52 protein-coding genes are annotated in these 56,722 nt (G+C 68.5%); 37 read left to right on the forward strand and 15 right to left on the reverse strand.

The window, feature by feature from the left end; translation table 11 throughout:
- Window positions 1–149: 149 nt before the first annotated feature.
- The 4 genes from E8A74_RS43295 to E8A74_RS43305 form a co-directional block, all read right to left on the reverse strand.
- Entirely contained in the window at window positions 150–689 is a 540-nt protein-coding gene (locus E8A74_RS43295; protein ID WP_136935011.1) for an RNA polymerase sigma factor, read from the reverse strand.
- Between the two features lie 248 nt (window positions 690–937).
- Window positions 938–1,267 (reverse strand): four helix bundle protein, encoded by a 330-nt coding sequence (locus E8A74_RS43300; RefSeq protein WP_136935012.1) that lies wholly within the window; start codon window positions 1,265–1,267, stop codon window positions 938–940.
- A gap of 67 nt (window positions 1,268–1,334) precedes the next feature.
- A complete protein-coding gene (locus E8A74_RS55750; RefSeq protein ID WP_269749937.1) occupies window positions 1,335–1,460 on the reverse strand; it encodes a hypothetical protein in 126 nt (41 codons plus the stop codon).
- 220 nt (window positions 1,461–1,680) lie between these two features.
- A complete protein-coding gene (locus E8A74_RS43305) occupies window positions 1,681–2,691 on the reverse strand; it encodes an AraC family transcriptional regulator (RefSeq protein WP_170229826.1) in 1,011 nt (336 codons plus the stop codon).
- A 111-nt stretch (window positions 2,692–2,802) separates the two neighbouring features.
- Between E8A74_RS43305 and E8A74_RS43310 the strand changes: the two genes are divergently transcribed.
- Entirely contained in the window at window positions 2,803–4,101 is a 1,299-nt protein-coding gene (locus E8A74_RS43310) for a monooxygenase (protein WP_136935014.1), read from the forward strand.
- Window positions 4,102–4,306: 205 nt separating this feature from the next.
- On the opposite strand, the gene E8A74_RS43315 is transcribed toward E8A74_RS43310, so the two are convergent.
- On the reverse strand, window positions 4,307–5,956 hold the full coding sequence (locus tag E8A74_RS43315; RefSeq protein ID WP_232380005.1) for a CocE/NonD family hydrolase: 1,650 nt from the start codon (window positions 5,954–5,956) through the stop codon (window positions 4,307–4,309).
- 105 nt (window positions 5,957–6,061) lie between these two features.
- On the opposite strand from E8A74_RS43315, the gene E8A74_RS43320 reads away from it, so the two are divergent.
- The gene (locus tag E8A74_RS43320; protein WP_170229827.1) at window positions 6,062–7,384 is read left to right on the forward strand and encodes an arginine deiminase family protein; all 1,323 of its coding nucleotides are present in this window, start codon (window positions 6,062–6,064) and stop codon (window positions 7,382–7,384) included.
- Between the two features lie 79 nt (window positions 7,385–7,463).
- Here E8A74_RS43320 and E8A74_RS43325 read toward each other — a convergent pair whose 3' ends face one another.
- Window positions 7,464–8,996 (reverse strand): mechanosensitive ion channel family protein, encoded by a 1,533-nt coding sequence (locus E8A74_RS43325; RefSeq protein WP_136935016.1) that lies wholly within the window; start codon window positions 8,994–8,996, stop codon window positions 7,464–7,466.
- A 44-nt stretch (window positions 8,997–9,040) separates the two neighbouring features.
- On the opposite strand from E8A74_RS43325, the gene E8A74_RS43330 reads away from it, so the two are divergent.
- From E8A74_RS43330 to E8A74_RS43380, 11 genes are all read left to right on the forward strand, one after another.
- The gene (locus E8A74_RS43330) at window positions 9,041–9,748 is read left to right on the forward strand and encodes an ATP-binding cassette domain-containing protein (protein ID WP_136935017.1); all 708 of its coding nucleotides are present in this window, start codon (window positions 9,041–9,043) and stop codon (window positions 9,746–9,748) included.
- A gap of 275 nt (window positions 9,749–10,023) precedes the next feature.
- The gene (hpf, locus tag E8A74_RS43335) at window positions 10,024–10,383 is read left to right on the forward strand and encodes a ribosome hibernation-promoting factor, HPF/YfiA family (RefSeq protein WP_136935018.1); all 360 of its coding nucleotides are present in this window, start codon (window positions 10,024–10,026) and stop codon (window positions 10,381–10,383) included.
- A gap of 196 nt (window positions 10,384–10,579) precedes the next feature.
- Window positions 10,580–11,059, forward strand: a complete 480-nt coding sequence (locus E8A74_RS43340; RefSeq protein WP_136935019.1) for a PTS sugar transporter subunit IIA — start codon at window positions 10,580–10,582, stop codon at window positions 11,057–11,059.
- Entirely contained in the window at window positions 11,056–12,075 is a 1,020-nt protein-coding gene (gene hprK, locus E8A74_RS43345; RefSeq protein WP_232380006.1) for an HPr(Ser) kinase/phosphatase, read from the forward strand. The genes E8A74_RS43340 and hprK overlap by 4 nt, the downstream gene beginning before the upstream one ends.
- Window positions 12,072–13,073 (forward strand): RNase adapter RapZ, encoded by a 1,002-nt coding sequence (gene rapZ / locus E8A74_RS43350; protein WP_136935020.1) that lies wholly within the window; start codon window positions 12,072–12,074, stop codon window positions 13,071–13,073. The genes hprK and rapZ overlap by 4 nt, the downstream gene beginning before the upstream one ends.
- A complete protein-coding gene (locus E8A74_RS43355; RefSeq protein WP_136935021.1) occupies window positions 13,070–13,354 on the forward strand; it encodes an HPr family phosphocarrier protein in 285 nt (94 codons plus the stop codon). The genes rapZ and E8A74_RS43355 overlap by 4 nt, the downstream gene beginning before the upstream one ends.
- On the forward strand, window positions 13,351–15,126 hold the full coding sequence (gene ptsP / locus E8A74_RS43360) for a phosphoenolpyruvate--protein phosphotransferase (RefSeq protein ID WP_136935022.1): 1,776 nt from the start codon (window positions 13,351–13,353) through the stop codon (window positions 15,124–15,126). Before E8A74_RS43355 ends, ptsP begins: the two co-directional genes overlap by 4 nt.
- A gap of 39 nt (window positions 15,127–15,165) precedes the next feature.
- On the forward strand, window positions 15,166–16,215 hold the full coding sequence (locus tag E8A74_RS43365) for an alpha/beta fold hydrolase (RefSeq protein WP_136935023.1): 1,050 nt from the start codon (window positions 15,166–15,168) through the stop codon (window positions 16,213–16,215).
- A gap of 176 nt (window positions 16,216–16,391) precedes the next feature.
- Window positions 16,392–16,841 carry a helix-turn-helix domain-containing protein gene (locus E8A74_RS43370; RefSeq protein WP_136935024.1) on the forward strand — a complete coding sequence of 150 codons (450 nt, stop codon included), beginning with the start codon at window positions 16,392–16,394 and terminating at the stop codon, window positions 16,839–16,841.
- Window positions 16,842–17,327: 486 nt separating this feature from the next.
- On the forward strand, window positions 17,328–17,636 hold the full coding sequence (locus E8A74_RS53395) for a helix-turn-helix domain-containing protein (protein ID WP_269749938.1): 309 nt from the start codon (window positions 17,328–17,330) through the stop codon (window positions 17,634–17,636).
- Window positions 17,637–17,816: 180 nt separating this feature from the next.
- Window positions 17,817–18,326 (forward strand): helix-turn-helix domain-containing protein, encoded by a 510-nt coding sequence (locus E8A74_RS43380; RefSeq protein ID WP_136935026.1) that lies wholly within the window; start codon window positions 17,817–17,819, stop codon window positions 18,324–18,326.
- 124 nt (window positions 18,327–18,450) lie between these two features.
- Here E8A74_RS43380 and E8A74_RS43385 read toward each other — a convergent pair whose 3' ends face one another.
- On the reverse strand, window positions 18,451–20,082 hold the full coding sequence (locus E8A74_RS43385) for a Ppx/GppA phosphatase family protein (RefSeq protein ID WP_136935027.1): 1,632 nt from the start codon (window positions 20,080–20,082) through the stop codon (window positions 18,451–18,453).
- Window positions 20,083–20,132: 50 nt separating this feature from the next.
- On the opposite strand from E8A74_RS43385, the gene E8A74_RS43390 reads away from it, so the two are divergent.
- From E8A74_RS43390 to E8A74_RS43415, 7 genes are all read left to right on the forward strand, one after another.
- The gene (locus E8A74_RS43390) at window positions 20,133–20,642 is read left to right on the forward strand and encodes a hypothetical protein (RefSeq protein WP_136935028.1); all 510 of its coding nucleotides are present in this window, start codon (window positions 20,133–20,135) and stop codon (window positions 20,640–20,642) included.
- Window positions 20,639–20,905, forward strand: coding sequence for a hypothetical protein (locus E8A74_RS43395; RefSeq protein ID WP_136935029.1), 267 nt, complete (start codon window positions 20,639–20,641; stop codon window positions 20,903–20,905). The genes E8A74_RS43390 and E8A74_RS43395 overlap by 4 nt, the downstream gene beginning before the upstream one ends.
- A 48-nt stretch (window positions 20,906–20,953) precedes the next feature.
- On the forward strand, window positions 20,954–21,106 hold the full coding sequence (locus E8A74_RS53400; RefSeq protein ID WP_170229829.1) for a hypothetical protein: 153 nt from the start codon (window positions 20,954–20,956) through the stop codon (window positions 21,104–21,106).
- Between the two features lie 97 nt (window positions 21,107–21,203).
- On the forward strand, window positions 21,204–22,442 hold the full coding sequence (locus E8A74_RS43400) for a S41 family peptidase (protein ID WP_136935030.1): 1,239 nt from the start codon (window positions 21,204–21,206) through the stop codon (window positions 22,440–22,442).
- A gap of 75 nt (window positions 22,443–22,517) precedes the next feature.
- Window positions 22,518–23,321: a hypothetical protein gene (locus tag E8A74_RS43405; protein ID WP_136935031.1), complete on the forward strand. Its 804-nt coding sequence runs from the start codon at window positions 22,518–22,520 to the stop codon at window positions 23,319–23,321.
- Window positions 23,318–23,995: a hypothetical protein gene (locus tag E8A74_RS43410; RefSeq protein ID WP_136935032.1), complete on the forward strand. Its 678-nt coding sequence runs from the start codon at window positions 23,318–23,320 to the stop codon at window positions 23,993–23,995. Before E8A74_RS43405 ends, E8A74_RS43410 begins: the two co-directional genes overlap by 4 nt.
- A 32-nt stretch (window positions 23,996–24,027) precedes the next feature.
- Complete coding sequence (locus E8A74_RS43415; RefSeq protein WP_136935033.1) at window positions 24,028–24,810, forward strand: hypothetical protein; 783 nt, start codon at window positions 24,028–24,030, stop codon at window positions 24,808–24,810.
- Window positions 24,811–24,823: 13 nt separating this feature from the next.
- On the opposite strand, the gene E8A74_RS43420 is transcribed toward E8A74_RS43415, so the two are convergent.
- The gene (locus E8A74_RS43420; protein WP_136935034.1) at window positions 24,824–26,440 is read right to left on the reverse strand and encodes a glucose-6-phosphate isomerase; all 1,617 of its coding nucleotides are present in this window, start codon (window positions 26,438–26,440) and stop codon (window positions 24,824–24,826) included.
- Between the two features lie 206 nt (window positions 26,441–26,646).
- On the opposite strand from E8A74_RS43420, the gene E8A74_RS43425 reads away from it, so the two are divergent.
- On the forward strand, window positions 26,647–29,598 hold the full coding sequence (locus E8A74_RS43425) for a 2-oxoglutarate dehydrogenase E1 component (RefSeq protein WP_136935035.1): 2,952 nt from the start codon (window positions 26,647–26,649) through the stop codon (window positions 29,596–29,598).
- Between the two features lie 67 nt (window positions 29,599–29,665).
- On the forward strand, window positions 29,666–30,166 hold the full coding sequence (locus tag E8A74_RS43430) for a hypothetical protein (protein WP_136935036.1): 501 nt from the start codon (window positions 29,666–29,668) through the stop codon (window positions 30,164–30,166).
- A 1-nt stretch (window position 30,167) separates the two neighbouring features.
- On the opposite strand, the gene E8A74_RS43435 is transcribed toward E8A74_RS43430, so the two are convergent.
- The gene (locus tag E8A74_RS43435; RefSeq protein WP_136935037.1) at window positions 30,168–31,286 is read right to left on the reverse strand and encodes a WD40/YVTN/BNR-like repeat-containing protein; all 1,119 of its coding nucleotides are present in this window, start codon (window positions 31,284–31,286) and stop codon (window positions 30,168–30,170) included.
- 7 nt (window positions 31,287–31,293) lie between these two features.
- A complete protein-coding gene (locus E8A74_RS43440; RefSeq protein WP_136935038.1) occupies window positions 31,294–31,563 on the reverse strand; it encodes a MoaD/ThiS family protein in 270 nt (89 codons plus the stop codon).
- Window positions 31,564–31,766: 203 nt separating this feature from the next.
- Between E8A74_RS43440 and E8A74_RS43445 the strand changes: the two genes are divergently transcribed.
- Complete coding sequence (locus E8A74_RS43445) at window positions 31,767–34,268, forward strand: PAS domain-containing protein (protein WP_136935039.1); 2,502 nt, start codon at window positions 31,767–31,769, stop codon at window positions 34,266–34,268.
- On the opposite strand, the gene E8A74_RS43450 is transcribed toward E8A74_RS43445, so the two are convergent.
- Window positions 34,201–34,668 carry a PaaI family thioesterase gene (locus E8A74_RS43450; RefSeq protein WP_136935061.1) on the reverse strand — a complete coding sequence of 156 codons (468 nt, stop codon included), beginning with the start codon at window positions 34,666–34,668 and terminating at the stop codon, window positions 34,201–34,203. The two genes, E8A74_RS43445 and E8A74_RS43450, sit on opposite strands and share 68 nt — an antisense overlap.
- An 11-nt stretch (window positions 34,669–34,679) precedes the next feature.
- A complete protein-coding gene (locus tag E8A74_RS43455) occupies window positions 34,680–35,447 on the reverse strand; it encodes a glucose 1-dehydrogenase (protein WP_136935040.1) in 768 nt (255 codons plus the stop codon).
- A 235-nt stretch (window positions 35,448–35,682) separates the two neighbouring features.
- On the opposite strand from E8A74_RS43455, the gene E8A74_RS43460 reads away from it, so the two are divergent.
- The 13 genes from E8A74_RS43460 (at window position 35,683) to E8A74_RS43525 (ending at window position 49,508) form a co-directional block, all read left to right on the forward strand.
- Entirely contained in the window at window positions 35,683–36,393 is a 711-nt protein-coding gene (locus tag E8A74_RS43460) for a hypothetical protein (protein ID WP_136935041.1), read from the forward strand.
- A gap of 109 nt (window positions 36,394–36,502) precedes the next feature.
- Window positions 36,503–36,868 carry an S-adenosylmethionine decarboxylase family protein gene (locus E8A74_RS43465; protein ID WP_136935042.1) on the forward strand — a complete coding sequence of 122 codons (366 nt, stop codon included), beginning with the start codon at window positions 36,503–36,505 and terminating at the stop codon, window positions 36,866–36,868.
- Window positions 36,869–36,916: 48 nt separating this feature from the next.
- Window positions 36,917–38,470 (forward strand): peptide MFS transporter, encoded by a 1,554-nt coding sequence (locus E8A74_RS43470; protein WP_136935043.1) that lies wholly within the window; start codon window positions 36,917–36,919, stop codon window positions 38,468–38,470.
- A 629-nt stretch (window positions 38,471–39,099) separates the two neighbouring features.
- On the forward strand, window positions 39,100–40,281 hold the full coding sequence (locus tag E8A74_RS54345; RefSeq protein ID WP_211365593.1) for a hypothetical protein: 1,182 nt from the start codon (window positions 39,100–39,102) through the stop codon (window positions 40,279–40,281).
- Window positions 40,278–40,769: a hypothetical protein gene (locus tag E8A74_RS43480; RefSeq protein WP_136935045.1), complete on the forward strand. Its 492-nt coding sequence runs from the start codon at window positions 40,278–40,280 to the stop codon at window positions 40,767–40,769. The genes E8A74_RS54345 and E8A74_RS43480 overlap by 4 nt, the downstream gene beginning before the upstream one ends.
- Window positions 40,770–41,019: 250 nt before the next feature.
- Window positions 41,020–41,982, forward strand: a complete 963-nt coding sequence (locus E8A74_RS43485; RefSeq protein WP_136935046.1) for an RNA polymerase sigma factor — start codon at window positions 41,020–41,022, stop codon at window positions 41,980–41,982.
- A gap of 48 nt (window positions 41,983–42,030) precedes the next feature.
- Entirely contained in the window at window positions 42,031–42,351 is a 321-nt protein-coding gene (locus E8A74_RS43490) for a DUF6968 family protein (RefSeq protein WP_136935047.1), read from the forward strand.
- Between the two features lie 82 nt (window positions 42,352–42,433).
- A complete protein-coding gene (locus tag E8A74_RS43495; RefSeq protein ID WP_136935048.1) occupies window positions 42,434–43,675 on the forward strand; it encodes a peptidase associated/transthyretin-like domain-containing protein in 1,242 nt (413 codons plus the stop codon).
- Between the two features lie 296 nt (window positions 43,676–43,971).
- A complete protein-coding gene (locus E8A74_RS43505; protein ID WP_136935050.1) occupies window positions 43,972–44,856 on the forward strand; it encodes a hypothetical protein in 885 nt (294 codons plus the stop codon).
- A 676-nt stretch (window positions 44,857–45,532) separates the two neighbouring features.
- A complete protein-coding gene (locus E8A74_RS43510) occupies window positions 45,533–45,766 on the forward strand; it encodes a hypothetical protein (protein WP_136935051.1) in 234 nt (77 codons plus the stop codon).
- 329 nt (window positions 45,767–46,095) lie between these two features.
- Window positions 46,096–46,458, forward strand: a complete 363-nt coding sequence (locus E8A74_RS43515) for a phage holin family protein (RefSeq protein ID WP_232380008.1) — start codon at window positions 46,096–46,098, stop codon at window positions 46,456–46,458.
- A gap of 161 nt (window positions 46,459–46,619) precedes the next feature.
- Window positions 46,620–47,792 (forward strand): glutathione-independent formaldehyde dehydrogenase, encoded by a 1,173-nt coding sequence (locus E8A74_RS43520; RefSeq protein WP_136935052.1) that lies wholly within the window; start codon window positions 46,620–46,622, stop codon window positions 47,790–47,792.
- A gap of 12 nt (window positions 47,793–47,804) precedes the next feature.
- The gene (locus tag E8A74_RS43525) at window positions 47,805–49,508 is read left to right on the forward strand and encodes a sensor histidine kinase (RefSeq protein WP_136935053.1); all 1,704 of its coding nucleotides are present in this window, start codon (window positions 47,805–47,807) and stop codon (window positions 49,506–49,508) included.
- A gap of 81 nt (window positions 49,509–49,589) precedes the next feature.
- Here E8A74_RS43525 and E8A74_RS43530 read toward each other — a convergent pair whose 3' ends face one another.
- From E8A74_RS43530 to E8A74_RS43540, 3 genes are all read right to left on the reverse strand, one after another.
- Window positions 49,590–50,879 (reverse strand): DUF1501 domain-containing protein, encoded by a 1,290-nt coding sequence (locus E8A74_RS43530; RefSeq protein ID WP_136935054.1) that lies wholly within the window; start codon window positions 50,877–50,879, stop codon window positions 49,590–49,592.
- 12 nt (window positions 50,880–50,891) lie between these two features.
- Window positions 50,892–53,222: a DUF1588 domain-containing protein gene (locus E8A74_RS43535; RefSeq protein ID WP_170229830.1), complete on the reverse strand. Its 2,331-nt coding sequence runs from the start codon at window positions 53,220–53,222 to the stop codon at window positions 50,892–50,894.
- A gap of 295 nt (window positions 53,223–53,517) precedes the next feature.
- Window positions 53,518–54,186, reverse strand: a complete 669-nt coding sequence (locus E8A74_RS43540) for a hypothetical protein (RefSeq protein WP_136935056.1) — start codon at window positions 54,184–54,186, stop codon at window positions 53,518–53,520.
- A 66-nt stretch (window positions 54,187–54,252) separates the two neighbouring features.
- On the opposite strand from E8A74_RS43540, the gene E8A74_RS43545 reads away from it, so the two are divergent.
- Window positions 54,253–56,562: a S46 family peptidase gene (locus tag E8A74_RS43545; protein WP_136935057.1), complete on the forward strand. Its 2,310-nt coding sequence runs from the start codon at window positions 54,253–54,255 to the stop codon at window positions 56,560–56,562.
- Window positions 56,563–56,722 lie beyond the last annotated feature (160 nt).

Here is a 56,722-nt window from a genome sequence, read left to right on the forward strand (position 1 = left end):
GGAATCCGCTGGAGGTTCAGTGTCCAGCACGCTCGCAAGAAGATGGGGCACGCATACCCACAGCCAGCGCATCCCGCGCTGCCCGTCGCAGCGTGAAACAGTCAAGACCCCTGTGTCGAGGAACTAGGGGGCGGGAGCGTCAGCGGGACTCACGCGAGCGCGAGCGTGTTCAGGTGCTTCCGGGCGAGGTGCAGGCGGCTGTAGACGGTTTTCGCGTTGAGGCCGAGCGAGGCAGCGATTTCCGTAATCGATTGGCCTTCCAGGTACGGCAGCACCGCGGCGCGGAGGCGGGAGCCGAGCTTCGCCAGGAATCGCTTGAGTCGGAACATCCCGTACGTCGCCTGCAAGAGCGTGTCCGGCGACGTCCCGTCCTCCTGCTCGGGGAGATCCTCCGCGAAACCAACGAGGACCTCACGCTCGTAGCGAAGGCGCTTTCGGTAATTGCGGGCATGGTTGAGCCCGATCACCAAGAGCCACGGCCGGGCCTGCTCCGGCGTGACCAGGCACGAGAGGCGACGCCAGACCGTGAAGAAAATATCTTGGAGGACATCCTCCACGTCGCGGGGAGGGACCGCCTGGCGGAGAAGAAGGCGGCGCAGGAAAGCGTGGTGTTCGAGGTAAAGACGGCCGAGCAAGGCGTGCGACGCCGAAAAGTTTGCCGGCGGAGGATGGACGAGTATCGTGACCATTAGCTCATGGCTCCGGGGACGACGGGGTTGTGGGTCAGACGCCGGTCGGTGTGGGTAGCACCGGCCGGCGTCGCTTGTTTGTCCCACGGACCGGGGGAAAACTCAACGCTAAAAGTGGGGATTGGTTCGTTGCCGGAGAAGCCACGATCCGCCGGGAATGGTGCGAGAGGTGTTGGAATGGGGGCCTTGATCCTGCCTCACCCCCAACCCCTCTCCCGTTCCGGAAGAGGGGCGAGGGAGGTTTCTTCTTACGAAGCGCGGCGGTAGACGAGGCGGGCGAGGGTGGCGATGATGTGGTTCATGCGGTCCAGCACGTCGGGATGGGGGCTTTCGATGTAGCGCATGGCCTGGGCGACTTGGACGCAGGCCATCACCTCTCGCGCCGATCCGAGGGCTGTGGAATAGCGCTGCCGTTTGTGTCCGGCGAGGCAACCCATGCCTTCCGCCACGTTCAGTGCCACGCTCTGCACGGCCCGCCTCATCTGCCGAGCCAGGTCTCTATCCTTCCGCTCAATCCGCTCTGCAATGCCTGCCGCGTCCCCTGCCATCATCAAAACGACATCATAAATCTTGAGCATAACGAACCCTCCGTCCGACGACCCATTCGCCGGGACCCTCGTCCCACACCGTCGCGCGGAGGCCTCTTCAAGGCTGCGCAGCACCGCGCGGAGTCGCCCGGAGCGCGAAGCGCGAGGACGACGAGCACGGCTTGGCCTTGAAGAGGCCGAGCACGACGGTAAGCTCGCCGTCCCCGAGCGGGATCCCCTGCATCCCGTTCCCCCTCGCACGTGCGCTTGCGCTTGCGTTTGCGTTTGCGCTTGCGTTTGCGTTTGCGCTTCCGCTTCCGCTCCCGCTCCCGCCCGCTTCCGCTTCCGCTCCCGCTTCCGCTCCAAGGCAAACGCTCCCTCGGAGGCCGCGCATGCTCCGGCTCCACGAACTTGCGATACTCGGCTGGCTCTGCCCGCGGGCTGCGGCTGGCGCTTGCGTGGTTTCAGGAGCGCCGCAGCACCGACGGCGTCCGGCCCGTGTGGCGCTTCAGGGCGCGGCGCAGCGAGCGCGCGTCCGACAAACCGATACGCTCGGCGATGTCGTCGAGATTGGCCCCAGGCCGCTGCAGGAGCTCCAGGGCCCGCTCGCACCGGACCTGCGAAAGGAGCGCGGAGAAGCGCGCCCCATCCTCGGCCAGGCGCCGCTGCAAGGTGCGGCCCGTCATCCCCAGACTCTGCGCCACGCGGTCGAGCGACGCCTCCTCGCCGCGCCAGAGCGCCTCTTGCAGGCCCTGCCGCACCAGGGCCGTGAGATCCGCCCCGCCCCGCGCTTCGATCACCGCCTCGGCCTGCCGCTGCAGGAACGCCCAAAGGCCCGCGTCAGCGCTCAGATTGCGGAGATCGAGCACGGACGCGGGGAAGACGATCTCCACGCGCGGCGCCCCGAAGCGTAGATCGCGCGTCCCCAGGAGCTCCACATGCGCGCTCGTGTCCGCGGGCGCGTGGTGTGGGAAGCTCACCTGGATGGCCTTGATGGCCACGCCTGTGAAGCGTCGGAGCAGCACGATGCTGGCGCCCACGCCCGCCTCGACGAAGTGGCGTGACGCGGGCGGATCGTGTGAGGCGCCGGTGCGCGTCAGGTGGACCCGGTCTTGCTCGTCGATGAATTGCCAGAGACTCGCCGGCCCGGTGAGCAGACGGCGGCTGTAATCGGTCCCGACCGCCAGGGCCTCGCGAACATGGGTCACGCTCATCCCCAGCAAGCCGGGGAGGGACATCCAGCTTGGCTCGGCCTCGCGGGCGAGATGAATGCCGAGGTTATCGTCCTCGCTCCGCGCGCAGATCTCCTCCACGACCTTGTGCGCTCCCTCCTTCGGGACCCTGGCCGTGAGGTCGTCGACCGCGGGCCGGCGCACGCCGTGGCGTGCGCAGAGCGCCGTGAGGTCCCGCTCGGACCAGCCGGTGCGCGCCGCGTGCCGCAGGAAGGGCGAGAGCAGGGTGGCGGGGCAGGTCACTGCGGCGGGCCCTTGGACCCAGGATGCGTCCTGTCGCGATCTGTCCGCAGGTTGTCGCATGGGGTCCTTGGATCATGACACATCGCCGCGGATGATCGCCACGTGGAGGACATGATGAAACGTCACAGCTTCGCAATCCCCTCGCTTCTCACGCTCGCCTGCTTCGCCGGCTGCGGCGATACCACCGAGGATCCACGAGGGACGCCGATCACGACCGGGCCGACGTATTACAAGGACATCGCTCCGCTGGTGGCCGAGCAATGCGCCGGCTGCCATCAGGAGGGCAGAATCGGGCAGTTTTCGCTGCTCGACGCGTCGATGGCGGCGCAGATGGCGCAAGCGATGGCGGCGGCCACCAAGGCCCGCACCATGCCGCCGATGCCGGTGAACAACGATGGCTCGTGCAATACATACAAGAACGCGCGGTGGCTGAGCGATGAGGAGATTTCCCTCTTCGAGCGCTGGGCGAGCGCGGGGGCGCCGCTGGGCGACGTGGCGGACGCGCCGCCGCCGCCCGTGGACGATAAACCCAAAATGACGGGAGAGGTGGCGGGGTTCGACCTCGGCGTGGACTACACGCCTCATCCGGCGGACGACCAGCCGGACGATTACCGTTGCTTCATCGTGGATCCGGGGCTCGCCACGGACGCGTTCATCACGGGGTATGACATCCAGCCGGGGGACGCGCGGGTGGTGCACCACGTGGCGCTCTTCGCGCTGCCGAACGCGGAGATCGAGGCGGGCGCGGCGGCGCTGGACGCGGCGGAGGAGGGGCCGGGGTACACGTGTTTTGGCGGCCCAGGGGTCCCGGCTTCGGTGCTCGGGGCGTGGGCCCCCGGGACCGGCGCGACGCTGTTTCCGGCAGGGACGGGGATCCGTTATGTCGGTGGGAGGAAGCTCGTGGTGCAGATGCACTACAACGTGCCGGCCACGGGCGGGCCGTTCACGGATCGGTCGACGATGAAGCTCCAGATCAGCAAGGATCCTGGGCTCACGCCGGCGCGTTTCCAGCCGATCCTGACGACCCAGATGTCGCTCCCGCCGGGGAATGCGCACGTGGAGGCCACGGCGGAGGTGCCGCTGTCGGCGCTGGCACAGAAACTCAACCTGCCTCCGTTCGAGGGGTTCAGGTTGTGGGGAATGCTCCCGCACATGCACCTGGCAGGGCGAACGCTGCGGTCGGAGGCGACGGCGCCGGGCGGGGCTTCGCAGTGCCTGATGGACGTGGATCGGTGGGATTTCCACTGGCAGGACGTGTGGTGGAACGAGACGCCCATCGATATCAGCGTGGAGAGCACGATCCGCCTGCGCTGCGGTTACGATACGCGGGGGCGGGTGCAGCCGACCGTGTACGGGGAGGGGACGAACGACGAGATGTGTCTGGGGGTGCTTTATGTGACGATGTACTGAGAAGGGAGCGCCGCGCCAGGGCCTGCCAGAGCAGCAGACGGATCGGGCGAGGGCTGCGCACCCGATGGAGGACCCTGTGCAAAGAACCTGTCGATCGCGCCCTTCGTCCTGCCTTTCGCCTCCCGAGCGGTACACAATCCGATTTCGCTTGCCGCTCCCGCTCCCGCTCATTCCTTCCCTGCGAATGTCGCACACGCCGCCAACGTCAGCCGAGCACCGAGAGCACGATCGCCGAGGGGCGCGCTGGATCGTGATGCACCGTCTGGTCCGCGGGGACGAGCCGCGTCGCGGTGGCGAGCGGCTCGCCGCTGCCGGGATTGCGGGCGAAGCGCGGGTGCGCGCCGCTCGAGACCTGCAGGCGAATGCGGTGGCCGCGGCGGAAGCGGTGCGCGGTGGGCCAGAGCTCGACGGTGATCGCCAGTGTCCCGTCGGGCCTCGGCGCGGGACGGCCGGGGACGAGGCGCAGGATGCCGTCGCAGAGGTTCACGGATCGGCCGGAAGGATCGACGTCGCAAAGGCGGACGAAGAAATCGGTGTGCGCGAGGCTCGATTGCACGAAGAGCTCGGCTGATACGGGGCCGATCACCTCGATGTGGCGGTCGAGCGGGGGGGTCGTGTAGGTCAATACGTCGCGCCGCGCTTCGAGGGCGCGGTTGTCCTGGGGTCCGCTCTCTTCATTGAGCAGGGCGCCGCCCACGGACGGGGTGGGGTCGGCGGGATCGTAGCGGTAATGGTCGGGCGGCGAGGCCGCGGGGGGATTCGGGGCGAGGCCGCGGTTCGGCTGGAGATGATAACGTTCGGTGCGGACGCCGGGCGGGGGCCAGCTCGGGTATTCACGCCATTCGTCCGCGCCCATCACGTAAATGCGCACGGGCGCCTCGCGCAAGCGGCTGCGATCGCCGAGCATGTGCGCGCGGAACCAGGCGAGCGACTCGCGAATGCTCTCCTTGAAGAGGGGCCTCGACGTATGGGACCAGGGGCCGATGGTGAGGTACGGCGTCTGGCCCGCCGCGACGAGCGCGGCGTAATCCCGGAGCTGCCAGGGCAGGAAGACATCGTAGAAGCCGCCGATGAAAAGCGCGGGCGCCGTCACCTCGGCCACGGCGGCGCTATGGTTCGCCGGCGTCCACCACGGATCGCCCGGGGCGTTGTGCTCGAGCCAGTCCTGGAAAAACCCGACCCGATGACCGAGGACCACCCGATCCGCCTCGGCGAGCGGCAGGTGCGCGAAGGCTCGTTTGAACGAGCGGCGCGCGGCGAGCCGGGCAAGAAGATGCTCGTGGAGAGGTTTTTCCTGGATATGGACGAGGTGCGTCCAGCGGAGCATGGCATCCAGCGAGAAGGTCTCGCCGGGATATTTGAAGTCGCGGAAATTGGAGAGCGTGATCTGGGGCGACATGGCCTTGAGCATGGAGCCCGCGTCGCGGGCGATCGCCCATTGCACGAAGCCGAGGTAGCTCGGTCCGAAGGTGGCGATCTCGCCCGAGAACCAGGGCTGCTCTTTCAGCCAGGCGAGGGTGGCGAGGCCGTCGTCCTTTTCGGTGCGGAAGGGGTCGAGCACGCCGCCGGAGCCGAAGGTGCCGCGGCAGCTCTGGACCAGGACCGAGAAGCCGCGTTCGGCGAAGGGCCGGCCGAGCATCACGCCGAGAGGGCCCGTGCGCCCATAGGGGGAGCGGACGAGGATGAGCGGGCGTTTTTTATCGTCGCGCGGAGCATGCCGATCGGCGAGGAGGACCGTGCCGTCGGGCATGGGCACCCGGAGATCACGCTCCACGACGATGTCGCGCGTCTCGGCGGGCGGCAGGTCGAGGAGCCATTCGAGGAGGTGGCTCGGGAGTGTCTTGAGGTCGTTCACGTCTCTCATGGAGACGCAGGGACGGGGAGAATGCAAGGCCATGGCTGGATTCGTTCGACGAGCCTCACGGGTAGGCTCGGTACGGCGCGTGCAACCCCCTCGGCCATGCGAACACATCGCGCACCGATACGCGATTTCTCCAGGCGATGGGCGTTCACCGTGGCCGCAGCCGCGTCTTTGCTGCTCGGCGGACATCTCTCGCGCGCGGAGCCCGCGGGCGCCTACGCGCACTGGCACGAGGCCACGCAGATCCTGGTGCATAGGCCCGGAGAGGAGGTGTTTCCAGGGCTCCTCCACCCCGCCGCGGCCTTGTTCGCGGATACCTTCAGCCTCGAGGGCGCGGCTCGGGAGCACCAGCAATTCGTGGCGACGCTGGAGACGCAAGGCGTGGACGAGGTGATCCACGTGGTCGACGTCCTGCTCGCCGGCACCGAGGATCCGGATGGGGAGGCTCGCCGGGCGCTCGCGAATCTTGCGAAACGAATGACGACCCTGGACGTCTCCAGCCTCGGCCCCGCGGATCGAGAAGCACAGCGGGCCTATTTCGAAGAGACCGTCGCGAAGATGGCCCCCGGGACGCTGGTACGAATGGTCCTCGAGCGCCCCACCGTGGGATTGGGGTACGGCCAATGCGGGGCCACCGAGCCGCGCACCTGCATCGTGGCCGAGTATCGCCAGAACCCCTTGATGAACCTCTACTTCGCGCGGGATCAGATGGTGACCACGGCCCGCGGCGTGGTGCTCGGCCGGATGGCAAACCCGCAGCGGGCCGCGGAGCGCGAGGTCATGAAATTCGTCCTCGCCAAGATGGGCATCGAGCCCATCTACGAGATCAGCCCGGACGCACGCATGGAGGGAGGGGATTTCTTCCCGGCCGGCGAGCGCGCGTTCATTGGCCAGGGGCTGCGGACCAACGCGGCGGCGATCCGAGAAATGCTGGATCACGATGTCTTCGGCGCGCCCGAGGTGATCGTCGTGAAGGACGCGTGGCAAGATCCCCGTGAAATGCACCTGGACACCTATTTCAACCTCCTCGACGCCGATCTCGCCTTGCTCGTGGCCGATCGCGACGTGCCCGACTGCGACGTGCACCAGCACGTGAAATGCCTGAAGGCCGACGTGTGGACCCGCAACGCGCAGGGCACCTACGACCTTGCACGCGAGAATGCAGACTTCGTGCGATTCCTAGGGGAGAAAGGGTTCCGCGTGATTCCCGTGTCCGTGGCGGATCAGGAGGCGTACGGAGTCAACGTCCTCACCATCGGCCCGCGGCGTATCGTCGGCGCAGACGGCGTCAGCGAGGCGTACAAGCGTGCCCTCGCCGCGTCCTCCGTGCAGGCAACCTGGGTGAGCTTCGACAACCTCAAGCGTGGTTATGGCTCCGCAGATTGCATCAGCCAGGTGCTCCGCCGGCGACCGCCGAAGTGACCGTGACGCGCGGCGCTTGCCAGCACGACCGTGTGCCCGAGCGCGGCGCGTGGGTGCTCGCGTTGCCTACCCCCCGCCCCTACGGCGCGCCAAGCTCGAAGAAATTACGGATCCGATTGAAGATATCCCGCTCCGCCTTCACGACCGACGGCCCCGCCTCGTTCACCGTGTCAATCCCCTGCCGCGCAGCCCGCAACTCCTCCGCCCGCTGCGCGAGCACCCCGGCGAGCTCCCGTGCGAGCTCGGGCCGCTTCTCGATCACCCGCTGAAACGGACCCTTCTCAAGCCGGAAGCACTCCACATCCGTCTCCGCGACCACAGTCGCGAGCCGCGGCGACCCCGTCAGCAACGACATCTCCCCAAAAAAGCTCCCGGGCCCCAGCTTCTTCACCGGCAACTCCCGCCCGTTCTCCGTCACGCGTACGAGCGCCGTCCCGTCCTCGATCAGATGCACACAATGATGCTCGGCATCCCCCTGGTGCGCGATGATCTCCCCGCGCGTGAACGGCGCATACTTGAGCTGCTCCGCAAGCTCGGTCCGCTCCGCATCCGAGAGCGCCTGAAACAGCGGCACCATTTCGATCAAATGCTTCCGCCTCGAAAGACGCTTCGCCGTCTTCTGCGCCGCGCGGCTCGCCTCCTCGGTCACCAGAACCGACGCCGCCGGAATGGCGAGATGCATCCCCGCGCGCTCCAGCGCGAAAAAGATACGCGTCCGGACATCGGAATCCGTCAACGCATCCATGTCGAGGTCCGTCAACCAGTACCGCAACGCATACCGCCCGTACGACTCGCCGAGGTCGACGAGCACGCAGCTCGGCGCGGGGTCCTCCGCGACATTCGGCACCTTGGCGTCTTTCACGGCGTCCCGCACCACGTCGATCACGTCCGAGGGCTGGTACCGGAAATCCACATTGAAATGGATCACGCGGCGCAAATGCGCGGGTTTGCCCTGGCGGCGACCGAACACGGTCACCTGGGATCGCATGAGCACGTTGTTCGGCACGAGCACCGTCTCCCCGTTGCCTGTCTCGATCACCGTGCATCGCCACCGGATCTCTGCGACGCGCCCGCTCACGTCGTTCACCTTGATGCGGTCGCCGACCTCGATGGAGCTGTCGAGCTGGAGCGCGAGGCCGCCGGCGACGTTGCCGATGACGTCCTGCAAGGAGAAGCCGAGGATCGCCGTGATCACGGCGCTCGTGGCGATGAGGCCCGAGAGGTTGATGCCCGCGCGGCTCATGATGCTCACCGCCGTGACGACCGAGAAGATCGCCACCATCACGTCCTCGACGATGCGCGGCGCGCGCAGGCGCAGGCGCGGGAGAATGACGTGGAAGAGCAGCACGGCCGCCGCGCCCACGAACGCGACGCCGCCGAACACGGCCGCCGGGATCCGGATCTCATCCACGAACGACGAGCCCGTCACCACGAGCGCCGCCGCTCCGAGGAGCGCGAGCACGTGCATCGACAAGAAGAAGCCGAGCGGCCGGAGCCGCGGCTCGCTCGACATGTCGAGCCGGCTCGCGATGAGCGCCATCACGAGCGCCGTGAGGAGCCAGAACGTGTGCGCGAGGAGCGCTTCCTTCCAGAGCGCGTAGAGGAAAGCCACGGGCGCACCCTACCAGCTCGCCGCTAAGCTCGCTGCTGCGCTCGATGTCGCTCCTCGCCTCCTCCCTCACCGTGCGCCTCTCGGGCCGCACGCTCCTGCACCGTGCTTCCCTCGAAGCGCGCCCCGGCGAGGTCGTCGCCGTCTTCGGTCCGAGCGGCGCCGGCAAGACCACGTTGTTCCGCGTGCTCGTCGGCGAGCTCGTGCCGCTCGAAGGAAAGGTCGTCCTCGCCGGCGAAGACGTCACGCGCTTGCCGCTGTACGAGCGTGCGCGCCGCGGCCTCGGCTACGTCCCGCAGACGCCGAGCGTCCTTCCCGATCTCTCGGTGCGCGACAACCTCGCCGTCTTCGATGGCCTCACCCGCCGCGCGCGCCCGTCCGATGCGCAGGGCGCGCTCGGGATCGCGCGCGAGCTCGGGCTCGATGGCCTGCTCGACATGCAGGCCGCTCGTCTCTCCGGCGGCGAGCGGCGGCGCCTCGAGATCACACGAGCGCTCACGGCCGCGCCCCGCGTCCTCGTTTGTGACGAGCCCTTCGCGGCCGTCGATCCGCTCGGCGCGACGCGGGTCGCCGAGCGTCTACGTGCCCTCGCCGACACGGGCGCCGCGGTCCTCGTCTCCGATCATCACGTCGACGCGGCGCTCTCCCTTTGCGACCGCGCCGTCCTCCTCCTCGACGGAGAGATCGCGCTCGAAGCTTCCCCCGAGGGGTTTCGTGCTCATCCGCTCGTGCAGTCTCGTTATGTCGCGACTTGACGACGGAAGCGTGCGTCAAGGGATTGTCCGGGCGGCATCGCGGGTTGCATCGAAGACATGCAGCGTCTCGGCAGCTCGATGAAAACGAGGCGTGGCCCGGCAAACGTAGCGGTCATGCAAGCTTCCACCGGATCGAGGTCCGGCATCGTTGCGACGCCCGAGGCGCATCTTATCGACGCGCGTTTGCTCGGCCTGCGGTGTTACCATGGCCGATGGCGGTTGTGACGAGCGCACCTCTGGTGCTTTGCCCCGGAAGGAAAGGAAGGAAGCCTTCGATGAACATCGCAATCACGTTCCGACACATGGTGGGCACGGACGCGGTGAAGCAGCACGCGCATGACAAGATCGCCAAGTTGCAAAGGTTCCTTCGTCAAGCCATGACCGCGCAGGTCACGTTGTCCGTCGAGGGCCTCGATCACATCGCCGATGTGCGGATCTCCTCGGGCAGCCAGCAATTCCACGCGACGGTCCGCAGCCAGGACATGTACGCCTCGATCGACAAGGTCATCGACAAGCTGGACCGCCAGATCGAAGCGGACAAGACGGCGAACATGGCGAGGAAGCGCGGCGGGACGAGCGCGGCCGAGTTCGCCGCCGAGGTCACCGAGGCCGCCGAAGGTCGCGCTCGCGACTGACGGCGAATTCCACGCTCTACGCCCTCGCCAGGCGAGCCTTTCCGTAGTAGGGCTCGGCCGTGCTTCTGCCGAGGCACGGGGGGGACAGGCAACGATCGATTCCACGGCGCAGCCGCGCCGCGCGGACGCCCCTCCGGCGGTCGCGCGGCGCAAAAGGCCGCGCACGCCCCGCTCTCCCAACCCCCCCGGCACGATCATGGGTGTTCTCGAGATCCTGAGCGCGGACCACGTCTCGGTGGCGAACGAGGCCGAGGGTGTCGTCCGCTCCAAGCCCGAGGCGCTGCGCCGCATCGCCGAGCTGCTCGCCCGCAACCTGATCCCCGCCACGCCGATCGCGGAGATCGAGCGCGTGCTCGTCGAGCGCGAGAAGCTCCAGTCGACCGGCGTGGGCGGCGGCGTGGCCATCCCCCATGGCGGGCTCGAAGGCCTCGATCGGCACGTGGGCGCGGTCCTGCTCTGCCCGCATCCGATCGACTTCGACGCGATCGACCGCGCGCCCGTGAGCATCCTCTTCGCCGTCGTCGGTCCGAAGCGCGCCGCAGGCGAGCACCTGAAGACCTTGGCGCGTGTCTCGCGCCTGCTCCGCGACGACGAGTTCCGCAAGCGCCTGCTGCTCGCGCCGAGCGGCGCCGACGCCTTCACGATCATCGCCGCCGAGGAGGGCCGGGGCCCGTGACCGACGAGGTCCCGCGAAGCGTGCCCGTCCCGCGCCCATCGATGAGCGTGCGCGCGCTCCTCGCCGATCCCGGGCTCGGCGTGAAGCTCGATCTCATCGCGGGCGAGGCGGGCCTCGATCGGATCATCGAGTCGACGCGCATCCAGAAGTCGGGCCTCGCGCTCGTGGGGCACTTCCACGGCATCACGTCGTCGCGCATCCAGATCTTCGGCCAGACCGAGCTCTCGTTCCTGCACACGCTCGATGTCGAGGACCGCGCGAAGAAGCTTCGTGATCTCTTCGCGCGCGACCTGTGTTGCGTCATCATCACGCGGGACGCGCGCGCCGAAGGCGAGTCGTCCGCGGAGGCCGGCTTCCCCGCGGTGCCGGAGCTCGTGGCCGCGGCCGAGGCGTCCGGGACGCCGCTGCTCCGCTCGGCGGATCGATCGAGCGTGACCATCACGGCGCTGCACGCGCTGCTCGACGACAGGCTCGCGCCGCGCGTGCGCATGCACGGCGTGCTCGTCGACGTCTTCGGCGTGGGCGTGCTCCTCACGGGTCCGAGCGCGATCGGCAAGAGCGAGTGCGCGCTCGACCTCGTGATGCGGGGACATCGCCTCATCGCCGACGACGTCGTCGAGTGCGACTTCCGCCCGCCGGGCATGGTCTTCGGCATGGCCGCGCACCTGCTCCGCCACCACCTGGAGGTGCGCGGGCTCGGCATCCTCAACGTGAAGGATCTCTTCGGCGTGACGGCGATCCGCGAGCGCAAGCGCATCGACGTGCTGATCAAGCTCGTCGAGTGGTCGAAGGACGTCGAGTACGATCGGCTCGGCCTCGAAGACCGGTACCACACGATCCTCGGCGTGAAGGTGCGCGAGCTCGTGATCCCGGTGCGGCCGGGGCGCGACATGTCGACGATCCTCGAGGTCGCGGCGCGGAACGAGTTGCTCAAGAACGCAGGGCACCACGCCGCGCGCGAGTTCTTCGGCAACCTCGAAGGCGCGTTGCTGAGCGGAAAGGGGCGAGATCGATGAGCGACAAGAGCCGCGTCGTCGTGGTCACCGGGCTCTCGGGGGCCGGCAAGTCCACCGCGATCAACGCCCTGGAAGACCTCGGCTACTTCTGCGTCGACAACCTCCCGACGTCCCTCGTGCCCGCCACGATCGAGGTCTGCGAGGCCGGCGGCATCCGTCGCATCGGCCTCGGCATCGACGTGCGCGCCTTCGCCTTCCTCGACGGCGCCGCGCCCACGCTCTCGCGCATCGCCGAGGGGCGCGACATGGCCATCCTCTTCCTCGACGCGACCGACGAGGCGCTGCTCCGCCGCTTCAACGAGACCCGAAGGCCCCACCCGCTCTCGGCCGCCGCCTCGCGCGCGTCCGGCAGCTCCGGCGGCCTCGCCGTGCTCGACGGCGTGCACCTCGAGCGCGAGCGCCTCGCCCCGCTGCGCGCGCTCGCCACGATCGACCTCGACACGACGCGCCTCAGCGTGCACGAGCTGCGGCGCCAGATCATCGCGCACCTCGGGCCGGGCAAGGCCGAGGCGCCGCGCATGAGGACGAGGTTCGTCTCGTTCGGCTTCAAGTTCGGCGTCCCGGTCGACGCGGATCTGATCTTCGACGTGCGGTTCCTCGACAACCCGCATTTCGTCCCGGAGCTACGGCGGCTGCCCGGGAGCCACCCCGCGGTGCGCGATTTCGTCTTGCAGAGCCCCGAGGCGTCCGAGCTGCTCGAAAAGATCGGCTCGCTCCTCGAATTCTCGCTCCCGCGGTACGAGCGGGAAGGGAAGAGCTACCTGACCATCGGCATCGGCTGCACCGGTGGGCGCCATCGATCGGTGGCGCTCGCCGAGGTTTTGGCTGACAATCTACGAAGGAAGGTGGAGCTACCCATCTCGGTCGTGCATCGTGACGTCGGCAGAGCGGAGCACACCGCGCCGCTCGAGCCCGATCCACAATTGCTCGAGCGGAGCGCGACCGAAGGGGCGGAGGGGGCGCCGCGCTCCCCCGACGGCGGAGGGAGCAAGACGTGAGCAACGCGAGCGCGACGGGGCGGTTCACGATCGTCAACGCGCGCGGCTTGCACGCGCGGGCGGCCACGAAGCTCGTGCAGCTCGCCGGCAAGTACCCGTGCGAGGTCACGATCGCAGGGCCCGACGGGCAGGAAGCGAACGCGAAGAGCGTGATGGGCGTGCTCCTGCTCTGCGGCGGCGTCGGTACCGTGATCGAAGTGAAGGCGCGCGGCGAGGGCTCGGCACAGGCTGTTGCGGCGATCGGCACGCTCATCGCCGATCGCTTCGGAGAGCCTGAATGAGCGTGGAGCCCCCCTCGAAAGCGACCGAGGTGCTCCGCGGCATCGCGGGTTCGCCGGGCGTCGCGATCGGCAAGGTCGTCGTCTTCGGGCAGAGCCGCGCGCACTGCCCGCGACGCACGATCGGCCCGGGGGAGATCGACGCCGAGGTCGTGCGCTTCGAGGAGGCCGTCGCGCGCGCGCAGCGCGACCTGCGCGAGATGTCGCAGCGCCTCACCGAGCGCAGCGCAGAGGCCTCCATCCTCGAAGCGTACGTGCTCATGACCGGCGACCCCGTGCTCGCCGAGGCCGTGCGTCACCAGATCCAGAAGGAGAAGCGCGCCGCCGAGTGGGCCGTGGCCGAGGCGTCCGACGTGATCGCCAAGCGGCTCGGGGCGCTCGATGATCCGTACCTGAGCGAGCGCAGCCACGACGTGCTCTTCATCGGCGATCGTATCCTGCGCGCGTTCGGCACGACCGCGCCCGAGCAGCAGAACCTCCGCCTCGATGGGCCCTCGATCGTCGTCGCGCACGACCTCTCGCCCGCGGACACGGCGGCGATGATCAACCAGCCCGTCGTCGGTTTCGTGACCGAGGTCGGCACGCGGACGAGCCACACCGCGATCATGGCGCGCGCGCTGGAGATCCCCGCCGTCGTCGGCGTGACCGACGCGCTCAAGCGGATCTCGGGGGGTGATCTCGTCGTCGTCGACGGCCTGCGCGGCAGCGTCCTCGTGGGGCCGCAGCCGCGCGAGCTCGACGAGGCGCGCGCCCGCGGCGAGCGGCACACCGCGCTCTCGCGGGAGCTCTCCGTCTCGCGGGATCGGGAAGCGACGACCCAGGACGGCGTGCGCGTCACGCTGCGCGCGAACGTCGAGCTCCCGGCCGAGGCCATCCTGGCGCGTGATCACGGCGCCGAGGGCATCGGCCTCTACCGCACCGAGTTTCTCTACATCGATCGATCGCTACCGCCGACCGAGGATCAGCAGTTCGAGATCTTCCGCGCCGTCGTGGAGACGATGCGGCCGATGCCCGTCACGCTGCGCACCTTCGACATCGGCGGCGACAAGTTCATCTCGAGCCTCAAGCTCCCGCCCGAGATGAACCCGATGCTGGGCCTGCGCGCTGTGCGCCTCGCGCTCTCGCAACCCGAGGTCTTCCTCGAACACCTGCGTGCGATGGTCCGCGCGAGCGCGTATGGCGAGGTGAAGATCATGATCCCCATGATCGCGAGCCTCTCCGAGCTCCGGCAGGTGCGCGTCCTCCTGGAGCAGGCGATCGAGCAGGTGAAGGCGCGGGGCTTGCCCTGCGCGGACGAGATCCCGCTCGGGATCATGGTCGAGGTGCCGGCGGCCGCGGTGCTCGTGGATCTCTTCGCCCAGGAGGCGAGCTTCATGAGCCTCGGGACGAACGACCTCGTGCAGTACACGCTCGCCGTCGATCGCACGAGCCGCTCGCTCGCCTACCTCGCGTCGTCCTTCGATCCGGCGATCCTGCGGCTCATCCGCAGCGTCGTACGCGCGGGCGAGGGCTGGTCGTGTCCCGTCTCGATCTGCGGCGCGATGGCGAGTGATCCGCTCGCCGCGGTCCTGCTCGTGGGCCTCGGCATGCGGGACTTCTCGATGGAGGCGGCCGCGATCCCCGAGATCAAGGAGGCGTTGCGGCGCGTGACGCTCGTCGAGGCCGAGGCCGTCGCGCGGGAGGCCTTACGCTTCGGCACCTCGGACGAGGTCGAGCACTGTGTGGCGGAGGCGTTTGCGCCTCGCCTCTATGATCTTCTCACCGGCGAGCGTTGAAGGCATCCTCTCCTCTGGTCCGAAAAACCCGAGGAGCTCATGACCGCCATCACCTCGATCAAGATCCAGACGTCTCGCCTTCGCACGCACGTGCTCGTCAGCGGGCCTCAAGACGGCGTGCCCGTCCTGTTCATCCACGGCAACTGCTCCTCCGCTCGTTTCTTCGAGCAGACGATGGCCGCGCTCCCTGCGGGCTTCCGCGCCCTCGCGGCGGATCTCCGCGGCTACGGCGACTCGGAGCCCGCGCCCATCGACGCGACCCGCGGCCTGCGTGATTTCTCGGACGACCTCGCGGCGCTGCTCCGGAGCGCCGAGCTCGGCCTGAAGGGCCCGGTGCACGTCGTGGGCTGGTCGGTCGGCGGCGGCGTCGCGATGCAGCTCGCGATCGATCACCCCGATCTCGTCGGAAAGATCGTCCTCGAAGCGCCGATGGCGCCGTACGGATTCGGCGGGACGAAGGGTACGAGCGGCGAGCCGTGTTTCGCGGACTTCGCGGGCTCGGGCGGCGGCACGGCGAACCCCGACTTCGCGCGGCGGTTGAAGGAGCGCGACGCGTCCGAGGAGAGCGCGACCTCGCCGCGCAAGGTCATGAACGAGTTCTACTTCAAGCCGCCGTTCCGCGTGGAGAAGGAGCGCGAGGAGCTCTTCCTCGCGGAGGTCCTGAAGATGGTCGTCGACGACGCGCACTATCCCGGCGACACGACCACGTCCTCGAACTGGCCCGGCGTCGCGCCCGGCACGCTCGGCGTGAACAACGCGCTCGCGCCGAAGTACGTGAACCTTTCGGGGTTCGCGAAGATCTCGCCGAAGCACGATGTGTTGTGGATCCGCGGCGACGGGGATCAGATCGTCAGCGACACGTCGCTCTTCGACTTCGGGTTCCTCGGCAAGCTCGGCGCGATCCCGGGTTGGCCCGGCGACGACGTCTATCCGGCGCAGCCCATGGTCGCGCAGACGCGCGCCGTGCTCGACGCCTACAAGACGAACGGCGGCAGCTACCGGGAAGAGGTCCTGCCGAACGTCGGACATTCGCCGCACATCGAGGCGCACGACACGTTCGTCGCCGAGATCGTGCGCTTCTTCGGCTGACCGGCGGGCCCGAGGGGGGGGAGGGCTCTCTCGGCGTCTCCGGATCGTCTGTTAAAAAATGAGGTTAGGGCCTGAAAAACCCGGCGACGGACCAACCTCGCGCAAACCGTGCTTGGGTTTTTCGATCGCACGTGCACGTGGCCCCGCAGAACGTGTTAGGTTTGTCGCGGGTCAGGATGAAGCGCACGTCGAGGGAAACGCAGGCGCAGGGATCGAAGACGCGGGCGGCGGCTCGCGAGCGCGCGGACAACACGAGCGGGCTGCCGGAGCCTTACGCGGGCAAGCTCGGCGCGCGGATGCGTGATCTCCGGCTCGAGCGAGGTCTGTCGCTCGCGAGCTTGCGCGAGGCGGGTGGCCTGACGCCGAGCCAGATGTCGAGCGCGGAGCGCGGGCGCGTGCGGGTCACGATGGGCACGGTCGTCGCGGTGGCGCGAGCGCTCGACGTGCCGCCGTTCGTGCTCTTGGCGTTTCCCGACGAGGATCCGCTCTCGGCCGTGCTGGAGGAGATCCGGCAGGCGTACGGCGGCGATATGCGGCGCGTGAGCGCGGTGATCGAGGAGCGCACGAGCGGCCTTCTCGGCAAGAAGCGCGGGCGCGGCGCGACGAAGCGCTCGCTCCACGAGTAGAGCGAAAAGTCAAGACAATCATGTCGGGGCCGTACCGAGGCCTCCCTGTCGGCGGTGGGGTGGTGTCGCGTGTGACCGGTCCGCGTGAGGGCGGCTTGCCCTGACAACCGTCCGGGTGCGCCGGGTGCGCGGGGGGCTCGGCGCGGGTTTGTCCAGGGATCCCGCGTGTTTCGGCGCGTCCGCCGGGGCGTCCGGGGTGCGCCCTCGTGTTTGCTGTGTCGAACTCGGATTTCGTCTCCTGAAATGAATGGCCCCCACGTCGATTTTGGGGCGTTCGAAAATGCTTTCGAACATTGGGAACGGCCGCCCGGCATGGTAAGTGGTTTGGCCTGGATGAACCCATTGGTTCGCTACGGCGAACCTTCGAAGCCTGCAACGAGCGGTCGATGGTCGATCGCATGCTTGGCAGGAAAAACGGTTTCGAGGTGCAATCCCGTGCCTACACGTCGTGTCCCGGACCCGCTCGCCGCTCACATCGGTGCTCGAATGCGCGAGCTGCGGCGCGAGAAGGGAATGTCACTCTCTCAATTCGCGAAGGCGAGCGGTCTCTCCAAGGGCCACGCCTCGAACCTGGAGAATGGGCTCGCGCTCATGAGCGTCGGCACGGTGTTCGCCGTGGCCCGGGCGCTCGGCGTGCCGCCGTTCCTCTTGTGCATGCGGGAGGAGGACGAATCCTTCGCCGCGTGCCTCGATAAGATCCTCCGCGAGGAGGGCGGCGACGTGGGCCGCGCGGCCGTGCGGCTGCGCGAGCTCTTCTTCGGCAGGTCGGCCGGGCCGGGGAGGGGACAAGGGTAGGGCCGCGAATGCAGGCGCGGGTTGTCGGGACATGCGCGTTCTACGGGGACGTTGTACCGGGCGAGGACGACATGGTAGAGTTCGTCCCACACGAACACGGCCAAGACGAACCGCCGCGTTTCGTCCGGATCTTCTCCGCGTCTCCGGTACGCCGGGGCGCATGTTCGAGGTGGAAAAACCATGCCCCGTCGTCCGACTCCCGAGCCCGTCGCCGCCAAGGTAGGGGCCCGAATCCGTGATCTGCGCCAGGAGCGCGGCATGTCGCTCGCGGCCCTCGCCGACGAGAGTGGTCTGTCCAAGGGGCACATGTCGAGCGTGGAGCGCGGGCTCGTTCTGATCACGGTCGGGACCGTGGTCTCCGCCGCGAAGGCGCTCGGCGTCCCGCCCTTCGTGCTCCTCATGTTCCCCGAGGAAGAGCCGCTCGCCGCGGTGGTCGAGCACGTGCGCGCCAGCGAAGGCGGCGACACCGACAAGGCCGCCGCCGCGCTGCGCAAGCTCGTCTTCGGGCCAAACGGTCGCCCGCCGAAGACGGCCACGCCGGCGAAAAACGCCGCGGCGAAGGCGACGCCCGTCAAGGCGACGCCCGCAAAAGCCGCGGCCAAGGCCGCTCCCGCGAAGGCCGCCGCCGCTGCCGCACCGGCTCCGGCCGCCACGCCGGCGCCCGCTGCAAAGGGTCGCCGCAAGCGCTGAACGCCCGGACAACCTCCGCGTCGCGCGCCAAACCCGCGCGGACGGGGGTTTGGGGGCGTCCCTCGGTTCGCCCGAGGTTACGCCCCCGCGTGCCCAAGGGTTCTTCCCGTAACACCCGTTTCGGTCAGCTTCGTGGCGTCGGAATCGGCGTCTTCCGCGAGGCGGGCGGCACCGTCGTCGGCGTCCGCGACGCGCCCGTGGCCGCGTCCACGATGCGCACGTCGAGCCCGAGCGCGTCCTTCAACATTCCGCACTTCGCCCCGACGGTCCACTCTTCGAGCGATCGGTCCTCCGTGCCCGAGAGCTCGAGCACCAGCGTGTCGCCCTCGATGCGCCCGCTGACGCCGGCGACCTTGGCCCGGTGCTCCCGATCGAGCGCGTCCGCGACCCGCAGGATCGCGGCCATCGCCTTGACCTTCGCCCGATCCTCGCGCGAGAGCGTGCGGAAGTTGTCGTGGTCGAGCTGCGGCGGGCTCTTTCGGTGGTAGCGCGCCACGTTGGCCACGATCTCGCGCTCCGGGGGCGAGAGGCCCATCAGGTCGGCGTGCACGATGAGGTAGTAGCTGTGCTTGTGGTGGCCCTCGTACCGCACGAAGTCGCCGACGTCGTGCAGCAGCGCCGCTGCGTGGAGGAGGATGCGGTCGCGCGGGCTCATGCGGTGGCGCGCGGAGAGCTCGTCGAAGAGGCGCGTCGCGAAGCGCGCCACGAGCATGCCGTGCGCCTCGTCGAAGTGGTAGCGGCGCCCGAGCCGGAGGCACGCCTCGCTCACCGCAGCCGCCTCGCCGCCGAAATCACGCGGCACGAAGTGCTGGCGCGCGAGGTCGACGAGCACGCCTTCCTTGAGCCCCACGCCCGGCGCCGTGATCGATTCGCGCCCAAAGGCCTCGGCGACCCGGCAGAGCACGGTCGCCGCGGGGACGATCGTGTCGGCGCGATCGGGCCGGAGGCCGTACGCGATCACGCGCTCGTCCACGCTCTTCGCCGAGAGCTCGTCGAGCAGCCGGCGCATCGCGCGGACCTCGATCGCGCGTCCCTCGGGGAAGGCGATCGGCATCGGGCAGAGGTCGGCGAGCGTCTCGATGTTGCCGCCCGTGCCGATGACGACGTCGACGGGCCCGTCGGAGGCGTCCTCGATCTCGCGGAAGGCGTCGGCGCAGACGCGGTCGACGTACTCTTCGAGGAGCTTTCGGTGGCCCATGTCGATCGGCCCGCGTCCTTCGAGGAAGGCTTCGAGCAGGCGGACGGTCCCGACGGGCAAGGAGCGCGAGTAGACGGGGAGGCGGCCTTCGAGCAGCGTGAGCTCCGTCGAGCCGCCGCCGATGTCGACGAGGAGCGAGCGACGCTGGCTCATGGGGATGCGCTCGACGACGGCGAGCTGCACGAGGCGCGCTTCCTCGACGCCCTCGATGATCTCCACGTGCACGCGGCTCTCGCGCTCGGCGCGCTCGACGAAGAGGTCGCCGTTTTGCGCCTCCCGCGCGGCGCTCGTGGCGACGGCGCGGTAGCGCTCGACCTTCGCCGCGTCCATGGCCGCGCGGAAGCGCTTCAGCGCCTCGCAGGCCGCGCCGATGACGCCGTTTTCGAGGCGGCCTTTCGTGAAGACGTCGTGCCCGAGCCGCACCGGGGCGCGGTCGACGAGCACGTCGCGGAAGGGGTAAAACCGGGGTCCGTCGTCCGTGATCAGAGGCGGGTCCACGTCGACCACGCGAAGCCGGATGGCGTTGGACCCGATGTCGATCGCCGCGAGGCGAGCCATGGCGGGAGAAGTAGCGGAGCGGGGCCTGGTTGGCTACTCTCATGGCGCTCATGGCTACCGTCTTGCGAAAGCTCTTGCCGATTGTCGCGACCGCCGCCCTCGGCGCGGCCGCCCTCGGATGCGGACCCGAGCCGGTCCGCGCGCCGAACCCCACGAGGACCCTCGATGAGCGCCGTGCGCTCGAGGTCATCCGTCGCGCCGTCGCCCAGGAAGGTGTGCAGCCCGCGCCGGCCCGCGAGGTCGAGCTGCGCAGCGGCAAGGCGCTCCGCGTCGACGTGAGCGTCGACGGCCACGAGTACGGGATCGCGTACATCTCCGACGAGGACCTCGACAAGCTCGGCGACGCCATCAAGCCGCCGAACGGAGCCGACGAAAAGCTCCGGCTGGAGCGCGTCGGCCCCGAGGGCGAGGTCCGCATCGTGCTGCTCTACCAGGCGAACTACCGCTACGACGACCTCGCCGGCGAGTCCCACGAGCTCACGACGATCACCGCCGAGCGCACGCTGACGCGTGACGTGCGCGACTTCATCACGTACGCGAAGACCAAGAAGTTCAAGTGAGCCTCGGCGACAAGATCTCCACGCTGGTGCAGAGCGAGTCCGAGCGCGCTGCGGGGCCGCGGCGCGCGCTCCTCGTGGCGAGCACCGCGCTTCTCGTCGGGCTCGGGCTCGTGGGGCTGCGCCCGAGTGACCCGAACGATACGAACCTCATCGACCTGGGCATGGTCCTGACGCTGCTGGCGCTCTTCCTCCTCATCGGCGCCATTCATACGTACGGGCGCCTCGGGCCCGACGAAGGCGAGAAGGGCAGCCGGGGCGGCTGACGCTCGACGGACTTGCGAAGAAAGCGCGCTTGGACCAGCATCGCGCGCATGCATCGTCCCAGCCGCCAGCACCAGCACCTGCTCGAGAAGATCGCCCGCAAGGAGTCCCGCGCCAAGGTGAACAACCGCAAGCCCGGTACGCGCCTGAAGCAGTGGAAGAAGTGGGCCGAGGCCTACAAGGCCCTCACCGCGCAGGCGTAGTCTTCGCGAGAAATACGCTCCCTTCCCGCATTCATCCCCACCGCATCGTCGCGAGGCCGTTGCAACGAGGTCACTCGTCGTTGCACCCTCGCGGCCGATGCGCGCCTTGCTTCACGGCGGCCTCCTCGCCCTCGGGCTGACCCTCGCCGGCTGCGCCGGATCCCGGGGATCACCCGAGCGAAATCCGCGCGCATCCACGGCCCTCACGCCGAGCTTCGCCGCGCTCGTCGCGAGCCCGAGCGACTTCGACGCCGAGCCGCGCGAGGTCACGGCCGCGCTCGCCGAGGCGGATCTCGACTTCGCGCTCGATGTCTTCACCGACGCGTACGCTGCGCCCGAGGGCCACGCGCCCGTGCCGCCGCGCGCGCGCATCGACGAAGCGCGCCGCGTGATCCGGAGCCGCGCGATCTGGTCCCCGTTCGAGCTCGCGACGCTCTTGCGTGATCTGCTCCGCGCCGACGATGGCCACCTCGCCTTTGGTTACGGCGGCGAACGGCCGCTCCGCCTCGACGCCTTGCCGGCTCCGCCCGCGCCGCCGGTGATCGCAGCTCCGCCCGTGGAGCTCGTCGAAGGCGAGGTCCCCGTCCTCGTGGTGCGCACCTTCGAGACGGCCGCGGCCGCAGCGCTCGCGACGTTGCCGCGCCTCGCCGAGCGGCTCCGTGAGGCGCCTGCGTTCGTCGTGGATCTGCGCGGCAACCGCGGCGGGAACTACACCTTCGCCGAGCGCTTCCTGCGCGCGCTCGCGCACGGGCCGATCCTCGCGCTCGGCACGCGGGAGGTCCAGTCCGTGACGGCGGCGCTCGGACGCGTGAACGCCGCGAAGAGGCGCCTCGCGCGGGGCGACGTGCCGCCGGCCGCGCGCGGGATGTTCCTCGAACACATCACGCGGCTCGAAGGGCTCGCCGCGGACCACGCCGCGCGCGGGGAAGGACGCGTCGAGATCGTCCGCAAAGGCGAGATCCTGCAAGGCATGGCGCCCGCGCCGCTCGTGGGGCGCGGCGTGGTGCTCGTCGATCGTGGCTGCGCCTCGGCGTGCGAGATGTTCGTCGCGCTGGCGCGGCAAATCCCGGGGTTGCTCGTCGCGGGGGAGCGCACGCGTGGCAGCATGGCGGTCGGCGAGGTCGCGTCGTTCGTGCTCCCGCGCTCGCGCCTCGTGGTCACGCTCGGCACGCGCGCCGTCATGGATCCGCTCGGCGACTTCGACGAGACGCGTGGGTTCGTCCCCGACCTCGATCTCGCGGGGCCCGATACGCTCGTCGAGGCGCGACACGTGGCCGCGTTCGTGCCCGCCTCCGCGTGGGCGGCAGCAAAGGCGGGAACGAAAAAGCCGCGTTGACCTCCCAGATGCCTCACGTATTCTCCGTTTTTGCGCGTGCGGGCAGCACCACGCGCGAGGGCGGGAGGCATCTGCATGCGCAAGGCGATGGCGAACGGAACGAAGGGGGCTTCACGTGCGCTCGCGGTGGCGCTCTTCATCGCGGTAGGTGTCTCCTCGCAGAGCGCTGACGCGCAAGCGCCTGCGCCTCCGCCGCCGCCCACCCAGCCGGACACCTCGGCGCCGCCGCCCCCTCCGCCGCCGGGGTATGAGCCCGCCGCTCCGCAGGTCGCGCCGCTGCCGCCGCCGGGATACGCGCCGCCGCCTGGGTATCCGCAGGGCTATCCGCAAGGGTATCCGCCGCCGGGATACGCGCCGCCTCCCGGGTATCCGCAAGGGTATCCGCCGCCGGGGTACGGGCAGCCGCCTCCGGGGTACGGGCCGAACAGCTATGGATACGGCCCGCCCGGATCCTCGCTCCCCGCGGCGCTCCCGTACGAAGAAGGGGATCCGATCCCGCCCGGCTACCGCGTCGACAGCCGCATTCGCAAGGGCCTCGTCATCGGCGGCGCCGTGACGTTCGGCGTCCCCTGGTTCTTCTCCGCCATGATCGCGTCGATCGGCGACAGCCTCTCGCGGAGCTCGGACCTCTGGCCGCTCTACATCCCGGCCCTCGGGCCCTTCATCGCGATGGGCACGCTCGACACCGAGGGCCCGGGGACCTTCTGGCTCGCGGTCGACGGACTCGCGCAATCGGGCGGCATCGCGATGCTCATCGCGGGCATCGTCGCCCAGGAAAAGCGGCTCGTCCGATCCACCGAGGTCGGCACCTCCATGACCGTGATGCCTCTCCGGTTCGGCCCGCACGGCGCGGGCCTGGGCCTCGTGGGGACGATGTGACGACGCGACGAACGATCCTCTCTCTCGGCACCACGCTGACGATCCTTGGTGCTGCAAGCATCTCCCTGGCGCAGGACGCGCCCCCGCCTCCGCCGCCGGGCGCCGCGGCGCCGCAGCAGCCGCCGCCGAACGCGCTGCCGCAGCAAGCGCAACCTCCGCCGCCGATGGGCGCGGCGCCGCCGGGGTATCCGCCGCCGATGGGCGCGGCGCCGCCGGGGTATCCGCCGCGCGGCTTTTATCCGCCGCCGCCGATCTTCGGGCCCTCGCGTTTGCCGTACAAGGAAGGGGATCCGATCCCGCCCGGCTACGGCATCGAGACGCGGCCGCGGTACGGGATGGCGACCGCGGGCATCGCGACGTTCGCGCCGCTCTACGGCATGTCGGTCCTCTTCGCGGCCACCTTCGCCGGCAACGAGGGCGTGGCCGCCGGTTACTACACGCCGCTCTTCATCCCTGTCATCGGTCCTTTCGTCGCGATGGGCACGTCCGACGCCGAGAGCGTCGGCATCTTCATGCTCATGCTCGACGGCCTCGGACAGGCCACGGGCGCTGCGCTCTTCGTGGCGGGCATGCTCTCCGACGAGAAGTTCGTCTCGCGCACCCCGACCGCATTCGATCCGCGCCCCGAGGTCATGGTCGGCCCGCGGGCCGCGACGCTCCGGTGGCATTTCTGAGCCGTGGATCGACGATGAAAGGACCTCCGTCGATGAACAACCCCAAGCGCACGTCGATCCCGGGCCTCGCGCGCCGCCTCGCGCCGCTCGCCGCGCTCTCGCTGGGCCTCGCCTCCACGTTCCCCGCGAACGCGCAGCCCGCCCCCGCCGCGCCGCCTGCGCCGCCGCCGTCGACCACGACCACGACCGCCGCGCCCTTGCCCCCGCCTCCGTCTCCGCCGACGACGGGCGCGGCGTCGACCGACGAGGCACCGGCGCCCACGCCCAAGCGGAAGGCGCCGAGGCTCAGCAACGAGACCTGGGACAACAGCCCGCAGCAGCCTCCGATGTGGGCCCCGATCGACGATCCGAGGCTGCCCGTCTTGCCGCGCCGCATCGACTACGAAGAGGGCGACATCCTTCTGCCGGGCTACGAGCTCAAGACGCGGGCGACGCGGAGCCTCGTCGTCGCCGGGCTCGTCACCTTCGCCGTGCCGTACGGCCTGTCCGCGCTCGTCGGTGGTGCCTACGTCTTCGACGACGGCGATCGCGACGCCGAGACCTACGGCCCGCTGCTCGTCCCGGTCTTCGGCCCGTTCATCTCGCTCGGCATCGAGAACGCGCGTACTTCGGAGTTCCCGAACCCGCGCAGCACCTCGGACGATGTCTACACGTTCTTCATGCTCCTCAACGGCTTCACGCAGATGACCGGCGCCGCCATGCTCGCCGCCGGCCTCCTCGTGCCCGAGAAGTACCTCGAGCGCGCGCAGTCGCTCCCGGGCAAGCCCGAGCTGTTCGTGGGCGGCAGCTCCGCCGCCGTGCGGTTCCACTTCTGAGCGCCGCGCCGCCTCACGGGGCGGCGGCGACCATCCACGACCAGTCGAGTGGTGACCCCACCTCGGCCTCGGCGCCTTGGCCCCGCACGCGCAGCACGCCGCGACGCGGGTTCGCCGACAGATGCCGCAGGATCCAGAACACCGTCTCCGGATCGTCGCTGCCCGCCGCGGCCGCGACCTCCGCGAGCGAGAGCGCCGTCCCCGCCTTCGCGCGGAGCCCGGCGAGCACGCGCTGCTCGAGATCGATCACCGCCTGCGCCGCCTTCTTCCCCGCCTCCACGCCTGGTTGGTGGTACGCGTTGATGTCCACGAGCTCCGCGTAGATCCCCACGGCCCGCTCGTAGAGCGCGATGAGCGCGCCGAGCGACGTCGCGTCGAGCGCCTCCAGCGTGATCGTGATCGACGCGCGCCCTCGCTCGTCGAGCGCGCGCCGCGTGCCTTGCAAGAACCCCGAGAGGTAATCCCCCGGCGTCACGCCCGGCTCCACGGAGAGATCCCCTCGTTGCGGCGCGCGATCGAGCAGCACCTCGAGGAACGTCACGAAGAAGTTGTCGACCCCGTCGCGGAGCTGCTGCACGTACGCGTGCTGATCCGTCGAGCCCTTGTTGCCGTAGACGCTGATCCCCTGCCAGACCTCGCGCCCCTGCCGATCGAGCCGCTTGCCGAGCGACTCCATCACGAGCTGCTGCGCGTACCGGCTGAAGAGCTCCAGCCGATCCTTGTACGGCAGGAGCACCATGTCCTTCTTGCCCGCGCCGCCCGTCGCCGACAGCCACGCCGCTGCGAGCTGCGCCGCCGGGTTGCGCTTCGTCACGCGCGACCGCGTCACCTCGTCCATCGCGCGCGCGCCGCGCAGCATGTCCTCCACGTCGAGCCCTTGCAGCGCTGCCGGCAAGAGGCCCACCGCGCTGAGCTCGCTCGTCCGCCCGCCGACCCAGTCCCACATCGGGAACCGATCGAGGAACCCGCGCGCCACGGCGTGCTTGTCGAGCTCGCTGCCCTCGCCCGTCACGACCACCGCGTGCTTCGCGAAGTCGAGCCCGAGCCGCGCGTAGGCGGCCTCGGCTTCGAGCATCCCGTTGCGCGTCTCCTTCGTGCCGCCCGACTTCGAGATGACGACTGCGAGCGTCCCGGGGAGCGCGTCGCCGATCGCGTCGAGGGTGCGATCGAATCCGTCGGGATCGGTGTTGTCGAAGAACCAGACGCGCATGCGATCCGCGGGCGACGTGAGCGCGGCGGAGACGAGCTGAGGTCCGAGCGCCGAGCCGCCGATGCCGATGAGCAAGACGTCGCGGAAGCGGCTCGCGCGCTCGGGGCGGATGCGCGCGGCGTGCACGTCCTCCGCGAACGTGAGCACGCGGCCGAGCGTCGTGGTGATCGCGTCGCGGATCGCCGGATCCGGCGCGAGCTCGGGTGCTCGCAGCCAGTAGTGCCCGACCATGCGCCCCTCGTCGGCGTTCGCGAGCGCGCCGCGTTCGAGCGCTGCCATCGCCTCGTAGGCCGCCTGCAGCCGCGGCTCGAGCCCGTCGAGGAAGTCCGCCGTCCACCGGACCCGGCTCGTGTCCAGCCAGACGCCGAGGCGCTCGTCGTGAAAGAGGTGCGCGCGAAACCGGTCGAGCCCGTCGTTCATCGTCGTACATTCCCCGTCGGTGGCGCCGGGCCGGGCTCGTCCCCGGCCGTCCCCACTTCGTCGTGGGTACGTATGTAGCGCACCCTGGGGCTCGGGCGCCCGCTCCACCGGTGGTCTCTCTGGTTTCCAGCCCTACGGCCTCCGAAAAAACTGCGCTGGCGGCGACACCGATCCCGCGTTATTTCCCTGCCGCCCCAATGCCACCCATGCAGCTTGATTTCGGCATCAACGCAGGGTTCGTCGAAGAGCTCTACGCCCAATACCTGGAGAATCCCGAGAAGGTCGACCCGAACTGGAGGACCTTCTTCGAGGGACGACGAGGTCTGTCCCAGACAACCGCCCCGGTGGTTCGAGCGCCCGTGCAGGTCGCTCCGCCGGCGGCGTCGCCCGTGACGTCACCCGCCCCGCTCGCGGAGCCGCCGCGCTACACGAACGGTGGAGCGGCGCCCGCGCAGGCGAGCCTGTTCACGCAGGAGCCGGCGTCGCGCCGGCAGCGCGGCTCGTCGCCGCCCCCGCCGCCGCGCGTGCCGGGCTTCGATTTCATCTCCTCCGAGCAGGAGATGATGTCGACCGCGGCGACCCGCGCGCGTGTCTACCAGCTCGTCAACGCGTACCGCGTGCGAGGCCACCTCTTCGCGCACATCGATCCGCTCGGCTTGCCGCCGCCCACGCCGCCCGAGCTCAACCTCGACAACTTCGACCTCAGCGACGCGGACCTCGACCAGCCCTTCCCCACGGTCGACCTCGCCGGGCTGCCCGCGATCTCCACGCTCCGCGAGATCATGAACCGCCTGGAGGAGACGTACTGCCGCTCGATCGGCGTCGAGTTCACGCACATCGAGGATCCGGACCAGCGCATCTGGCTCCAGCGTCGCATGGAGGCGACGAAGAACCGCCTCGAGCTCAGCCGCGACAAGCAGCTCCGCATCCTGACGAAGCTCTCCGACGCCGAGATCTTCGAGCAGTTCATCCACCGGAGCTACGAGGCCGGCACGAAGCGCTTCTCGCTCGAAGGCGGCGAGGCGCTGATCCCGCTGCTCGACCTCCTCATCGAGCGCGCCGGCGCCGAGGGCGTCGACGAGATCGTCTTCGGCATGGCGCACCGCGGCCGCCTCAACGTGCTCTCGAACATCCTCGAGAAGAGCCCGCGCGAGATCTTCGCGCACTTCGAGGACAAAGATCCCGAGCGGTACGTCGGCGGGGGCGACGTGAAGTACCACCTCGGCTACTCGAACGACCGCATCACGGAGTCGGGCCACAAGGTCCACCTCACGCTCACGTTCAACCCGAGCCACCTCGAGTTCGTGAACCCCGTGGTCGAGGGCCGCGTCCGCGCCAAGCAGGACCGCCTCGGCGCCGGCACCCCTGACGCTGTGCGCAAGGTCATGCCCTTGCTCATCCACGGCGACGCCGCGTTCATCGGCCAGGGCATCGTCCCCGAGACGCTCAACATGAGCAACCTCGAGGGCTACCGGACCGGCGGCACGATCCACGTGATCGTGAACAACCAGGTCGGGTTCACGACGAACCCGAGCGAGTCGCGCTCCACGCGGTACGCGTCCGACATCACGCGTATGCTGAAGGTCCCCGTCTTCCACGTGAACGGCGAGGATCCGGAGGCCGTCGCGCAGGTCGCGCTGCTCGCGAGCGAGTGGCGCCAGCGCTTCGGCCTGGATGTCGTGATCGACATGTACTGCTACCGCCGCTACGGCCACAACGAGGGCGACGAGCCGCGCTACACGCAGCCGCGGATGTACGCCGTCATCGACAAGAAGCCGACCGTCCGGCAGATGTACGTCAAGCGCCTGGTCGCGATGGGCCAGGTCAGCGAGGAGAAGGCCGAGGAGATCCTCGTCCGCCGCCGCGAGGCGCTCAACGTCGCGCTGCAAGAGGTCAAGCAGAAGGGCTTCGCCCCGGTCACGTACGCGATGGCCGGCGTGTGGTCGAGCTACCGCGGCGGCCGCGACGCCGCCACGCCCGAGGTGCCGACGGGCGTGCCCGCCGAGAAGCTCATCGACCTCTCGCGCCGCCTCCTCGAGCTGCCGGGTGACTTCAAGGTGCACCCGAAGGTCATGCCCATCCTGAAGGCGCGCCACGACCGCCTCGTGAAGGGCGAGCCCTTCGACTGGGGCACCGGCGAGATGCTCGCGTACGCCTCGCTCCTCGCCGAGAAGACGCCCGTGCGCATCTCGGGCCAGGACGTGCGCCGCGGGACGTTCAGCCATCGCCACGCGGTCGTCGTCGACATCGAGACGGGCGAGAGCTTCGCCCCGCTCTCGCGTGTCGCGGAGGGCCCCGCGCGCCTCGACATCCACAACAGCCCCCTCAGCGAGGCGGGCGTGCTCGGCTTCGAGTTCGGCTACGCGCTCGACTACCCCGACGCGCTCGTCATCTGGGAGGCGCAGTTCGGCGACTTCCTCAACGGCGCGCAGGTCATCGTCGACCAGTTCATCACGTCGAGCGAGGACAAGTGGCACAGGCTCTCGGGCCTCGTCCTCTTCCTCCCGCACGGCTATGAGGGCCAGGGCCCGGAGCACTCGAGCGCGCGTATGGAGCGCTTCCTCCAGAACAGCGCCGAGGACAACATCCAGGTCTGCAACCTGACGACGCCGGCCCAGCTCTTCCACGTGCTGCGCCGCCAGGTCCTTCGCCCGTGGCGCAAGCCGCTCGTCATCGCCACGCCGAAGAGCCTGCTCCGCGTCGCCACCACGGCCAAGGGCCCGCGCCCCGTCTCCACGATCGACGACCTCGCGAACGGCCGATTCCAGCGCGTGATTGGCGACGACGGGGTCGATCCTTCGGAGGTGAAGAAGATCCTGCTCTGCTCGGGCAAGATCTACTACGACCTCGCCGTGACGCGGGAGCAACGCGACCTCAAGGACGTGGCCATCGTGCGGCTCGAGCAGCTCTTCCCGTTGAACCGCGAGCTCACCGACGCGCTCGCGAACTACAAGGAAGGCACGAAGCTCGTGTGGGTCCAGGAGGAGCCGATCAACTACGGCGCCTGGTACTACATCAACGCGGTGCTTCCCCAGTTCCTCGGCGGACGCTTCCCGCTCTCCGTCGTGGGTCGCCAGCCGAGCGCGAGCCCCGCGACCGGGTCGAAGGCGAGCCACAACCTGGAGCAAAAGCGGCTCATGGACGAAGCGTTCGCCTGACCGCTCGGCCGATCAGGCCATGGTAACCTCCGTGGGCACGCAACCACGTGCGCACGGAGGTTTTTTCATGCTTCGCGTCCTCACCGGATTGTCCACGCTCCTGCTCGTCTCCCTCCTTGGCTGCGCGTCCGACGTCAGCGGCGGAGGCTCTCCGTCCGGCGGCGACGCCGGCGCGGGTGGCACCACCGGCAATGGCACCGGCGGCGCCGGCAGCTCCGGCGGGAGCGACGGCGGTGGCAGCTCCGGCACGACTGGCGGCGGCGGCAGCGGCGGCAGCGCGTCCGACCTCACCTGCGCCGAGATCGAGGTGGAGCTCCCGAAGGAGCAGGCGGCGATCATGAGCTGCACGGCCGACGCCCAGTGTGGCCAGGAGCTCAAGGGCACGAGCTGCGGCTGCACGCGCAACCTCGTCGCGCGCCTCGACGCGGACACCACGCGCTTCTACGAGCTGCTCACGGCGAGCCAGGAGCTCCAATGCGACGACGGCGTCGGCTCCACCTGCGACTGCCCGAACGCGAACGGCTTCCTCTGCAAGAACGGCTTCTGCGCCTGGAACTACGTCCCGTAGCTCAAGCGTCCGCCGCGCCCTCGGCGAACCGCACCGCGTACACCGGCGGCAGGTGATTCGAGATCGTCTGCCATGAATCCCCGCCGTCCTCGCTGAGCCACAACGACCCCGTCGTCGTCCCGAACGCCAGCACGTTCCCCGTGCCGTCCACGTCGAGCCCGTGGCGGTACGTCAGATCAAACGCGTTCCCCTGGGGCAACCCTCGTTCGAGCACCGTGAAGCTCGCCCCGCCGTCGCGCGTCCGCGCCACCACCACCTTCCCGTCGACCGGGACCCGCTGCTCGTCCTTCTTCGCGGGCACCACCCACGCCGTCTCGGGATCCCGCGGGTGCACCGCCATCGTGAAGCCGAACTTGCTCGGCTTCACCGACGTCACCTCGCGCCAGGTTTTGCCTCCGTCCGTCGAGCGGAAGAGCCCGTTGTGGTGCTGTACCCAGAGCGCATCGGGCTGCGCGGCGCAGGCCACGACGCGGTGCGGGTCCTGGATGCCCGGATCGTCCCGACGCTCCGGCGGCATGTATTCGGCGTACATCCCTTCGGTCCGCGTCTCCCACGTCGTTCCGTCGTCCGTCGAGCGCCACACGCCCCCGCAGGAGATCCCCACCGTCACCCCGCTGCGATCCACGCAGATCGAGTGGATCCCCGGCCAATCGTAGCCACCGCCGAACCAGCCCTTGCGGGTCGGGTGATCCCATAACGACCGCACGAGACCCCACGACTGCCCGTGGTCCTTCGAGTGGAACAGGCCCCCCGGGATCGTCCCGCACCAGAGATGCCCCGGCTCATGATCACGGCCGGCTTCCAGGCTCCACAAGAGCTCCACCCGCTGCGGCCATTCTCGCCCGTCCGGCGTCTTGTCCGGCTCGGCTCCTTCCGGCAGCGGCGGAAAGGCCGGCGCCGTGATCTCCTCCCACGTCGCGCCCACGTCCTGCGAACGCCGGAGCTTCACGCCGAAATGCCCCAGCGCGAGCGCGGCATAAAGTGTCCCGTCGCGCGGATCCGGCAACACCATCGAAACGTTGTCACCGAGGAACGAGACCTCGCGGATCGACCACCCCGAGGGCTTTCGATCGAGACGGAAAAGCCCTTTGCGCGTCGCTACGAACAACCTGTTCGACATGGCCCCTCTACCCCCCGGAAAGCGCTTGCATCACGTAAATCACCGAGCCCTCGCCCACCCTGTCCCCGAGGCTCGTTCGATCCGTCGTCTGCTGGCCGTCGACGAAGAGGACCACGTGCTTGCGGACGACGCCCTGCTCGTCGAGGACGTACCCTCGCACGGCCGGCTCGGCTGCGAAATACGCGTCGAGGGCCTCGCGGACGGTGCGCCCGTCGACGTCGCGCGCCGGGCAGGGGACGTGCCTCGCGATATGCGGGGTGAACGTGACGCGTGGCATGCGGCAGGAGCCTCGCGGACGAGGACCGGGTTTGTCAAGGCCGGGTTTTCCTTTTGCGGAGGAATTTCCCGTTCCCTCCCCAGGGATTCCCTGACCTGCCTGTAGAGGTGGCCGCCTCCGTGGTCCCCGGAATCAAATCCGTCCCGTGAGGTACTACTTACGTGTGATTGCTTTTTGACGCTGAGCCGTTGGAACATCGCAGCATGGGAAATCCCCCGCACGACCACGCCGGCGATCGTGAGAAACGAGAGCCAGGCAAGCACGAGTCTGGATGGTTCCTGGCCGAACGGGGGGGCCACGGGCGGGAAGAAGGCGAAGGCGGCGAGGGGGTCGACGCCCTGCGCGAGAGCGAGGAGCGCTTTCGCCTGGCGACCGAGGCCATCCGCGGCACGGCCTACGACTGGGATTTCCTGACGAACCACGTCTGGCGCTCCGGGGGCCTGGTCGAGATGCTCGGCTACCGGCCCGAGGAGGTCCCGGCCACCGACGCCTGGTGGCGCGGCCGCATCCACCCCGAAGACCTCACCTGTTTCTCCGGCCGAACCACGATTCGCAACCGAAACCAGCCCGTCGTCGACGCCGAGTACCGCGTCCGTCACCGCGACGAGCGCTGGGTCTGGGTATGGGACCACGCCCGGCTGGTCCACGACGAGAGCGGCACGCCCGTCCGCCTCGTCGGCTGCATCATCAGCATCGACGCCCGCAAGCGCGCCGAGCAGGCCCTCTGCGAGAGCGAGGCGCGCTTCCGCGCCATGGCCGACACCGTGCCCGAGATCCTCTTCACGGCGCTGCCCGACGGCCGCGGCGAGTACATGAACCAGCGCATGCACGAGTACACGGGGATGCGCCCCGGCTCGGACGACGACGTCGCCTGGATGCAATGGATCCACCCGGACGACCTCCCCGCCGTCCACGCCCACCTTTCCGAGAGCGCTTCGGCCGAGCCCGTCGCCGTGGAGCTCCGCATGCGGGGCAAGGACGGCGCGTACCGCTGGTTCTGCGCGAGCGCGCGGCCGATCCGCGACGACCAGGGCGCCATCACGAAATGGTTCTGCGCCGCGGCCGACGTGCACGACCTCAAGGCCGCGCAACAAGCCCTGCGCGAGAGCGAGGCGCACCTCCGGCTCGCGACCGAGGCCGGCGGCGTCGGGACCTTCTCCTTCGATCTGTTGGAGCGCCAAGCATGTTGCTCGGCGACCACCCGCAAGCTGCTCGGCCTGCCGGCTGACGTGGTCTTCCAGCGGAGGTTGCTTTTATCGTGCGTGCACCCGGACGATCGACAGGAGGTCAACCGCGCCACGCGCTGCGCCTTCGAGGCCGAGGCGCCCTGCCGCTCGCAGTTCCGCATCCTGCGCGGCGGCCAGGACGTGCGCTGGATCGAGCTCATGGCGCACGTGCGCAGGGACGGCGAGGGCAAACCCGCGGCGCTCTACGGCGCGCTGATCGACGTGACCGAGCGCAAGCGGCTCGAAGAGGAGCGCGCCGCGCTGCTCGACAGCGAGCGGGCCGCGCGGCGTGACGCCGAGCGGGCGAACCGGCTCAAGGACGACTTCCTGGCCATCGTCTCGCACGAGCTCCGCGCGCCGCTCCACGCCATCGTCGGCTGGGCCGAGCTGCTTCGCCGGGGCGCGCTCCCGGAGGAGGGCCTGGGCAAGGCGATCGACGTGATCGAACGCAACGCGGCCCTGCTCGGCCGGTTGATGGGCGACATGCTCGACATGGAGCGCATCCGCGCCGGCAAGCTCAAGCTCGACAGGAGCCCCTGCGACCTCTCCCGCGTGGTCGACGTCGCCCTCGAGACCATGCGCCCGATGGCGAACGAGCGGCAGATCAAGCTCGCGCGCGTGGACGACCCGAGGGCCGTCCACGTGCTCGGCGACCCGGCGCGCCTCCAGCAGATCGTGTGCAACCTCCTGAGCAACGCCATCAAGTTCAGCGCCCCCGGCGGCACCACGGAGGTCTCGCTCGCGTGCATGGGCCCCCGCGTCACGCTCACCGTGCGCGACGATGGCCTCGGCATCCGGCCCGATTTGCTGCCGCACGTCTTCGACCGGTTCCGGCAGGCGGACGCCTCGTCGGCGCGGCGGGAAGGCGGGCTCGGCCTCGGGCTCTCGATCGTGAAGGACCTCGTGGGCCTGCATGGCGGCTCGGTGCGAGCCGAGAGCGAGGGCCTCGGCCGCGGCGCGACGTTGCGCGTGGAGCTGCCGCTCGTGGCAGCGGACGGCAAGGCGCCGCCCGCGCGGCGCGACGACGGCCGCTCCTTCGAGGGGCTCCACGTCCTCGTGGTCGACGACGAGCCCGGCGCGCAGGACGTCCTCGCGCGGCTGCTCCTGGAGGAGGGCGCCGACACGCAGACGGCGTCGAGCGCGGCGGAGGCGCTCTGCGTGATCGCGTCCGGCTGGCCCTCCGTGGTGCTGAGCGAGCTTGCTTTGCCCGGCGAAGACGGCTTTCACCTCGTCCGCGCCGTGCGCAGCGGGACACACGCCCCGTCGATCCCGGTCGTGGCCGTCACGGCCTTCACCCGCGACGCCGACCGTGACCGCGCGTTTCGCGCGGGCTTCGACGGCCACGTGTGCAAGCCCGTCGAGCCGCAGCGGCTCTTCGAGGAGCTCTCCCGGATCCTCGGGCTCGTCGCGCCTACCAGCGGTGGTACGCCGGATGTCCCTCTTTCACCGCGACGAACATCCCGCGACACGTCGCCGTGATCTTCCCGCCGGCCTCGAGCGTCGCCTCGATCACGCACCGATCCTCGGCCACGTCGGCGACCCGCGCCCGCAGCGTCACGCGCTCGAGCGGCGTCGGCCGCTTCAGCTTCACGTGGAAATCAGCCGTCACCGTGCAGGGTGGTTTGTCGAGGCCGCCCCGCTCCATCAGGTGATGCGCCGCCGTCCAGTTCGAATGGCAATCGAGCAGCGCGCCGATGATCCCGCCATTGAGCATGCCCGGGAACGCCTGGTGGTACGGCTCGGGCGCCCACGTGGCGACCACCTCGTCGCCTTCCACGTGGCTCTTGATCCGCAGCCCCTTCTCGTTCGCCGGCCCGCAGCCGAAACACAAGCTCTGCGGCGCGTAGCGGTCCTGCAAGCTTTGCTGATCCATCCTCATTCCCTTACCCGTCACGCGATCGTCATGCCGCCATCCACCACGATCGTCTGCCCCGTCAGGAACGACGCCGCGTCGGAGGCGAGGTAGAGCGCCGCACCGGCGATCTCGTCCGGCTGCCCGTACCGGCCGAGCGGCGTCCGCCCCACGACCCGCTCGACGATATCCTTGTTCTGCACGAGCGCCGCCGCGAACCGCGTGTCCACGAGGCCCGGCGCGATCGCGTTGACGCGGATCCCGCTCGCACCGAGCTCCACCGCCATCGTCTTCGTCATCGACATGACCGCGGCCTTCGTCGTCCCGTACATGCCCTGGAGCGGCGCCCCCAAAAGGCCCGCCACGCTCGCCACGTTCACGATCGCCCCCGGCGCGTTGCGATCGACGAGGTGCCGGACGAGCTCACGCGACGTGTAGAAATAGCCCTTCAGGTTGACCTCGAACGTCTTGTCGAGCGCCGCGTCCTCGACGGTCATGAACGGGCCGAAATGAAGGTTCGTCGCGGCGTTGTTGACGAGCACGTCCACCTTCCCGAACGCCTCGATCACCTGCTGGAACAGCCGCTGCACGTCGTCGGCCTTGCCCGTGTGGCACGTGAAGGCCGAAGCCGTCACGCCCTCCTGGCGCAGCCGCTCGACCGCCCCGTCGAGCCCTTCCTTTTTCCTCGACGCGATCGCCACCTTCGCCCCGCTCTGCCCGAGCGCCTTGGCGATCGACTCGCCGATCCCTCGGCTGCCACCGGTCACGATCGCGACCTTGCCCTCGACGTTGATCCAGCTCTTCATCTTGCGGCGGCATCCTCGCGAATTGGCGCCGCTTTGCCAAGCCGGGTTTTTGCAACGCAGCGCCCAAGCGATCTCTTCGCGTGTGCACTCGGCGCCTGCTCGTTCGTGATCCAAGGCGGGCCCCGCTCGTTGCGACGGGAACATGCTGCTCGGCCACCGCCTGGCACGTACGCTGCTCCACCCCTCGCGCGGGCGGCGCTCGATTCCAGCGCCCGAAGCCAGGGGGAATGAAACCATGACACGAACGATGGGAATCGCGGTCGCGACGTTCGCGCTCGCCGCGGCGAGCGCCAGCACGGCCTCGGCACAAACGGCGATGCGCGAAGGCACAATGGAGCGGCGGGGCCAGATCGGCGCTCCGCTCAACGCTTTCGAGATCCAGGTCGATTCGGGGTACAACCAGGCCTTCGGCCCGTCCGTGCCCGCGACCGAGGGCACGGGCAGGACGAGCCTCGGCGGCGCGGGCCTCGGCGCGGGCCTCGGCCTCCACTACCGCGCGAATCCGTACTCCTCGGTCGGTATCAACGGCAGTTACAACATGCAAAACCTCGCCCGCGGCGCGGAGCTCCGCGGCGCGACGGCAGGCATCGACGGCGTCTTCCACGCGAGCCCTTACTCGCGCCTCGACCCGTGGGTCTCCGTCGGCGCCGGGTATCGCATGTTGTGGGATCAGCCCTCGGGCCCGAACAACGACATGTTCGTCCACGGCTTCCAGCTCGCGAAGGCCAAGATCGGCGTCGACATCCGCGTGAGCGAGAGCGTCGCGCTCGCGCCGACGGTCGGCGGCGATCTCAGCATGTTCCTCTGGCGCAACCCCGAGGGCCGCGTCTCGACGCAGACGATCGACACGCCGCGCCTCAACGCCTTCGTCTTCGCGGGCATCGCAGGCCGCTTCGACGCAGGTGGGCAGCGCGCTCGCCCGGTGACGATCATGGGTCGCCGGTAAAACCTGCACGCGTCACCACGCGTGTGAGGGGGCGGGCCAGGTGCCTGCCCCCTCGTTTCATTCGCGCCTGGCCAGACGACCCGGACGGCGGTATGTGCCGGAGCAGCCGATGAAGCTCTTCGTGCTGCTCGCGATCCTCACGGAGTGCCGCCGCGACACCCTGAACAGCCCCGACGCGCTCCGCGCCGCGCTCGACGCGGCCGTCGCAGCGGGCCTTTTCACAGGGCTCGGGACGCTCGTCGTCCCATTCTCGCCGCAGGGCGTCACGGCTTGCGCCGTCGTCGGCGAGAGCCACATCGCGCTGCACACGTGGCCCGAAGAGGGCAGGATCTTCATCGACGTCGCCTCGTGCAGCACGAAGCAGAGCGTCGAGCGCGCGCTCGATGCGATCCGCGCCGTGTTCCCCGAGGGAAAACTCGCCGTGCTCGAGGAGCGTGTGCTCGATGGTGGCGTGATCTCCAGCGTTGCCCGGTGACACGCGGGCCTTGCGGTCGCCATACAGGCCGCGTAAAACCGCGTCCCGATGGCGACCAACGTCGAGCAGCCCGCGGAACAGCCCTGGTCGGGACCCAAGTCGAAGAAGCAGATCCTCGGCCATCCAGCCGGGCTCTTCGTGCTCTTCACGACGGAGATGTGGGAGCGCTTCTCCTACTACGGCATGCGCGGCCTGCTGAAGCTGTACCTGGTGAACTACCTGTTCGTCACGTATCGCCAGCGCTTCCAGGGCCAGGCGTACGACGCCACGGGCAACCCGGGCGACGTGTTCGGCTGGAGCGTCATCCGTGGCCTCTTGCCCGACGTCGATCCCACGACGCTCACGCAGTGCGTGAACGAGAAGGTCGGCCTGCTCGTCCAGGGGGATCCGACGAAAAACATCGCGCCGATGGCCGCGGACGTCGCGCAATCCATCGCGCAGCAGACCTGCGCGATGCAGCCCGTCGCGTCGGCCATTTACGGCTGGTACACCGGCCTCGTGTACCTGACGCCGCTCTTCGGCGGCTTCATGGCCGATCGTTACCTCGGCCAGAAGCGCTCCGTGTTCCTCGGCGGCGCGCTCATGGCGCTCGGCCAGTTCGTGCTCTTCAGCGCCGAGAACCTGTTTTTCCTCGGCCTGCTCCTCCTCATCATCGGCAACGGCTTCTTCAAGCCGAACATCTCGACCCAGGTCGGCAACCTCTACCCCCCGGGCGACAAGCGCCGCGACGGCGCCTACACGATCTTCTACATGGGCATCAACCTGGGTGCGTTCCTGACGAACCTCGTCTGCGGCACCCTCGCCCAGAACAACGGCTGGCGGTACGGCTTCCTCGCAGCGGGCATCGGCATGGTGCTCGGCCTGATCATCCAGTTCTTCTTCGGCCCGAGCACACTCGCGCCCGACACGCTCAAGAAGAGCGAAGGCAAGAAGGGCGAAGCCCCGGCCGTGGTGAAGGAAGAGAACGAGGGGCAACGCATGGGCGCCCTCGTCATCCTCTGCGCGCTGAACATCGTCTTCTGGGCCGTCTACGAGCAGCAGGGCAACACGATGCAGACCTGGGCCGACGAGAAGACCGTCTGGCCCGTGATCTTCGGCTTCCAGATCCCCTCGACCTGGTTCCAGTCGTTCAACCCCTTCTTCATCTTCCTCTTCGCGCCCATCCTCGACCGCATCTGGACCGCCCAAGCAAAGGCGGGCAAGGAGATGTCGAGCGTCACGAAGATGGCCGTCGGCTGCATCATCCTCGGCCTCTCATTCATCGTGATGGTCGGAGGCGCGCAGGTGATCGGCGGCGGCAAAGGCAGCGTGCTCTGGCCAGTCGTCTGCACAGCGCTGCTCACGATCGGCGAGCTTTACCTGTCGCCGATCGGCCTCTCGCTCGTGACGAAGGTCTCGCCGGTGCGATTCGTGTCGATGATGATGGGCATGTGGTTCATGTCGAGCTTCTTCGGCAACATCCTGAGCGGCTACATCGGCATCCTCTACACGAAGTGGTCCCCCACGAACTTCTTCCTCCTGCTCATGGCCCTCGGCGTCGCCGCCGGCCTCGCGATCGCGGCATTCAACAAGCCGCTCCGCAAGGCAATGGGCAATCACTGAGCGACCAAGCGTAGCGCCCCCCGGGGTTTCACCCCGGACCCCGACCAGGGGTTGTCCACCCCTGGACCCGGACCAGCCAGGGGCTGGACCCAGGGTTGAAAACCTGCGCTCCGCGCAGTTTTTCAAACAGGCCGACGAAGAAGCCGGGTCGCCAGCAGAACCAACAGCGCGGCTGTTTCGGTGGGCAGGGTCGTTGCTGGTCTTGACCCAGCTCCGCGCCTGACGAAGCCGCGCGTGCATGCACGGATTGGCATCGTGCCTTCGTGACGGCCACGTCTGCCGCGGCGAGGCGAGTGTGTGCATTTACACGTCGGCGCGCTGCATTCCTGCGGTCGGTGCTTGCCTTCATGGGGTCGACGTGTGCCGCCACACGTCGAGGGGCTGCCTTGGGGGGGAGGGAGCGTGCCTTCGCGGGGAGAGGGGGTGCCTTCCGAGGTGGACGGCGTGCCTTGGCGGGGGTTGGGGATGCATCCGTGGGGGAGGGGGGTGCCGCGCGGGGGCGGGGGCGTGCAATCTCTTGTCCCCGCGCCGAGGCTTGTTGCAGAACGGATCGCCAGGACGAACGCGGGCCCGCGTACGGCGCCACGGGGGTGGCCAGGTGAGGCCTTGCGCAATCGGAAGGCACTTCCATGGCCTGGTTATCGAACCGTTTTGTTCGGCTTTGGCTCCTCGTGCTCGTCGTTTTGGGCGCCTCGGCCTGGCTCCTCGGGTGCGCCGCGACAGGCGCGCATACGCAGGCGTGGGCGCAGACGATGCCGAATGGAACGCGCTTGTTCCGCATCTGCCGGCGCCATCCCCACGTCGACCCGAATGCACGTTATTGGTACGACACGGGGGACGGGACCCCTCGAACGACGTTCCTCTCGCTCGACGATCTCTTGCAGGGCCGCGAGGCGAAGGCGGTCTTTCTTTTTGATACACAAGCGCCGTCGGAGAGCCGGAAATTATTAGGCATTGCGTTCCAGCATCTCCCCTGCGAAAAGCCGCCGCCGCCGCCGCCGCCGCCGCCGCCGCCGCCGCCGCCGCCGAAACCGCTGCCGCGACCGATCGCGAGAGCGCCGGAGCGGGAGCGGTGCACGGCGTATCGGGAGCCAGGCCAGACGCGGCAACGCCGCGGCACGGGCGCGCGGACCTGCACGAGGATGCTCGTCCACACGTCCGAGCGATCGAGGCAGCCGAGCTTCCGGCGCGTGGAAGAGCCGCTCGCGGCCGCGCCGCGCCCGGTCGAGGCGCCCGTGCCCATCGATCCGAGTCAGGTGCCCCCAGGCGAGGTACGGGTCTATGAGGACTGGAGGCAAACCCCGGAGGAGGCCGCGCTACTCGACCGAGCCCAGGAGTGCCTCACGGGCGCTTGCCATGCCCGGCACCAGAACTTCCAACCGAAAGGCGGGAAGAAGCCCGCCGGGACGCACCATGGGCAGTCGTTGTCAACAGGGAGCGGCAGAAGTGGGGGGGCGGGCGCGCCACGCCCCGCGCCAAAGACGACGGTCAAGACGACGACGAAGCCGTCGAGGACTACGCCCATCGCCGCCCCTGGTGCAGCACACGGCCATCACCCCTGGCCCAAGTATTTGGGGGGGCCGGCCAAACAGGATCTTGCCAGCTTACCAGAACAACTTCACAAGTCCTACCACAGCGGTCTGGACAAGATCCTGCCGCGTCAGCGCGGGGCTGCATATTACGACAACCTGAGTCCACAAGCAAAGCAGCAGCTCGCTCGTGATCTAGCGGCCTATACGAAAGCATTCGACGCGAAGTACGGGACTCGCCTCCACGACTCGATGGTCCGTAATGGATTTTCAGCTCCATGATGAAGACCCTGAAACCGGTAGAATCAATCGAAGTTGGCGATCTGGAGGCGCACGCGGTATGGCAATACGCCAATATCGACGGAGGCAACGAAACCCTCGTCCGCCCGGTGAGACGTCTGCCGGTCGCGCGCCTGGCCGGGAAGGTCGTGGGGACGCGGGTCCGGCTTGCGAACGGAACCGACGCATGGGGACTCCTTGGCAATGTTGACGAGAGCAATGCGCGGCTCACCGAGCACTTCCTGACATTGTCGATCTTCCACGACGGACGATGGTTCACGCTCGCCCGCTATCACGATTTTGACTACGGCCAGAACGGTCCAGACGCACTGGCGCGGTTCCTTGAGCTTCCTCTCGACGAAGTTTTTCCCATTGCGTACGACATACGGCCGTACGTGAAGGGAGATCCTTCTGCGCTTGCCGGCCTGATTCCCAAGGAACCGCGTGAACGGCTCTCGCGGGCTGAGCTCATTGCGCTCGCAGTGCCATAGCAACGGCTGGACGCCCTGAGACGCATGACGGGCATTCGTAGTCAACAGGAAGCGCAGCGGTGGGGGAGCGGGCGCGCGACGGCCCGCGCCAAGGACGACGACGGTCAAGGACGATGATACGGCGTCGCGGGAGCCATGTCCGTGGTCTTGACATCCGAGTTTGTCCGCAGTAGGAGGCGCCGCGAAACCTGACGCGGCATCAGAAATCGACCGCCTTGGAGACTTGCCGCGTTACGTTTCCGTCGCTCGGGTGAACACGAAGGTGATGGCGCCAGTCGAGAAAGCCCCCACCGAGGATCTTTGGACGGAGCTCGCGAAGCTTCGGCCTGTCGTCGCACGTTTCCTCGAGAGCACGTGCGGAAAGCAAGCCGCCAGCACGGACGCTGTCGACGACGAGACGCAGGACGTGATGGTCGAGGGGTATGAGAGCCTCTCGGCGTACCGGCCCGAAAGCGGCACGCTGGTGAACTGGCTGCTCGGCATCGCAGCCAACATCCGCAAACGATGGCGGAGAGCGTGCGGCATGCAGGAGAAGCGATTCGCTCCCACCGATGACAACGATGAAACCCCCGCGTCGCAGCCGTCGCCGGAGCGCGCGGCGATCCTCTCGGAGGCTTGCGACCGCGTCGGAGAGGCCCTCAAGACGATGCCCACGGAACAGCGAGCTGTCTTCAGCCTGGTCGTGTTTCAGGGGCTCTCGCACGCGGAGGTGGCCAAAGAGCTCGGTATCTCCGAGGAAGCCTCCCGCATGAAATTCATGCGGGCGCGCGCGTACATTCGAGAGCGCGTCGACGAGGTGCACGGCACCGCGCTGCTCATCCTGTGCGGCCGAGACCGGCGCTCGAGGGTCCGGGCGAGATGGAAGGGGCGGTTGGAGCTCAGCTACCGCGCCGGCCACGCGTGGAGCGCGCTCATGGCTGCGGCGCTCCTCGGGTCCGCCAACGCGGCCGCGCCTCGAGACGTCGTCGCGTCGGCGCATACAGCATTCACGCGTCAGGCCTCGATGGGTCGCGCCGCGGAGCCGGTCGCCGAACCTTCAGAGATGGGCGGAGAGGACCCGGCGGCCCTCGATACACGGGCGTCTGCCGCGGAACCGACGCAGGCCGCGCCAACAGAGCAGGTGCATGAGCGTCGAGCTCCATCTCACGGGGCGCTCCCGAACGTCGAGGTGCACCCGAGTCGCCTCACCATCCGGTGGCGGAAGAGCCGCTGAGGGGCACGACGATTGATGCCACCGCGAACCATTCTAGCAGTCCGTATCTTGACGTATCGGCACGATGACGGAACCGAGCAGGATCTGCACCTTCACGTCCGTATGCCGTACGTAACAAAGGGCGCCGTGTGGAAGTGCGGATTTGAGCTCGGCCCGCCGCTCAACATCACCGGCCGCGAAGGATACGGCGTCGACGCTCTCCAGGCGCTGTTGGCTTGCCTCGGGATCGCCCGCGCGTCCATCGAAGGATCCACGCTCAAGGGGCGCGTGCATTGGGGCGGTATGTTCTCTTGTGGCCTGCCCGATCTGGTAAACGGGCGAATCGAGCTCGACGCCGCCGCCGTCGAGCCTCCGCAGAACAGTGGGTGACGGCGTGGGTCAGGCAGGTTCTTGGATAAGCTGACTGGCTGCACTTGCCGAGTTTGTCCTGTTCACGTATCCTCACCATCGCATGATGAACCGTGGATTATGGCTCGCCTTGCTCGTCGCGCTCAGCGCACCCATGCGAGCGTATGCAGACGAGGACACGAAGCCCGCCCCACCCCTCTCGAACCCTGCGGCGCTTCAGCAGGCCACGCACATGGCGCGCTTCACGGCGCTCGTCGCGAAGGCCGAACGCGAACGGAGGGCCGGTCGGCTCGCCGAGGCAGCGACCGCGTATGCCGAGGCGTTCGAGATCGAGCAGGATCCGCTCGTCGCAGGTCGGCTCGGCGTGTTGCTCGTCGAGTTCGGCAACCCTACGGAAGCAGCGGATTTGCTGCTCGACGCGATCGAGCGCGCGACGGACGCGCCGGCCGCGGAGCGGGAGAAGTTCCTGAAGGCGTACGACACCGCGCGGGCGCAGGTCTGTCGCGTCGAGGTGACGGTCTCCGAGGCACACGCGTCGATCTCGCTCGATGGGGTCGTGAAGCAGTCCGATGGAATCACGGGCTTCACGATGTTCATCCCGCCGGGGGAGCACGAGCTCCGCGCGAAGCTCAAGGGGTTCGAGGACGGCGTCACGTCCTTCACGGCGTCGAAGGGTGGAACCCTGCGCGTGGAGCTGACGCTGCTGCCGGTGCGCCCGTTCGTTCCCATCGAGCCGCCGCTGCGCCTGAAGCGGCTTCGACCCGAGCTGGCCGTGACCCTCGAAGAGCCGCCGAACGACGAGCCGGCGCGCGAGCCGATCGTCGGCGGCGTGGTCGGCGAGGAGCAGAAGAAGAGCACGCGAGGATCCGTGAGCGCGGGGCCGGTGGTCGTGTTCGGTGTGGCGTCGTGGCAGCCGGCGATCGGTGCGTTCGTGGCGGGTGGTTTGAGGGTAAATGAGTACGTGTCCCTCGGGCTCGAAGCGCGCGCGGCTTGGCTCGTGTCGGGCGTGCAAGGACGGCCGATCAGCGCAATGACAGCCGGGGGGCTCGTGAGTGCCTGTGGTCACTGGCGATGGCTCTTTGGCTGCGCGCTCGGTCACTTGGGCGTCCTCAACATCGAGGGGGCCGAGGGGAGCTACCTGCGAGAGTCGTACACCAACCTTCTGCCTGGTTTAGGCGCGCGGGTAGGGGCGACGTGGAGGTTGACGCGTTCCTTCACGATGCAGGCGGGTGCAGACATCGTGGGCCTTACGCGCGGACTCAAGATCGTTGCCGGAAAAACGGTTCTTGTTGAGCAACCTCCGGTATTGGCAGGCGCTCATTTTGTCGGTGGATGGGAGTTTTAATTATGCGATTCCTGGTCGGCTCTGTCGGGATCTTTGCGGGGGCTGTCGTGGCAATGGCTGCATGCACGGCCCCACCCTACGTCAACATATTCGAATGCGATCCGGACCCGCTTTTTCCTACTCCCGAGTGTATCGATGCGGGCACAGATGCCGACGCCGACGCTGACGCCGGCGACGACGCCGAGGCCGGGGAGGACCCCGACGCAGGCCCACCATGCCCCGGCTTTTGCGCTCCGGAGCCGAGTGGCGATTTCGGTGGGTCAGCAACACCGGCAGGAGCATGGCCACGCACGCCGATGCTCCTCTGGGTTGGCCCCGTGAGCGATATGCCAGCCTTCTGCCCGAAGGAGGTGCCCTATGAGAAGTATCGTCGCTACAGCGGCCTCGTCGCGCCGCCCGCGACGTGCGAGTCCTGTAGCTGCGAGAAGCCCGAGGGCACGTGTTCGGGGTTGCCCGCGTCGATCGAGATCCGCACGAACGCATGCGAGCAGAGCGGCGGCATGTCGGTGCCTTTCGACGGCCCGGCCGACTGGGATGGGTCCTGCACGTCCGAAGCCGCGCTCCCGGCTGGCGCCCAATGCGGTGGGCAGCCGTGCGCGCAGTACGTCGGCGCGTCCGCCTTGCCGGGTCCCATCGAAGAGGGCTGCGCAGTCACGGCCGAGACGCCGGCGTTCACGAAGGAGCGGTCCTGGCTTCTCGGGGGTCTCGCGTGCGAGGTCGAGGAGCTCGACGGCGCGTGTCCCGAGAGCCGCCGATGCATGCAGGATCTCTCGCTCCCTTGGCTCCAGTGCGTTGCTCTGACGGGCGAGCACACGTGCCCGGGAAACTACTCGTACGCGCGGTTCGTGATGTTCGACAAGGAGCCGGCCGACGATCGGGGATGCAACGCGTGCACGTGCGGCGCGCCCGAGGATGGGCTTTGCCTCGCGTCGCTGCATCTCTACGACGATGCGGCGTGCAGCGCCGCCGCGTCGACGACGTTGACGCTCGGCTCGGTCAAAGAAGCATGCGGCACGATCATCCCTCCCGGGCGCGTCATTGGCAGCAAGGCGATCACGGATCTCACGTACGTGCCCGGCACGTGCAGCGCGAGCGGGGGCGAGCCGATCGGCGAGGCGCGTGAGGACGTGAACACGGCGGTCACGTTCTGCTGCACCTACCCGTTCGCTCTCCCGAAGTAAGGCCCCAGAAAAAAATCGACGGCCCTGCGTTACGACGGGGGGCCTTGGAGCGAATACCTGGGTGTGACGGGACGACGAGTCCATCGCCGCTCGCAGAGAGGTTTGCGTGCAGGCCGCCCCTCTCCCATGGGCTGCCCGTAGCATGCGATCTCCCTGCGGAGAGCGAAGGACTCCTCCCCCGAGGGTTGCTCGTCGCTCGTAGACGGGGCGCCTTTCGCGGCGCGCCCCGACTGCGTCATGTTCCGGATGACCAGGTTTCGGAAAGGGAGCGGTGCGCTCGAAAGGCGCCCCGTCTTCGGGCGACGACCCTTTTCAACAACGACCTCCAGGAGGGGACGATGGGGAGTGGTTCTCTGGGCGAGTCTACCTCCTTATCGTCCCCCCCTGGGGGTCGTGTTCTACCGCTTGGAGGGCGCATGGGAGGAGGGGCCCGCGGCTGTGCGATGCGACCCGCATCTTGATTCCAATGGCCCGCGCTCGATGAGCCCGTCCGCTCGCGCGGCGCCGCAGGATCGAGCAGGTCGAGCGCATACCTGGGCAAACGCTTCGTCTGCGCAGATCTCCTCGGGAATGTGCCCCCCGCCGTGCGGCCGTGACAATCCTGCGGCGAGCAGCACTATCTCGACTGCGCGCAAGATTGACCTCGGAATGCGAAGAACGTTAATGTGTCCTTGCCATGCGAAACCGACACGGTACGCGCACGAAGTGGGCAGAGCTGTGCCGCTCGAATGAGTTCAGCGGGAGGTGGGTGGCGCTGGAGAATGTCGAGTACAAGGTCGGCACCATCGAGCCACACGAAGGCGACGTGGTCGACAGGGATACGGATATCGGCGCGCTGTGCAGCCGGATGCGAGCGTCCGATCGCAAGGAATGCGTGATTGTACACTGCGCCGACAACGGCGAGCCCTGACCGAGGCCGCCCGCCCCACGGAGGGATACGGGTTTGGCGCGGTCGTTCGTCCACGCGAGGCATGCTCGCCGTCCCCGGACGAGGCGCATCGAATGCACGTCCCGCCTCAGGCGGACGTGGAAGGCCTCCTGCCGCCAGGTCACCTCGCTGAGCCCCCGAGGGGGTTCCGTGGGTGGGTGAGGTCCGAACGTCGACGGGATGCCTGGAAACACCCTCGGAGCAAAGTCCCGCGGCCATCGTGGGGTTGTGCAGGACGCGCATCTGCGCCAGGAAGAGGGGCGGGCCGGCTCGACCGATGGGGGGGGACCGGCACCCAGGAGGAGGTGTTCATGTTGAAGACGTTCGTCAGTCAAGCCATCGCGGCGGGGCTCGCGGTCCTCATCGCCAGTGCAGTCATCCCCGGCGTCCGGATCCGCAAGGGCAACACGGCGATCGGCATCGCGTTCGCGTTCGCGCTGCTCAACCTTTTCTTCGGGTGGCTCGTCAAGGTCGTGCTCGCCATCGTGCTCCTGCCCGCCGCCCTGCTCACGTTCGGCTTGCCCTACCTCGTGTTCGGCCTGCTCGTGAACGCGATCTTGCTCTACGTCACCGACAAGCTCATCGACGATTTCGAGATCAAAGGCTTCTGGCCGCTCGTCGGCACGGCCGGGCTGATCTCCGTCGCCGCGTGGCTCCTCCCGCGCCTCTTCTGAGGGCGGGCGCGCCCGCGGCCGCTCCCACGCCCGCCCGCGACGCGCTCGCAATCGCTTGATACGATGGATTCCCTGCGGGCGCATGCATACGCATGCGCCGATCGCGCCTCGACTTGACGCGAGACCCGGCGACGCGACATTGCCACCGGGGTGCATTTGTTGTGAAGGCGGTCGTCTACAAAGGTCGGCTCGAGGTCGCGGTCGAGGAGGTGGCCGATGCGCGCATCGAGGAGCCGACCGACGTGCTCGTGAAGATCACCTCGGCCGCTATCTGCGGCAGTGACCTGCACATGTACGAAGGCCGCACCGCCGCGCTGCCAGGGACCGTGCTCGGCCACGAGCCGCTCGGCCTCGTGGAGGAGGTCGGCTCCGCGGTCGAGCGGGTGAAGAAGGGCGACCGGGTCGTGATGCCCTTCAACATCTCCTGCGGCACCTGCTTCAACTGCATTCGCGGCTACACGGCGGCCTGCCTCAACGTCAATCCGAGCGCGCACGGCGGCGCGTACGGATACGTGGGCATGGGCCCCTTCCGCGGAGGGCAGGCCGAGCACCTCCGCGTGCCCTTCGCCGATACCAACTGCCTGAAGCTCCCCGGCGAGCCCAGGGACATGTTCGAGAATGATTTCGTTCTCCTCGCCGACGTGTTCCCGACGGGCTGCTTCGCCGCCGATCTGGCCGCGGTGGAGCCGGGGATGAGCGTGGCCGTCTTCGGCGCGGGGCCCGTCGGGCTCCTCGCGGCGTACGCGTCGGCGCTGCGCGGAGCAGACGAGATCTACGTCGTCGACTACGTGCCGGACCGGCTCGCCCGCGCCGAAGCCATGGGCGCGACGCCCATCGACCTCTCGCGCGGCGACCCGGTGGAGCAGATCATCGCGCTCCGCAGAGCCCGGGGGACCGCCACGGCGAAGATGGATGGCGTGATGTCCGGCATCGAGGCCGTCGGCTTCCAGGCCATCGACTGGGCGGACCCCTCCCACGAGGAGCCCAACCGTGTCCTCGAGGATCTGATCCGGCTGGTCAACCCCACGGGCCACATCGGCATCGTCGGCCTCTACGTCCCGGAGGACCCGGGCGGGAAAAACCCACACGCGAAGAAGGGAGAGATCCAGATCTCGTTCGGCAAGCTCTGGGAAAAAGGGATCTCCTTCGGGACGGGCCAGACGCCGGTGATGCGCTACTCCGCGCGCCTGCGTGATCTCGTCACCTCCGGCCGGGCCCGCCCGAGCCAGGTGGTGACCCACAGGTTGCCGCTCGACGCCGCGCCCGAGGCGTATGCCAAGCTCAGCCGTCGCGAGGACGGGTACGCGAAGGTGCTCCTCGATCCACACATGTGAGGGAGATGCGGCGTGACGACCGCACAGGATCTCATCGCGCGATCCGGCGCGGCGGGGGCCCTCGTCGCGGGCCTCGCGTGGTCCGAGACGCCGCTCGGACCCCTCGCGAGCTGGCCGCCGCGGGTGAAGGTGGTCATCGAGACGGTGCTCGCGAGCGGCTTCCCGCTCTGCGTGCTCCTCGGGGCCGAGCCGGCCCACGCGAGGGTCGTCTACAACGACGCGTTCGCCCCGCTGCTCGGCCACAAGCACCCCTCCGCGATGGGGCGGACCGCGCGCGAGGTATGGCCGGAGAGCTGGGACTTCTTCGAGTGGGCGCTCCGCCAGGTCTGGCACGCGGGGCAGCCGGTGACGGGCAAGGATCTCATGCTCCGCCTCGATCGAGGAAACGACCTCGAGGAGGTGTACGTGTCGATCTCGTTCAGCCCCATCCGCGACGATCAGGGCGCCGTGCGCGGCGCGCTGATGTGCGGCATGGAGACGACGGGCGTGGTGCTCGCCGCGCGGCGCGAGCGCGCGTTGCGCCTGCTCGTCGAGGCGCTCCGCCCGGCGAAGAGGGAAGACGACTTCTACCGGATCATGCCGAAGGCGCTCTCCTACACGCTGAAGGACGTCTTTTTCGCGTTCCTCTACGAGCTCGATCCGGCCGGCAAGAGGGCCACGCTGCGCGCCACCGCGGGGCTCGCGGCCGAGGCGCCCGAGGCGCTGCGCGAGCTCACGCTCGGGCCCAGGTGTCCCTGGGAGATGGCGGTCGTGGTGCGCGAGAACGAGATGCGGCTCGTTCCGTCGGCGGGCCTCGGGCTCTGCGTGATCAACGCGCTCGCGGGCTCGCCGACGCGCGCGGCGGTCATTCCGGTGACGGGCGGCTCGCCAGAAGGACCCGCCGCCGTCCTGGTCGTGGGCCTCCGCCCGGCGCGCGCCCTGGACGACGAATATGGCGCCTTCGTCCTCCGCATCGCGCGCGAGATCGCCGTCGCGCTCACCGACATCCGGAGCCTGCGCGCGGCGGAGCGCCACGCCGAGGCCGTGGCCGAGTCGAGGCTCAAGGACATGTTCCTCGGGATCGCCTCCCACGAGCTGCGCACGCCGCTCACCTGCCTGAAGCTCAACGTGCAGCTCGTCCACCGCGAGCTCACGGCGCTCGAACCACGCCTCGCCGCGCGGCTCGACGGGCTCTCCCGCTCGATCGATCGCATGACGCGGCTCGTGAACGAAATGCTGAGCGTATCGGCGATCGCCGCCGGCAAGCTCACGCTCCAGGAGACCTATTGCGATCTCCGCTCCATCTGCACGAGCGCCGGGGCCGAGCAATCGCAGGCGGCGCGGCGCCCGGTCTCGCTCCACCTGCCGGAGGAGCCCGTCTGTGTCTTCGCGGACGAGGACCGGACGGGGCAGGTGATCGCCAATCTGCTCGCCAATGCATTCAAATACTCGGCGGCGGAGGAGCCCGTGGAGCTCTCGCTCGAGCGGTCCGGCACGGAGGCGATCGTGACGGTGCGGGACCGGGGGCCGGGCATCCCGAAAGAATCGTTTCCCCGCGTCTTTGATCGATTCTATCGCGTCCCCGGCGTGAGCGTACGGACGGGCTCCTACGTCGGGCTGGGGCTCGGCCTCTACCTGTCCAAGGCGATCATCGAGCAGCACCACGGCCGCATTTGGGTGGAGAGCGAGGTGGGCCGGGGGAGCGCGTTTTCCTTCTCGATGCCGCTCGCGGCGTGATCGGACACGACCCAAAGGAAAAAGCCCCCTCGGACGAACCGAGGAGGCTTTCTCCTTTCGAGCGACGGATCGCTCTCTCGATCAGCCGAACAGCGGCAGATCTTCCTTCTCCTTGATCGGGGAGCGCGCCGCGACCTCGCTCTGATCGATCCCCGCGAGCCTGCGCAACGCGCGGTGCACGTGGCCGGGCTTCAGGCGGAGGCCGCCGCCCTCGACGGGCTCGAGCGTGTTCGGGTCGATGTTCATCGGGTTGTGACGCTCGGTCGTCTTGCCGATGACCTGGTTGCCCGGGATGCCCGCGCCCATGAGCAGCATGCTCGTGATCGACCAGTGGTCCTTGCCGTTGCCGGAGTTGTACCCCGGCGTGCGGCCGAAATCGGACCCGACGACGATCACCATGTTGCCCCAGACGCCCGTCGCCTTCGCCTCTTCGACGAGGTAGTCGATGCCGTCCCAGAGCTCGGCCAGGCGGCCAAACTGCTGGTCGTCGTTGTTGCCGTGCGTGTCGAACCCGCCGATGCCGAGGTTCGCGCTGACGCAGATGCCGGCGCGGTAGGCGGCGAGCGCGATCTGCGCCTGGCGACGGAGGTTCGAGTTCTCGAGCTGCGCCGGCAGGTACTCGGTCAGCTTCTTGAGCTCGTTTTGCCCCGAGCGCGCCGTGTAGAGCATGCCCATCGACTGCTTGATGCGCGGCAGGTTCTGCTTTTCGGCGTACGCCATGTGCCGCGCGGAGCGAGTCTCGGCGATGCGCGCCTCGGTCTCGTCCGTGTAGTACGGCGTCTTGTTCTGGTCGTACATCGGGTCGATGACGTTCGGATAGGCAATGCGACGGATCGCGTCGACGTTGCCCACGCGGGTCACCGCCACGGTGCCGGCCGTCGTGTCGTAGCCGCCGTACGAGATGTACGCCATCGGCAGCGAGCCGCCCGCGACCGCGGCCGTGAGCGCCGCGAACGAGGCCTTGTTCTCGGCCAAGGTGCCCGCCCACGTCACGCGCGTGCCGACGTCGTGGCTGTTCGTCGACGTATCGACGCCGTTCAGGACCATGAGGTCGTTCACGTACTTGTCGAAGAACGCCTTGTTTGCCCCGTCCGGGTCGGGGGCGTACCGCATCGGGAGCTTGCTCTTGCTCCCGACCGCCGTCCCGATCGTCGTCTCGAGGTAATGGTTCATCGGGTCGGGATCACTCTCGCCCTTCGCGCCCTTCGGGTCGCAGTGGCTCGTGACGTCCCAGCCGCCGCCGGCGTGGATCATGACCCAGAACTTGCCGGTATACGGCGCTGCTCCGGCTTCACTGGCAAACGGGATGGTGCTGGCGGCGACGCCGAGCCCTGCCGTCGATGCAATCTTGAGGAAATCTCTTCGGTCCATGGGGCTCGCCTCTCACTCGTAAAGGAAGTGGTAGTCCGACAGCATGTACGTCACGACCGTCATCCAGGACCGGATGACGTAGGTCGGATCCTCGCGCAGGCGATCCTCTTCGGGCAGCGGCGTACGCGTCCAGTAGTCGTTCTCCACGCGGCACGGGCCGGGCAGCCACGTCGAGTACTTGCCCTCGGGCTGCGACATGTCGCTCATGCCCTTCACGCCTTCGCGGTACGTCTCGAGGAAGAGCTTGTAGGTGCGCTCGATCTCGGGATGCCCGTCGGGCAGCGTCTCGCCGAGGATGTGCTTGTGGAGGAACTGGATGTTCTTCTTGATGGCCACGACGGCGGGCTCGACCGGGAAGCCGTTCTTGTCTTCCGGCTCGAAGCTCGTCTCGACGTACGGGAAGAGCGTGCGCTCCTCCGTCGGCTTCCACATGTCGCGCGGGACCGCGATGCAGGACATCTCGTTCGCCATGCGCTCGCCGATGTTCGCCATGATGCCGTTCGGGCTGATCACGCGCTTGATCACGTCGGCCGAATCGATGCCGCCGTAGAGCATGCGGTAGGCGTCGCCGCGGAGCAGGTAATCGTAGGTCCCGCCGCCGTCCTCGTAGGCGCGAGGGCGCCACGGATACCCGAGGACTGCCTGGATCTTGCGGTGGAGCTGCTCGGGCGTGATGAGGCGGCCCATGCCGACCTCGCCGAGCCGCGCCTTGCCAGCCGGGTCGAGCGAGCCGCTGTTCTTCGCGCGGAAGTACGGCGAGTGGACGATCTGCTTCACGACGACCTTGAGGTCGTAGTTCGAAGCCTCGAACTCGCGCGCGATCTTGCTGAACTCCGTGTACTCGGCGAGGTACGCCTGGAACTCGGTCGAGAAGTCGGTCGCCTTGCGGTCTTGCGGCGCGACGAGCGGCTTTTGCCCCGTGAGGCCTTCGAAGATGATGTACACGGCCGAGAGGGCGAAGCGCGGGTCGGCGGCGACGCGCGGGGCGAGCCACTGCAGGCCTTGCGGCAGCGTCTCGTACGGCGTCTTTTCGCCCTTGAAGCCCGGCGGACGCATGTCGTCGAGCGGAGGCGTCATCGGGTCGTAGGCGGCGCGGCCGTTCCAGTGACGGAACGCGCCGGCGACCGGGTCGATCTCGACGTGGCATTGCTGGCAGGCGGCCGCGTTGAGGGTCGGGTTGACCTCGGTGATGAGCGTCTGATCGAGCGGCTGCTGGCCGGTCTTCAGGATGTCGGTGCCGAGGAAGAACTGGTAGACCATGCGCGCGCGCGCCCGGTTGCGGTTCGTCTCGGTCGTCGGGAAGCGGTTCAGGAACATCGGCGACGTGAGCACGCCGGCGTGGGGCAGGGTCGGGATCTGCGCCTCGATGAACTCGTTCGGGTCGGCGTCGTTCTTGAACGCAAGGTCGCCGAGCATGAACGCCTTCGCGGAGAAGGGGTTCACCATGATGTAGTTCGCCGTCAGGATCTCGCTGAACGGCCGGTTCTCGCGCACCACGTGGGCCACGAGCTCGAGCGGCTCGCGCGCCACGCCGCGGTTCGTCCAGGAACGCAGCTTGTTGTAGAGGTCGTCGGCGTTCCAGGCGCCGTACTTGTCGATGCCGTCTTCCATCGACTTCGGATCGGCGTTCGCGGCATCGAAGAACTGGTCGTACCAGTAGGGGTTGTAATAATCGATGTCGTTGAGGAGCTGCACCGCGTCCTCGTTCCCCAGGTAGCGATCCGTGAGGAACTGGTCGTTGTAGACCTCCTTCAGGCGCGTGTAGAACGCCTCCTCGGTCATCATCTGATCGAGGATCGGATCGAGCGCGCGGATGCCGCCGGCCTCGATGGCGTCTTCTTCTTCCACGGTGGGCAGCCGGCCGACGAGGGAGAGCGCCGCTTTGCGCAGCGTCTCGGCGGGCGTCGCGAGCTGCACGCCCGTGAACGTGGCCGAGAGGTTCGTCTCGCAGGACGAGGGCTCGTTGAAGCGGTTCACGAGCTCCTCGAGCGCCTTGAACTCCTCGCTGCCCGGCTGAATGACCACGCCGCCCGGATGCTTGCGGGAGGCGGTGCCGCCGGTGGGCATGGCGAGGAGCTGCGACATGCCGTCCTGCTGGAGGGCCGCCGCGTTCTTCATGATGTCGTAGTTCGTGTCGAGGAAGCCTGCTTCGCTGCTGCCTCGAAGCACGAGGCTCGAGTCCTTCGCGGCCCCGTTCGAGGTATGGCAGGCGATGCAGTTGTTCGAAAGGATCGGAGCCCAGACCTGCTCGGCGAAGAACATCTGGTCCGAAACGCACGGACCATCGTCCTCCCCTGCAATACAACCGGTGAACCCGACCGCGCCGAGCGCGGCCAGAGACACCAGACCAATGGAGCCAAGATGCTTTCCGAGTCGTCTTCGCGTTCGCGGCATGAGCGGCCTCGTGGGTGGTTCCAGCCTCGCCGAGGGACGAGCCTGGAAAGTCATACGTAACGGAAGCTCTCTTCTACACGAGGAGCGGCGCCGCTGAAATGGTGGGAATTGGGCCCTACTTCCCTACCTCGTGGCTTTTTTCGGAAAAGGAATGGACTTTTCCCCTCGCAGCATAACGCGCCGTCGGCTCCGCGAGGCCTGATACGTCACGCAAGGTTGCGTGCGTATTCTCGATTTTGGCAAATCAGGTGCCACCGGCTCCGCCCGCGCCACCCGCGCCGCCGGCTCCGCCCGCGCCGCCCGCGCCACCCGCTCCGCCCGCGCCACCCGCGCCCGTGGACGCCGCGGTGCTCGACGCTGCGGTGCTCGACGCCGCGCTGGAGCTCGTCGCGCCGCTGCCGCCGCACTTCTCGAGCGGCTTGCAATCGTTGCAGGAGCAACCTTCGAGGTACTCGACGCACGAGCCGTTGTCCGTGCAGTTCATCGTGCACCGATCGGTATTCGTGCAATTGGGGCAGGTGCAGTCCTCGTTGATCAGGCACACGCCGTCGTCGTTGTCACAACCGACGTTTGCCGGGGGACAGTTGGCGACCTTGAAGTAACAATCGTTGCACGTGCAATCTTCTGTCCCCATCTCGGCGTTGTCGCACTTGCCGTCGTCCTGACAGGTACCGAGACACGCGGCTTGATCGGCGCAGTCGGGGCATGCGCACGTCTCGGCGTTCTGGCCGTTGAAGTTGCAGAAGCCGTCCGGCTGGTTGTTGTTGCAGCCGGTGCTCTGGCCCCCGCCGCCGCCGCCCGTGAAGTTGCCTGTCGCGGAAGGATTGTTATTCGCGCCGCCTTCCGAGCAGCCAACGAAGGGGATCGCGACAAGGAGAAACGAGGAAGCAAGGATCGCCGTCAGGGTGCGCATGGTGCGACGAGGATCGCCGCCTGCGCGGGACTGCGTCAACAGAAGAAAGGTGCTACAGGGCTCGCCATGCCTCGCCTGACGAACTCCTTTTCTGCACTGGCGCTGCTCGTTTCCACCCTCGGGCTCGGCCTCGGCTGCGGCGCCGAGCCCCCGCCTCCGGCTGATTCGGCGAACTCTTCGGCTGCAAACGACGGCGCGAAGACGGGGCCGAAGGAGGACACGAAGGCGGCGGAGGTGAAGGGCCCCGAGCGCAAGCCTTTCGAGAACCCCGGCGGGATGTGGGTGCCCTCCCAGCTCGCCGAGCATGAAGCGAAGCTCAAGGGCGCGGGCCTCGAGATCGATCCGAAGGCGCTCACCGATCCGATGCAGCCCCCGCTCGCGGCGGTCGTGAGCCTCGGCGGATGTTCGGCCTCGTTCGTGTCGCCCGATGGCCTCATCGTCACGAACCACCACTGCGTGACCGGCATCCTGCAGTTCAACGCGACGCCGAAGCAGAACGTCGCGAACGACGGTTACCTCGCGAAGACGCGCGCGGACGAGAAGTGGGCCGGCCCCACGAACCGCATCTTCGTGACCCGCTCGTTCAAGGACGTGACGAAGGACGTCCGCCAGGGCCTCGACAAGCTCCCGAACGATCGGATGCGAAACGACCAGATCGAGATGCGCGAGAAGTCGCTCGTCGCGGCCTGCGAGAAGGATCGGCCCGAGGTGCGTTGCTCGCTGAAGGCGTACTTCGGCGGCGCGCAGTACCTGCTCGTCGAGCAGCTCGAGATCCGCGACGTGCGCCTCGTGTATGCCCCGCCGGAGGGCGTCGGCAACTTCGGCGGCGAGATCGACAACTGGCGCTGGCCCCGCCACGGCGGCGACTTCGCGTTCCTGCGCGCGTACGTGGGCAAGGACCAGAAGCCCGCGGATCACGCGGAGACGAACGTCCCGTACAAGCCGGCGCACTACCTGCGCCTCGCGCAGAAGCCGCTCGCGCCGAACGACTTCGTGATGGTCGCCGGGTATCCGGGCGCCACGAACCGCCTGCGCACTTCGTTCGAGATCAAAGAGGCGCTCGAATGGGGGTATCCGCGCCGTATCGCCGCCTTCGAGGAGGGCGTGAAGGTGCTCGAATCCGTGAGCAAGCAAAAGGAGGAGATCGCGATCAAGGCGAACCCCTTCCTGCGCGGCATCTCGAACGCGCTCACGAAGATCAAGGGCCTTGCCGAGGGGCTCGGCAAGGGCGGCGTGGCCTCGGAGCGCGCCAAGAAGGACGCCGAGCTCGCGGCGTGGATCGGCGGCGACGCCGAGCGCAAGGCCGCCTATGGCGACGTGATCGCCAAGATCGAGGCGCTCGTGGCGGAGCAGAAGAAGACGCGCGAGGAGGACATGGCGCTCGGCAGCGTGATGATGAGCGCGAGCCTGTTCCAGGCGGCCTCCACGATCGTGCGGATGGCGGAGGAGCGCCCGAAGGCGGACGCCGAGCGCGACCCGGAGTTCCAGGAGCGCACCTGGAAGCGCATCGAGCAAAAGATGACGCGGCTCTCGGCCTCGTACGACCGGGTGATCGACCAGGCGATGCTGAAGCTCGCCCTGGAGCGAATCGCGAAGCTGCCCGAGAAGGAGCGGCCGGCGTTCGTCGCGACGATCGTGGGCAAGAAGCTCGACGCGGCGGCGATCGAGAAGGCGGTGAAGGGCCTTTACGAGGGGACGAAGCTCGAAGACGAGAAGGCGCGGCTCGATCTCCTCAAAACGGCGAAGCTCGACGATTTGAAGAAGAGCAAGGACCCGCTCCTCAAGCTCGCCGTGGCGCTGCGCCCCGCGTACAAGGCCTCCGAGGATCGGGAGAAATCGTTCGACGGCGCGATGGCGTTGCTCCGGCCGAAGTATTTCGACGCGCTGCAGAAGATGATGGGCCAGCAGATCGCGCCCGACGCGAACGGGACGTTGCGCGTGACGTACGGGAGCGTGCGCGGCTATCGCCCGACGAAGGACGCGCCGGTCTACGCGCCGTTCACGACCACGTCGGAGATGGTCAAGAAGCATACGGGCAAGGATCCGTTCGAAGCGCCCGCCAAGCTGCTCGCGGCGGCGAACGCGAAGAAGTGGGGAGCCTATGCGGACGCGACGCTCGGCGAGGTGCCCGTGGATTTCCTGAGCGACCTCGACATCACGGGCGGCAACTCCGGCTCGCCCACGCTGAACGGGAAGGGTGAGCTCGTCGGCCTCGCGTTCGACGGCAATTACGAGGCGATGGCGTCGGACGTGATCTTCCTCCCGGAGATCACGCGGACGATCCACGTGGATCTGCGCTACGTGCTCTGGGTGATGGATGTCGAGGGGGCGGACAACGTCCTGCAAGAGCTCGGCGTGAAGCCTTCGATCGACTGAATCGTCGGGGCGGCTGGTAGGACATCGAGTGGCTGCAAGCGCTCGATGTCCTCCTTTTTTTGTCCCGCGTCGTACGCGTCGCGTCCCCACGCATTCCAGCAAAGCCCGGCCGAGGGACCCTCCGTTCGCTCGGACAGGGTACGTCTCACCCACGTGCGAA

It is taken from the genome of Polyangium fumosum, assembly GCF_005144585.1.
In the GTDB taxonomy this organism is placed as follows: Bacteria; Myxococcota_A; Polyangia; order Polyangiales; family Polyangiaceae; genus Polyangium; species Polyangium fumosum.

Bases quoted from the DNA above. Each gene is read 5' to 3' on its own strand.
- E8A74_RS43465 (WP_136935042.1), top strand. From the start codon at position 36,503: ATGAAGCTCTTCGTGCTGCTCGCGATCCTCACGGAGTGCCGCCGCGAC.
- E8A74_RS43495 (WP_136935048.1), top strand. From the start codon at position 42,434: ATGATGAACCGTGGATTATGGCTCGCCTTGCTCGTCGCGCTCAGCGCA.
- ptsP (WP_136935022.1), top strand. From the start codon at position 13,351: ATGAGCGTGGAGCCCCCCTCGAAAGCGACCGAGGTGCTCCGCGGCATC.
- rapZ (WP_136935020.1), top strand. From the start codon at position 12,072: ATGAGCGACAAGAGCCGCGTCGTCGTGGTCACCGGGCTCTCGGGGGCC.
- E8A74_RS43370 (WP_136935024.1), top strand. From the start codon at position 16,392: ATGAAGCGCACGTCGAGGGAAACGCAGGCGCAGGGATCGAAGACGCGG.
- E8A74_RS43515 (WP_232380008.1), top strand. From the start codon at position 46,096: ATGTTGAAGACGTTCGTCAGTCAAGCCATCGCGGCGGGGCTCGCGGTC.
- E8A74_RS43530 (WP_136935054.1), bottom strand. From the start codon at position 50,879: ATGGACCGAAGAGATTTCCTCAAGATTGCATCGACGGCAGGGCTCGGC.
- E8A74_RS53400 (WP_170229829.1), top strand. From the start codon at position 20,954: ATGCATCGTCCCAGCCGCCAGCACCAGCACCTGCTCGAGAAGATCGCC.
- E8A74_RS43480 (WP_136935045.1), top strand. From the start codon at position 40,278: ATGATGAAGACCCTGAAACCGGTAGAATCAATCGAAGTTGGCGATCTG.
- E8A74_RS43300 (WP_136935012.1), bottom strand. From the start codon at position 1,267: ATGCTCAAGATTTATGATGTCGTTTTGATGATGGCAGGGGACGCGGCA.
- E8A74_RS43390 (WP_136935028.1), top strand. From the start codon at position 20,133: ATGGCTACCGTCTTGCGAAAGCTCTTGCCGATTGTCGCGACCGCCGCC.
- E8A74_RS43440 (WP_136935038.1), bottom strand. From the start codon at position 31,563: ATGCCACGCGTCACGTTCACCCCGCATATCGCGAGGCACGTCCCCTGC.
- E8A74_RS43420 (WP_136935034.1), bottom strand. From the start codon at position 26,440: ATGAACGACGGGCTCGACCGGTTTCGCGCGCACCTCTTTCACGACGAG.
- E8A74_RS43295 (WP_136935011.1), bottom strand. From the start codon at position 689: ATGGTCACGATACTCGTCCATCCTCCGCCGGCAAACTTTTCGGCGTCG.
- E8A74_RS43445 (WP_136935039.1), top strand. From the start codon at position 31,767: ATGGGAAATCCCCCGCACGACCACGCCGGCGATCGTGAGAAACGAGAG.
- E8A74_RS43380 (WP_136935026.1), top strand. From the start codon at position 17,817: ATGCCCCGTCGTCCGACTCCCGAGCCCGTCGCCGCCAAGGTAGGGGCC.
- E8A74_RS43545 (WP_136935057.1), top strand. From the start codon at position 54,253: ATGCCTCGCCTGACGAACTCCTTTTCTGCACTGGCGCTGCTCGTTTCC.
- E8A74_RS43415 (WP_136935033.1), top strand. From the start codon at position 24,028: ATGAACAACCCCAAGCGCACGTCGATCCCGGGCCTCGCGCGCCGCCTC.
- E8A74_RS43510 (WP_136935051.1), top strand. From the start codon at position 45,533: ATGCGAAACCGACACGGTACGCGCACGAAGTGGGCAGAGCTGTGCCGC.
- E8A74_RS43330 (WP_136935017.1), top strand. From the start codon at position 9,041: ATGTCGCTCCTCGCCTCCTCCCTCACCGTGCGCCTCTCGGGCCGCACG.
- hpf (WP_136935018.1), top strand. From the start codon at position 10,024: ATGAACATCGCAATCACGTTCCGACACATGGTGGGCACGGACGCGGTG.
- E8A74_RS43340 (WP_136935019.1), top strand. From the start codon at position 10,580: ATGGGTGTTCTCGAGATCCTGAGCGCGGACCACGTCTCGGTGGCGAAC.
- E8A74_RS43320 (WP_170229827.1), top strand. From the start codon at position 6,062: ATGCGAACACATCGCGCACCGATACGCGATTTCTCCAGGCGATGGGCG.
- E8A74_RS54345 (WP_211365593.1), top strand. From the start codon at position 39,100: ATGGCCTGGTTATCGAACCGTTTTGTTCGGCTTTGGCTCCTCGTGCTC.
- E8A74_RS55750 (WP_269749937.1), bottom strand. From the start codon at position 1,460: ATGCAGGGGATCCCGCTCGGGGACGGCGAGCTTACCGTCGTGCTCGGC.
- E8A74_RS43385 (WP_136935027.1), bottom strand. From the start codon at position 20,082: ATGGCTCGCCTCGCGGCGATCGACATCGGGTCCAACGCCATCCGGCTT.
- E8A74_RS43455 (WP_136935040.1), bottom strand. From the start codon at position 35,447: ATGAAGAGCTGGATCAACGTCGAGGGCAAGGTCGCGATCGTGACCGGT.
- E8A74_RS43365 (WP_136935023.1), top strand. From the start codon at position 15,166: ATGACCGCCATCACCTCGATCAAGATCCAGACGTCTCGCCTTCGCACG.
- E8A74_RS43450 (WP_136935061.1), bottom strand. From the start codon at position 34,668: ATGAGGATGGATCAGCAAAGCTTGCAGGACCGCTACGCGCCGCAGAGC.
- E8A74_RS43425 (WP_136935035.1), top strand. From the start codon at position 26,647: ATGCAGCTTGATTTCGGCATCAACGCAGGGTTCGTCGAAGAGCTCTAC.
- E8A74_RS53395 (WP_269749938.1), top strand. From the start codon at position 17,328: ATGCGCGAGCTGCGGCGCGAGAAGGGAATGTCACTCTCTCAATTCGCG.
- E8A74_RS43460 (WP_136935041.1), top strand. From the start codon at position 35,683: ATGACACGAACGATGGGAATCGCGGTCGCGACGTTCGCGCTCGCCGCG.
- E8A74_RS43405 (WP_136935031.1), top strand. From the start codon at position 22,518: ATGCGCAAGGCGATGGCGAACGGAACGAAGGGGGCTTCACGTGCGCTC.
- E8A74_RS43505 (WP_136935050.1), top strand. From the start codon at position 43,972: ATGCTCCTCTGGGTTGGCCCCGTGAGCGATATGCCAGCCTTCTGCCCG.
- E8A74_RS43435 (WP_136935037.1), bottom strand. From the start codon at position 31,286: ATGTCGAACAGGTTGTTCGTAGCGACGCGCAAAGGGCTTTTCCGTCTC.
- E8A74_RS43540 (WP_136935056.1), bottom strand. From the start codon at position 54,186: ATGCGCACCCTGACGGCGATCCTTGCTTCCTCGTTTCTCCTTGTCGCG.
- E8A74_RS43400 (WP_136935030.1), top strand. From the start codon at position 21,204: ATGCGCGCCTTGCTTCACGGCGGCCTCCTCGCCCTCGGGCTGACCCTC.
- E8A74_RS43470 (WP_136935043.1), top strand. From the start codon at position 36,917: ATGGCGACCAACGTCGAGCAGCCCGCGGAACAGCCCTGGTCGGGACCC.
- E8A74_RS43430 (WP_136935036.1), top strand. From the start codon at position 29,666: ATGCTTCGCGTCCTCACCGGATTGTCCACGCTCCTGCTCGTCTCCCTC.
- E8A74_RS43310 (WP_136935014.1), top strand. From the start codon at position 2,803: ATGATGAAACGTCACAGCTTCGCAATCCCCTCGCTTCTCACGCTCGCC.